The organism is Treponema sp. UBA753 (assembly GCF_002297325.1).
Lineage (GTDB): Bacteria > Spirochaetota > Spirochaetia > Treponematales > Treponemataceae > Treponema_D.
Map to the genome: position 1 here is coordinate 1 of NZ_DBKJ01000052.1, position 57,671 is coordinate 57,671.

Here is a 57,671-nt window from a genome sequence, read left to right on the forward strand (position 1 = left end):
TCTTAGCCTCTTAGGAAGTATTACTTCAGAATGAAGGCTAAAGGTTTAAATATACTTTGCTTGTCCTTTCTGAAAATTCTTCCGAATATAGGCAAAAATCAATTTATGTGCTAAAATCTGCAAATTGAATTTTATGCGGCACACACCAGTGTCGAAGATGAGGTTTTTATGGCAAAAGAAAAAGATGTGCATGCTTGCACTTTGGACAAAATCATCAGTCTTTGCAAGAGAAGAGGATTTGTTTATCAGGCTTCTGAAATTTACGGCGGAATGGCTGGCGCATGGGATTACGGTCCTCTTGGCGTTGAATTCAAGCGCAACATTCAGAACGAATGGTGGCATTACATGACTCAGCTTCATGATGATGTTGTTGGTCTTGATTCAGCTATTTTTCAGCATCACACAACTTGGGAAGCTTCCGGCCATGTAGGGCATTTTTCTGATCCGATGATTGACTGCACAGAATGCAAGGCCAGATTCCGCGCTGATCAGCTTATTGAAGATTATTTTGACAAGACTGGCGAAACTCCTTCAAAGCCGGTTGATACAATGAGCCATGAAGAAATGAAGGCTTTTATTGATGAAAAGATTAACTGCCCGACTTGCGGAAAGCATTCTTGGACTGATGTGCGTGAATTTAACTTGATGTTCAAAACTCATCAGGGACCTGTTGCCACAGAAGCTTCTTTGGTTTATCTTCGCCCGGAAACTTGCCAGGGAATTTTTACAGATTTCAAGAATATTGTTCAGTCAAACAGAATGAAAATTCCGTTCGGAGTTGCCCAGGTTGGAAAGTCGTTCCGCAATGAAATTATCTTCAAGAATTTTATTTTCCGCACTTGTGAATTCGAGCAGATGGAAATGGAATATTTCTGCAAGCCAGGAACAGAAGATGAAACTTTTGCGCGCTGGAGAAAAGACCGCTGGAATTTCTATTTGAAATACGGAATTGCAGAAGACCATCTTAACTGGCATCACCACGACAAGCTTGCCCACTACGCAAAGGACGCTTACGATATTCAGTACAAGTTCCCGATTGGCTTTGAGGAAATTGAGGGAATTCACAGCCGCACAGACTTTGACCTTTCGCAGCATGAGCAGTATTCAAAGAAAGATATGCACTACATCGATCAGGACGACGCAAACAAACGCTACATTCCTTATGTTGTTGAAACTTCCGCCGGACTTAACAGAAACTTCCTTATGTTCCTTTGTGAAGCTTACGAAGAGCAGAATGTTGCAAAAGAAGGCGAGAGCGAAGACTTTAGAACAGTTCTTCATCTTGATCCTCGTCTTGCGCCTGTTACTGTTGCGGTTCTTCCTTTGATGAAAAAAGACGGACTTGCAGAAAAGGCAAAAGAAATTCAGCATATCTTAAAAGAAGATTTTGTTACTGATTATGACCAGAGCGGAACAATAGGAAAACGCTACAGACGCCAGGACGAAATTGGTACTCCATTCTGTGTTACAGTAGACCATGACACGCTTGATTCTTCCAGCGCGGATTTCAATACTGTTACAGTGCGTTTCCGTGACTCAATGGAACAAAAGAGAGTTCCTCTTGACGATTTGATTCCTTTCATTCAAAAGGAAATAAAATCTTATGTTCCTGTAAAACGCTAACAGTTTAACTGTCATTTGTCATTGCCGAACTTGATTCGGCAATCTACATTTGCTAGATTCTCCGAGCAAGCCGGAGAATGACAATTGTCGTGGCACATGAATGACAGTTAGTAGTTGTATTGGCAAAATTCGTCATTAGACTTATTTAAGGCTGGTTGCAAGTTATGGAATACGTTGCTCTTGGAAAAACAAATCTTCTAGTTAGCCGCACTGGTTTTGGCGCGGAAAGTCTTGACTGCAAGGAAATCGAAAGTTTCGGTGAAGATGCGGATGAAAAGGCTTGCGCTATTGTTCATCAGGCTTATGCTGGCGGAATGAATTTTTTTGATACTTCGCATTCCAAGCCAGTCTGTGAAAAACGTCTTGGAACTGCCTTGCATGGAATCAGGCATAACGTGATTCTTGCGACAAAAACTTCTGGCCAGGACTTGCATGAAATCCGCCGTGATTTAGATGAAAGCCTTATGTCTTTGGAAAGCGACACTCTTGATTTGTTTCAGCTTGAAAATCCGCTTATTGTTCCAAAGAAAAACGGCATGGACGGAATTTACAATGAGCTTTTGTCTTTAAAAGAAAAGGGAATTGTTAAGCATATTGGAATTGCAACAGAAAACTACGATATTGCAAAAGAGGCTATTGAAAGCGGACTTTACGAAGTTGTTCAGTTTCCGTTCAGCATGATTTCGCCAGATTCAGTGAAGGCTCTTGTAAAATTGTGCCAGGAAAAGGAAGTTGGCTGCATTGCTTCCCAGCCATTGAACGGTGGAGTTGTAAACGACATTCCTTTGGCTTTTGGTTTTTTGCATCAGTTTGAAAATGTTGTTCCTGTTTGGGGAACTCATACTCAGGAAGAGCTTCAGCAGATTCTTTTTTTTAACGACCATCCGCCAGTTGTTGACAAGTCTTTTAAAGAAGAAGTGCAAAAGGTTCAAAGTTTTTTCAACTGATTGAATTTTACAAAGTGTCGCCAAGAGCTTTTCGCAAATCAGCGGACTCTTCTTTATTCATTGTGCGCACAATTTTTATTGCGTTGTCATCTGTCTGAATCCTTTTTGGAGTTCCGTCTGGATTTACGCTTCCCACAATTTGAACAATAGGATTTTTAGGGCTTGTAGGAGAAACATCAACAACTTGTCCGACTCTTCCGTTTGAAAGAAAAACAAATGCTCCGATTGGAAAAAGCGAAATGCTGTACAAAAGCGCTTTGATTACAGTTTCATCATAAAGATGGTTGCTGTTCTTTAGCATTTCAATCATGCCTTCATAAGTTGTTCTTGCTTCTCTAAAATTTCTTGGAGCTGTAATTGCTTCAAATGAGCAAGCAACGCCGATTATTTTTCCGTAGAGTGAAATATTGTTTTTTAAAAGATGCCTTGGGTAGCCAGTTCCATTTTCACGCTCGTGGTGATCCAAAACTCCCAGTTGAATTGTAAGCGGAAGTCCTGCGTTTCTTACAATATTATACCCGATTACAGTATGAGTCTGCATCTGCGCTTTTTCTGAATGGCTAAGCGGATTATTGTTCATGTAAAGCTGCGGCGGAAGTCTTATCTGTCCTATTTCATGCAGAATACTTGCAACTCCAAGTTCAATAAGTTTTTCATAAGGCATTCTTATTTGCAGTCCGATTATGATTGCAAAAATTGCAGTTCTAAGGCTGTGGCTTATTAAAAAATTTTTATTTCTTGCTTCATAGCTTGGTGAAATTCTAAGCAGAAATTTTTTATTTTCTCTTACAAAGTTGCAAAGCTCAAGCACTTTTCCATTTAGTTCAGGCAGTGAGATTATTTTTTGAGTTGCATATTTTGTGTAGACGTAATTTATAAATTCCATGAATTTGTCATAGGCGTTTTGAGATTCTAAAAGCTTTCTGTTGTCTTCTTCTTTTGAAATAGAAACTGGCTCTGAAGAAAAATTAAAAGGCTGCTGTTGCGCGGACTGCTGATTTGCATTTGCTGAAAAATTTTGATAGGCGTTTTGCATTTGCGCAGCTGGATTCTGAAAAACTGGCGTTGGGTTTGGCTGCTGAAAAATCTGCTGAGGTTGGACTTGTGGCTGGGCTTTTTTTTCTGGCTCTGGAGTTTCCGAAGTGAATTCTGAAAGGTCTACTTCTTCGCTTGTTTTAAATTTTTCAGGAATCTGCTCTTCTGGAACAGAATCTTCTTCATCTGTAAATTCTGAAAGATCTACTGATTCTGTTTCTCCAAGTGAAATTTGCTTATGTTCTGTTTTTTCTGGATTTTTATCTTCTTCAATTTTGGAAAGAGTTTTTTCATCTTCGCTGTAGACTTCAAGAAATCCCCACTTCTTTAAACATGAAAGCGCTTCTGCTGTTACTGAGCAAGGCGGAGTTGTCAGCAAAAAAAGAGAGTCAAGCATTACATCTGAGTTGAAATGTGTGTCAGGTTTTATTTCTGCAACTTTGTATTTGACCATAAATCTTTCCTATTCATTTTATTATCGGCAGAATTTTAGAAAAGTTAATATGGGGTATCTATAAAAACTGGTCATGCAATTTTATTTAAAAAAATGAAAAGACCAAAGGCAACATCCTCTGATCTTTTCTCACGGAGATATTTAACATCTTTGTTGAGATGTATGGAAATTCTTTACAGGCGTCTGGATGTCCTCTAAGATTTCTCAAAAGAACCGCCTATAGTAAATTTCTATCACTGCACATTTATATTATCGGTGAGGCTTAAAAAAACTTTAATTGGAATTTGGAAAAAATTTTTTATATAGATTTATGGATTTTAAAAGTTCAGTGTAAATTAGATTGGAATATCTTATGCTGTAAAGTTTTTTTTCTGCTTGAGAATTATTTGGGATTTTTTCTGAAAGGGAATCAAGCTGCCTTTGCGTAGGGAATACAAGGGCTGCTGCGTCCTTTGCGGAAGACGATGAAATTTTTTTATCTATTTCATTGAGCTTGCTAAAAACTTCTGGAATTGCAAGAGGAGAGCGGAGCGCTTTGTTGCAAAGATTGATTCCTTTTTTTGCAAGGGATTCAAGAAGTTTTAAATTTTCACAGAACTGACTTTTCTGCTGTTCAAAAGAAATTTCTTTTTGCTTTGATAATTCTTTTTTATTTTCTTGAGCTTTTTCAAAAAATATTTTTCTTTCTGCTGTTATGACTGGCTTTAAAAGAAAATCTTCCACGTTGAATTTTTCTATTCCGTTTATTGCAAGGCTTTCTGGCGTAAGTGAAAATGTTCTTATTCCCTGTGCGGTTGCGGTTGTGCAATTTTTTTCAAACCACCATGAAAAAAGCTGCATTTTTTTATCTGTTAAAATTTCATTTCCGTTGTAGTTTTTCGCATAAAACGGAGCAGCTGAAAATAAAGTTTCAATATTTTTTGTTTCAGAAGTTTTTGTTCGGCTGCTTTCGCAATGAATTTTTTCTTCAAACTTTGAGCCTCTGACATGAGTTTCTTTGTTTGGAAACCCCAAGTCCATTCCTGCTAAATAAATTTCAGAAGTTCCGCACATTCTTGCAAAGTCCCACGCTGTTGTTGTTACGCTTCCGCCGGCTGCAAGCAAACCTTTTTTATTAGTATTATTTTCAAAAAATTTTCCAATTGGAAACATTGAAGAAAAAAGAACAATTTCTTTGCACTGAAATCTAAACACAGAAGGGTAAACTGCGATTTCTGTAACAAGAATGGATTCAGGCGATTTTAAAAATTCAAGATGAAGTGAACAGTAATATTGCGGATCGGCAAGAATTATAAAATCCGGCTCAATGTTAAATTCCAGGCACGAATGGAGAGCAGTGTCTACGCAGACAATTATTGCTCTGTCTTTTATTTCCTTCAAGTGCGGAAGAATTTTTTCTAAAGTCGGACCTGCCGCTATAATTACAAAAGGAATTCCACTTGCTTTATTTAAGAATTTATTTACTCCGTCTAGTTTTTCAATGTAATCTAAATTTTTGCAGCTGTTGCTTAGCCAAAGTCTTGAAAACTTTTCGAGAGTGTTTGTGTTGACTTCTTCCTTTTGCTTGTTTTGAAATATTACGTTTTCAATTGAATCAAAATATTCCTGTTTGTGCGCAGTGTGGGATTTTGTTTTAAAAATATGAGTTTTAGAATAAGAGCAGTTTGAAATTAATGCGGCAGTTTGTTCAACTGAAGCTCCAATTATAAAAATTAGTTTTTTATGTTCAAAAACTGGAGACCAGTCTATAGCGTTTAATGCGGAAAAAAAAGATTGTGTGTCTTCTTCGATTATAATTAAAGTTGGCTCTGGAAATTTTTTTGCAAACTCTATAGGTCCGTATCCTAAGCCAAATCCAAGAAAAATCGCAGTGTCTTTTTTTTCTGAGTCAAAACCGTTTACAAGACTGTCAGCTTCTTTTTCAGGATTGTATTTTGAATGCAGCAAAAGATTTTTTCTTTTTGCACTCAGGCTTCCGTTTTTTGCAGTTTCAAATTCGATTTCATTTGAAAACTTAACTTCTAGTGAATTTGAAAGTTCTGGAAAACGCTCCTTAAACAAAGAATAATTTTTATTCCAAATCGAGTTCAATAGTCATATTCTCCGTTATCGGCGTTCCCGGTTCTGGGCTTTGTGCGGCAACCCAGCCTTCGCCTTTTATTACAAAGTTCAAGTCATCTCTTGCCAAAAGCGGAATCAAGTCTCTTTTTGGACGACCTGTAAAATCCGGCACAACCTTTCCAATTGAAAGCGGCAAATTTTCTTTTATTGTAATTCGGCCTGAATGCTCAAGACTTGCGGCTCCTTCTCGGTTGATCCCAAGATGATCGATTATTTCATCAGCGGCTTTTGCAATTACTGGAGCTACGATTCTTCCTGCGTAAGTTTCACCTTTTGCTTTTTCAATAACGATATACAAAACAATCTGCGGATTTTCGATTGGAAAAATCGCCATGCAGTTTGAAAGAAAATCTGTGTTGCTATATCCGCCGTTCACGGTATCTGCCATTTGCGCAGTTCCGGTTTTTACACCAATTGAAATATCTCTTAACGAAGCTCTTGTTCCTGTTCCACTCTTTGCAGTTGTTTCCATGCAGCTTAAAAGATAGTCCGCAGTTGAGCTTTTTAAAACACGGTTTCCGTAAGTCGGCTCATGTTCATATTCAGTTTTTCCATCGATGTCCGCTATTTTTTTTATAAATGTAAGTTTTATCTGAACACCTTTGTTTGCAAGAACGGTTGCGGCCTGAACCATTTGCAGCGCGCTTACACTTATTTCCTGGCCGATTGACATTGTGGGCTTGCTTCGTGCAGACCAGTATCTGTCATTCTGATTTTTTACTGAGCCTCTAGTTTCAGACGGAAGTTCGACGCCAGTTCTTTCTCCAAATCCAAACCGCCTGATATAAGATAAAAATTCTTCAGTTGTTATTTTTTCGCTCATTTGCGCCAACGCGTCATTGCATGAATATTTTAGCGCGCTTCTTGCGTTAAGCCAGCCATGGTGGTCAAGACAAGTTATTCTGATTGTTTCGCCTGATGAAGTTCGTCTTTGATAAATTCCATCGCACAAAAAACTGTCATCGGCAGTAATTGATTTTGAATCAAGAAATGATGCAACTGAAAAAATTTTAAATACGCTTCCCGGTTCGTAAGCTGTAACAGATGCTCTGTCTGTCATTTCCTGCGTTGAAGCGGAAGAGTATTCATTTAAATTTGCAGATGGCAAGCTGATGTATGAAAGTATTTCTCCGTTTTTTGCATCAGCGGCAATCAGCATCAAACTTTCAGCCTGAGTTTCTTCCATTGATTGCTTTGCAATTTTTTCAAGCTTATACTGAAGTCCAGAGTCAATTGTTAAGTAAACATTGCTTCCGTGGATTGTTCCAGTTGCGTCAGGATTCGGCTCTGGGGAAAGAATATTTTGCTTGGAGTATTCAATTCCGCTCAGTCCTGTTCCGTCATCGCCCATGTAGCCAATCAGCTGGCTTGCCAAAGAATTTTCAGGATAAAGACGACCGGGAATTTTGTCAAAGCGGGTGAAATTGTAGTAATTATTTTCATCAATTATTTTTATAAGCTCGTCGTATTGTTCTTGGGAAATTTTTTTCTTGATGTAAATGAAATTTGCATTTTTAGCATTTTGAATTTTTTGCGTTATTTCCTGTATTCCCATGTTTAATGGTTCGCAAACTTTTTCAGCAAATTCATCTGGGGCTTTTATGAGTTTTGGAGTTACAACGAAATGATAAAAATTTGTCTGGACTGCAAGAGGCTTTCCATTTCTGTCTGTAATTGAACCGCGCTCAATTGTTACTGGAACTGTAATTGTTTTTTTCTGCGGATAAAAAGCCAGCTTTACAAATTTCACATAAACATAAACCAGCCCGACTGCGCATATAAAAAAAATAAATCCAATCCGGAATTTATTAAAAAAAACACTCATTTAAAAATCACCTTGCCCAAAATATTTTTCTGAGCCACAAAGCCGTAAGTTCTTGAGTCAATTGAGTTTTCAAAATTATCTCCTATTGCAAGAATCATTCCTCGTGGAACACAAGGGCTGTTTTTTATCAGATTATACTGAAGTTCTGTAAGCGAGTAATTTTTTTCTCCTACGTGCAAAGTATATCCTGAATCTGATGAATATTCTAGGGATTCGCCTTCTGTGGCAATGCACCTTTTTACAACGAGATTGTTTTTATAAAAATAAATTACAATATCGCCAGTTTTTGCATTGTTCCATCTGAGTAAAGTTGAATTGCCGAATGGATTTACGATTCCATATGAAAGTTTGCAGACTAAAATCTTTTCGTTATCTTGAATTGCAGGTTCCATTGAAATTCCTTGCACTGAAAGAATATCAAGCACAAAAATTTTTATTACCGCTCCTATAAGAATTCCTGCGAATATGTATTTCCAAAAAGTTGGTTCTTGTGATTTATTTTTCATTATTATATTCATCGTCAATAATTGCTAATATCAAAAACTTTTTTTGTCGATATTGAAAATATGGAAATAATAAATTGCTTGGAATCTTCTGGCTTTAGAAAAAATACTACACACTTGATTCGACACAATGTTTTGCGCAGTGCTCGTGCTTCAGCAAAAACAGTTTATAGAACACGCAATGTTTTTAGCTCAAATTCAGTTAGAGCGGATTTTAATATTTTCTCGTTGATTCAGAATCTTCGCGGGCAGATTGGAGTTGCCGGAAAACGGATTAAAATTGCTTCCCGGTTTGCATGGCTTGTTCCGGTTGTGCTTTTGTGCATAGCTTCGCCTTTTTTTGTTTCCAAGTTTATTTCTTTTTCTGAAAGCTTTGCAAAAAATATAAATCTGAATCCTGTTTCAATGGATGAGTTTCAGGCTCTTGATAATGCGATGAGCGAATTTGCTTTTGACCGGACTTCATATTTTGACAGCGAAGGAAATATTTTTTCTGAAGACGGAATTAAAGTTGAGGCTAATTCAATTCTTTTAAAACAGCCTGTTGTTTTCCAAAATTACACGGTAAAACCGGGAGATACGATAAGTGGAATAAGTTCAAAGTTCGGACTTTCAAATATTTCAACATTGATTGCTGTAAACAATATCGGAAACGTCCGCTCAATTTATGCAGGCCAAAAACTTTCAGTTCCTTCTGTAGATGGTCTTGTTCATTCGGTTTTAAAAAATGAAACGCTTGATTCTATTTCAAAAAAATATTCTGTTGCTGTTTCTGATTTGCTTGATATAAATGACTTGTCATCTGAAAAATTGCAGGAAGGACAGAAAATTTTTATTCCAGGCGCAAGGCTCGACAGCAATTCTTTAAGAAAGGCAATGGGAGAACTTTTTGCAAATCCGCTGAAAATAAAATACAGACTTACTTCAAGATTTGGTTCGCGCGCAGATCCGTTTACTGGCGTTGCATCCCATCACACTGGAATTGACATGGCTTGTCCTACAGGAACTCCAATTTATGCATCCATGAGCGGAAAAATTGCATATACAGGATTTTCTTCGGTCTTTGGAAATTATGTGATTATAAATCATTATGACGGCTACCAGACTTTGTATGCGCACATGAGTAAAATTATTGCGAAAAAAGGCGAGGTTGTTAGCCAGGGCGCGAAGATTGGACTTGTTGGAAACACCGGATATTCTACTGGTCCGCATCTTCATTTTACAGTTTATAAAAATTCAAAGCTTGTAGATCCGCTTACAGTTTTAAAATAAATTTTAGAGGAAATTTATATGAACAGAAATTTCAAGTTGCGCAGTTTTGCTTTTATAGTTTTCTTTGCATTAATTTTTCCAGCTTTTTCTCAGATTGAATTTGGCAGTCTGGATTTAAATAAAGATGATTTTCTTATATTTTCCGCTGAACAAAATATTCCGGGAACACTTTCTTACAAGTCGCTTTTTTTCACTCAGCTTGATGAACAGAAAATAAAAAAAGAGCCTGTGATTTTGACTTGCTTCCCGGAAAAAATGGAGCTGCTCAACGAAAATAAAATTCTTCAGATTAGAAACAGATACGGAACTGCAAAATATTCTGTTGAAGATAAAAATTTAAAATGGACTTCTCTTGCTTTTGGAATTCCAGAAAACTACAGCCGGGCGAATTTAATTTCTGAAAGTCCTAATGGAAATTATTTTTGCTATGTAAAGAAAACAAAAAACACAACTGGAAAACTTTTGGTTGTTGACTGTAAAACTTATGAAGAAAAAATTCTTCTTGAAAAAACTCCGTTCAGCTACAAGTCCATAAATGCAAAATGGTCGCCAGACAGCAAGTTTCTTCTTTATGAAAAAGATGGCTGTGTATATTTTATAACTCCGAGCGAACTTTTCAAAAAAATAAATTTGCCTGAAAGCTATAGAAAAATTGGAAATGGCACAATCGATAATGTTCAGTGGACTCAAAATGGAAATATAATTTACGTTTCAAATGACCTTGTTTTTTTAATTGAAGAAAATGAGCTTTACACAAGAGGTCTTTACGCATCTCTTATTGGAAGCGGAAAAATTATCGGACGAATTCCAAAAGCGTTTGATCCGCTAAAAGATAAATTTTGGACAAATGAAGACGGAACAAAATTTGCGATAGTTTCAAGTAAAAATGCTCTTTATATTTATTCTGCTACAGAAAACGATGAACTTAGCTATTTAAAGCCGGAAGGAGTATTTCCTTTTTCACAAATAGACGGAAGCAGCTATGATTTTAATATTTTCTGGAGCGGAACATCTTCACCAGTTTTGTGGTGCGATTCTTTTTCTTTTGAAAATCCAAAAAGAGTCAGCTATGCTTATTCTGTAAAAGAAAAAATGGAGCTTTTGTTTAAAGCTGAAAATTCTATTTCTCCTGTTGTTTCGCCAGATAGAAAAAAAATTGCTTATACAGATTCTGGAAAATTTTTTGTATATGATATTTCTGCGCAGAAAAATATTTTGTCAAAGCCAGAGGAAAAAATTGTTTCGGCTGCTTGGAACGGAAATTTTTCAATTTATATTGGCGGAGAAGAAACTGTAAAGCTTGTAAATTTCCGTGGAGATGAAAAACTTCTTTTCCTCTCTTCTGCCTGCCAGCCATATTGGAGCAATGGGAAAATTTTGTGCAAGTCTGAAATTTCAAAGGAAACATTTGTTTATGAGGCGGACAAAAATACTTGGAGAACAATCTTGTCGTCTTCTACAGAAAATTTTTCACGGCTTGAAAAAAACGGAAGGTACAGAGTCTTTCTTGGTTCTTCAGTGAATTCAAAATTTTCAAATTCAATTTATGTAAGATCTCTTTCTGGAAAAACAAAAACATATTCTGTTTATAAGGAAACTGAAAAATATTCAGAGCCTCTAAAAAAAGCTTCTCTTGTTTTTGACGCATTGAAAAATTCAGAAGGACTTGCAGAAGTTCTTTATACACTTGATGATTTTAGAGTAAAGGGAACTTTCTTTTTGAACGGAGAATTTATCCGACGCTATCCGCACAAGGCAAAGCAAATTGCATTTTCTGGAAATGAATGCGCTTCGATGTTTTTTAGTTGCGCCGACTTGCTTGAAAATAATTTTATAATTGACAAGGATTTTATTCAGCGTGGACTTGCAAGAAATGAAGATGAATTTTTTACTGCGACAGGAAAAGAACTTTCGCTTTATTGGCACGCTCCTTTTTATCATTCAAATCAGCTTATGAAAAATGCAGGCGCAGAAGCTGGTTATAATTATGTTGAAGCTTTTAACAAATTCAATGATAGAATTACATTTGAAGAAAGCAAGAAAAATGGAAATGAATATTTGGATGCCAGTTCGCTTGTTGATTCTCTTGCTGAAAATCTTTATGACGGAATTGTAATTCCAGTTTCGATTGGAAATATGGACGGAACACGCCGAGATTATCTTTATGAAAAATTGGATTTGCTGATTTCTTCGATTTTAGAAAATGGATACGAAATTGTTTCGTTAAAAGATTTGCATTAAATTTTTATCTGCATTTCTTGCGCTTTGAAATGACTATTTGACTAAATGTTTTCAATAACGTAAAGTTAAGTATGTTTGTGACTAACAAGTGCCAGTGCAAGGAATGTCAGAACCCTGCGCTTTCTGTAATCCGCGACAATGAAATTATTCCGCACGAGCCGGGCTTTTGCTTTGAGCATACGGAAGATAAAATTGGTCATCTTACATCGCTGTTGAACTATATAAATTCACATGAAAAAATTATCGGACTTTGCGCTTACGGAATATCCGTGAACGGCGTTGATCTTTCAGGCAAGAAATTTTACGGCTGCAATTTTCAGCATTCAACATTTTCAAACATACATTCAACTGGATTAAAATTTAAAATATGCACACTTGATTTTTCAACATTCTCAGACTGCGATATGTTGAACAGCGACATTCAGTTTTCTTCTTTTTCCGGTTCGAAATTTATTCACGTGGTTTTTACTGGAAGCGATTTGGTTCATAACAATTACAACGGAATAACTGCTTACCAATGCAGCTTTGACGATTCGGATTTTTACAATAGCCGTTTTATTCGCGCAATTCTTATGAACACATCAATGAAAAACTGCAATCTCAAAAAAGCGATATTTTATAATTCCGCAAGAGAGCACGTTTCATTTAAACTTTCAAACACGCGGGAAGCTTTAATTGACAGAAACAAAAGCGGCTTGATTGAAGACTTTTCAGAATCTGAAGGAGAAGAGGAGTTATGAAAGTTTATTTTCATTTGTGCATAGACGGATTTACAAACAGCTATACAATTTTAAATGAAAATCCCGATATAAAAGAAGCGATTATTGTTGACCCAGGAAAAATTGATATGGAAACAATAAATTTAATTGAAGAAGGCGGCTACAAATTATCTGCGGTTTTAATTACGCACAAACATACTCACCATATACAAGGTCTTAGAACTCTCAAAAAAATCTATACTCCTGCAGTGTATGCCGCTGATGCTGGAATTTACGGAATGGATTGTTCTATTTTAAATGGAGACGGAATTATAAAGATTGCAGGTTTTAATGTTGAATTTTTTTCTGTGCCAGGACATTCTCCAGACAGCATGGTTTATAAAATTGAGGATGTGGTTTTTACAGGCGACACTTTGATTTCTGGAGTAACGGGAAGCACTTTGAGCCAGTATTCCCATAAATTGCTTTGCAAAAAAATTAAGGATAAGATTTTTTCACTTCCAAATAGAACTGTTGTTTTCCCTGGACACGGTTCTCCAAGTACTATTGAAAGTGAAAAGCAATTTAACATTGATTTAATTTAAAAACTAGTCCAGTCTTTGAACAAGCGCGACTCTTCCGCAAGCAAGCCCCCAATTATCAAAAGCGTAGCTGTTTAAAATTTCTGCCGCATCAACAAAAGCCTGTGCGTTTGTGTTCCTTATATATTCTGCGCTTTCCGGCTGAATTCTGTTTACTGAGCCGCGCCCTGCAAGTTGAAGAAAATAATTTCTTACATTTGAAAAAGACTGCTGCATTATGTAAGCCATGAATTCATTTTGCATTAAATATTCATTGTTTGTGTCATATCCAAGTCCCGGCTGCGTTTCCCAAAATTTCTTTAGAAAATTCAAAGAGTCTTTGTCAAACATATTGTAGCAAGTTGCAACGAGATTTCTAAAACTTTCGTCAGTAAAATAAATTCCGTGCCAGCTTTCATGCGCCATAAAAGTATGCCTAAGATATTCTGGAGATTCCCTGCTGAACGAAACGACTGCGCCTTTTCCGGCTTTAAATTCATCTTTGTCTTTTTGTATGATTTTATTTGCAATCAGAATTTCTTTTAAAATTTCTTCATATCTGTTTATTTGAAAATTTTCTTGCTCAACTAAAGAAAAGAAATTTGCTAAGTCATCGGCCTTATAGTCGTGCGCATTGTAGCCGTGCTTATTTTCCACAAAGTCATCAGAAACCAAAGTTCCTTTGTATCCGGCTTTTTCAACAAAATATGCGATTCTTGTAAAAAATTGATTTTGAATTTTGTAATCTGCAAAATCAAAAAATAAGACTCCTGGAAAAATCTCCCATTCAAAAAGCTCGTAGTCGTTTCGTCTCCAATTTTTTTGTGGCCAGTTGTTTACAAGACCCAAGTCTGTTTTCAATGGAAATAAAACTTTTCCATTTGTGTCTTGCGCAAATACTGAATCCGAAGACTTCATTATAAGTTTTTTTACAAGCTCTTTATTTTCTTGCAAGTCAATTTTTTCAAAAGGACTTTTTAATGCTGAAGTTTGCAATGTTTTTGAGTTTTCATTTTTTGAAAGCCGTATTGAAAATTTTTCTTCGCCTGCTGTAACTAAAACTCTTTTCTGATTTTTAAAAGTGCCGATGTCGTTTGGAGCTGAAATTCCAATTTCAATTTTTGGCATTATGCGTGTTGGAATATTTTGATCTGGAAAAAGATTTTTTGCATCACTGAAATCCGCAGAATTAAAATTCCATTTTATTTTTCCTCCGTTTGGTCCAAATGCAAAAAGCGGAATATTTTCATTTTCCCAGCCAAGCGCCGCTTCTGTTATCTGCGCTTCTGTTACTTTGAATTTTACATTTCCGTATACAAAAAATCCGGCTGGAACAATATCATTTTGTGCAATTGAAAATACAACTCTAAAATCTTCGGATTCAAAGTCCGAAAAATTTCCGGTTATAAGTTTTCTTGAATATATTGACGTTTTTAAAGTTCCGTTTGAAAAATCATCGTCAAATAAAAAACCCATTGCAAAAACATTTTCCATGGATTTTGAAATTGAATTTTTTGAAAAAGAAATTCTTACAGAAAGGCCTGCGCCTGATTTTTTATAGCGGACATTGCTAAAATGTGCCTTTTGATTCTCTGTGAATTTAAAAAACATATATTGTTTTTTATGTGGGTTTGATATTTTTGCTTCTTTCGCAGCTTTGTTTAATGCAATTAAATTTTCGCCGCTCATTCCAATTGAAGAGTTTCTAGCTTTGAATGCACAAGATGAAAATGCAATAATCAAAAACAATATTGAGGACTTAAAAAAGAATTTCTGCATGAAAACATACTAAACTTTTTTTTTACTTTACGCTACACTGATAAAATGTTTGCCTTTGTTCCAGGAAAAGACGCGCTTTTGTTTCTTGCAAAAATTCAAAAAAAAATAATTTCTGTTTTTAATTCAAATTGCTCTGCGGAATTTTTTGCAGTTCCTGTTTTTCCGCTTTGGGCTTTTTTTAGTTTTCCTTTTCCGGAAAAAATAATTTCCTGTGAATTTCTTGAGCCGGTTCTAAAAGATGAAAAATTCATTTATCCAGTAAAAATATTTTTCTTGAAAGATGAAAAAGAAAATATAATAAACCTTGAGATTGTATTTGGAAAAATTCTTGGGAAAATAAAAAGCAGCCTTGAATTTCATCTTTGTCCAGACGAAATAAAAAACTGCTTTCCATATAGAATCAGAGTTTTTAAAACCGGAAATGTTTTGGTTCAAGACAACAGCTGGCAGTTGTTTGATGAAAAATGGTGCAAATGCCAGCCGCTTTCTTAAAAACTATCGCATTACTTTTTCGCCGCGGTCCATTGCAATCAGACCGGACTTTAAAAATTCAAGAATTCCGTAAGGCTCAAGAAGCCGCTTTAATGAGCTTATTTTTTCTTCGCTTCCAGTTGCTTCTACAATCAATGCGTTTTCTGAAACGTCAACGATGTGGGCGCGGTAAATGCTGCAAGTTTCGATGATTACGCCTCTGTTTTCTCCGGCGGCCTTTACTTTTATAAGGGCTGTTTCGCGCTGGCAAGTCGAAGAAGAGTCGCAGTGTTCAATAGAAATAACTTCAACAAGTTTTGAAAGCTGTTTTTCAATCTGCTCAAGAATATATTCATCTCCGCGAACAACAATTGTCATGCGGGATTTTTCAGGATCTGCTGTTTCGCAGACTGTAAGCGAATCGATGTTATATCCGCGGCGGCTAAAAAGTCCAGACACACGGCTTAATACACCTGCATGGTTTTCAACAAGAACAGAAAGCACATATTTTTTCATTTCAAACTCCTATAAAAAATCAATGAGAAAATGTTATTTTCCTAATTCAGAATAAATTCCAAGAAGCCGAATTTCTTCAACTTTGTCCGAAAGTTTTTCCATTAACGATTTTACATATTCCGCCGCATTTTGATTTTTAATTTCAGCGTCCGCATAGAACCAGTATCTCCATGGCTGACCTGCAATTGGGCGAGACTCAAGGCGTGTCATGTTCAGTCCGCAATCGTTGAAAACTCCAAGCACATTGTACAAAGCTCCCGGCTCATTTTTTGTCTTAAAGATAAAACTTGCCATGTTTGCAGGAACATTCGCTTCTTTTGCGCCTTTTGGCTTTGCAGTGTGGTTTGCCTGAATTACAACAAAGCGCGTAAAGTTTCCCGGATCATTTTCAATGTCTTCTGCAAGGATTTCGAGTTTGTAAAGTGAAGCGTTGACCGAACTTGCAATCGCGGCGTTTTCTTTTGATTTTTTTTCTGCCACAAACTGAGCCGCTGTTGCTGTAGAAACTGCGTCTATAAAATTCCAGTCTTTGTGGTTGTCTAAAAATTTCTTGCACTGACTTAATGCCTGCGGATGCGAGTAGACATTTTTAATATCAGAAATTGCCGCGCCTTTTATTCCAAGTAAAGCGTGGCGGATATTTAAAGTTACAGCTCCTGCAATGCTTACGTCTTCAAATCTGCTGAAGTTGTCGTAGTTTTGGAACACGCTTCCTGCAAGACTGTTTTCAATTGGAACCATTCCGTAGTCGGCTTTTCCATCTACAACGCTTTGGAAAATTTCTTCGAATGAATCAACTGAAACGGCTTCCACATCATGCGAATCGAAATAGCGTGAAATTGCCTGTTCTGCATACGCGCCTCTTTTTCCACTGTAAACGCAGACAATTTTTCCGTTTGATTTTTTTTGTCCTGAATGCACAACAGAAGAATTTTCTTCTCTGATATGGGCAACTGATTTTCCGATTACAGGCGCAAGAGCTTCAATGTCATGCATCATTTTGTCGAACTGGGCAGGAAGCATAGACTGTGCTCCGTCGCTCATCGCTTTTTCAGGATGATTGTGAACTTCTACAATTATTCCGTCTGCTCCGGCTGCAATGGAAGCAAGTCCCATGGAAGGAACTTTGTCGCGGATTCCAACGGCATGGCTTGGATCTACAATAATCGGAAGGTGAGTGAGAGAACGCAAAACTGGAACTGCGGAAATATCCAGCGTGTTGCGTGTTGCGTGCTCAAACGTTCTTATTCCGCGCTCGCACAAAATTACGCTGTCTGTTCCGCTTGAAAGCAAATATTCCGCGGACATCAAAAGCTCTTCCAATGTTGCGGTGTAGCTTCGCTTTAAAATTACAGGCTTTCCGATTGCTCCAACTTTTTTTAAAAGATCAAAGTTCTGCATATTCCTTGCGCCAATTTGGTAGACATCAACATAGTCTTTCATCAGCGGAATAAGAGATTCAGAAACTATTTCTGTAACAATTGGAAGTCCGTATTTTTCTCCAGCTTCCTTTAAGTATTTTAATCCTTCTTCTCCCAAGCCCTGAAAACTGTATGGAGATGAACGCGGCTTGTATGCTCCGCCTCTAAGCATGACTGCTCCACTGGAAGCTACGGCGGCTGCAATTTCCATCATCTGATCGCGGCTTTCAACGGCGCAAGGTCCTGCAATGGAAACAACGTGCTGTCCGCCTATTCTTATTATTTGTCCGCGATTGTTTGGAACTTCAATTATTGTGTTTTCTTTTTTAAATTCCCGGCTTGCAAGTTTGAACGGCTTGCTGATTGGAATAACATTGTTTACGCCCGGCAGAAGTTCAACTTCCCTTACATCCATAGAAACTTTTCCTACGGCGGCAATAATTGTGTCTTCTTCCCCGACGATTTCATTAAGCTTGAAATTTTTTTCTTTTAAAAACTGGCAGATATATTTTTTCTGTTCTTCAGTTGAATCTTTCTTTAATACAATAACCATTTCAAGAAAATCTAGCACAAACAGTTGAATTTTTCAATTCCTGCTTTTGCGTAAAAAAAGCCACTGCCGGTTTTATTCCCAGCAATGGCGTGGTTTTTATTCAATTGACAGTCATTCCCATGCTACGACATGGGAATCTATTTTGTAACTTTTCAATAGATTATCAACCGAGTTTCTTTCAGAAACATCGCAGGGTCAAGCCCGATAATGACATAGAAGGTATTTTGAAGACATTTCAATTATAGTAAATATTAGCTGTGGCTGTTCCAGCTTACGGTTCTAAGAATGTCCCCAAAGACACCTGCCGCCGTAACTCCAGCACCTGCGCCGTAGCCACGGACTGTAAGCGGAATCGGTGTGTAGCGCGCTGTGTGGAATACAAATGCGTTTTCTCCGCCACGCACTCCAAAAAGCGGATCTTCTGGTCCGACTTCAAGCATTCCAACAGAAACTTTTCCGTCTTTTATGCTTGCTCCCATTCTAAGAACTTTTTTGTCTTTTCTAAGCGAAGCCATTTTTTCTTCAAAGTAAGAATCCAGTTCAGGAAGCTTTGCAAGAAATTCTTCTACAGAACCTTCGAGAGAAAATCCTTGAGGGAAAATTGAACGCATTTCAATGTCTTCAAGTTCAATGTTCATTCCGCTTTCACGGGCAATGATTAGAGCTTTTCTTGCAACGTCAGTTCCCTTTAAGTCGTCGCGTGGATCCGGCTCTGTGTAGCGCAGCTGTTTTGCTTCAAGAACTGCCTCGCTGAATTTTTTGCCTTCATCAAGTTTTCCAAAGATGTAGCTCAAGCTGCCGGACATGATTCCGTTGAATCCTGTGAGCTTGTCGCCCGACTTGAACAGATTCTGCAAAGTGTCAATGATTGGAAGACCTGCGCCAACGTTTGTTTCGTACAAGAATCTTACGTGCATTTCATTTGCAGTGTCGCGTAACTTTTTGTAGAAATCCATGCTCATTGAATTTGCTCTCTTGTTTGGAGTTGCAATGCTCATTCCGGCCTTGAAAATATCAAGATAGCGTTCAGGCAAATCGTAGCTTGCAGTGCAGTCAACAAAAATCGGATTGATAGGCTTTGTTTCTTTTACAAAGTTGATTATTTCATCAAGGTTTGTCTTTGTTCCGTTTTTCTTAACTTGATCTCTCCAGTCGCCAAGAGAAATTCCTTCCGCATTGAAAATCATTCCGTCGATATTTGCAATTGCCATAACGCGGATGTCAATTCCCTGCTCTAAAAGCATTTTCTGTTGCTCGCCAATCTGGTCAAGCATTGTTCCGCCGATTGTTCCAGCTCCGAATGCAAAAACCTGAATTGACTGAACTGTGTTAAAGAAGAACTGGTGAACAACGCGCACTGCCATGTCTCCGTCTTCTGCCTTTATTACAGCTGAAATTGAACGTTCGCTTGAGCCTTGCGCAATTGCAAGGATGTTTACGTCGCGGCTTGCAAGTGAATCAAAGAAAGTTCCCGCAACGCCTCTTTTTTCTTTCATTCCGTCGCCGATTATTGAAACGATGGCGCAGTCAGATTGAACCTTTATAGGATTTATGAGCTTTGTTGAAATTTCAAGTGAAAATTCTGATTTAAGAACATCCTGAACTTCATTTGCAAAAGCTTTGCGCACGCAGAATGAAATAGTATATTCAGAAGATGACTGAGTAATCAAAAGAATTGAAATACCTGCATTGCTTACCGCAGAGAAAATGCGGGCTGCCATTCCCTTGCGTCCTTTCATCCCGGAGCCGCTTACAGAAATCATTGCGCAGTCTTTAAGACAAGAAATTCCGCAGACAGGGCCTTTCTTTGCAGAATTTTCAAACGGGCCTTTTCCGATTCTAGTTCCGCGCGCAGAAGGATTGTGAGAGTTCAAGCTCCAGGCTTCAATTCCTTTTGCCGCAAGAGGCGCAAGTGTTTTTGGATGAAGAACTTTGCTTCCGAAGAATGAAAGCTCCATTGCTTCTTCATAAGTCATGTCGTCTACAAGAACAGCGTCCTTTACAACTCTTGGGTCTGCTGTGTATATTCCATCAACGTCAGTCCAGAATTCAACTTTAGAAGAGCCAAGGCAAGAGCCGACAATCGCCGCGCTAAAGTCAGAGCCGTTGCGTCCTAAAAGTCCCATAACAGGCTTTGCGCCAGTTCCAGAAATCCATGAGCAGATAAATCCCGGGAACAAAAGAATTTGCGCCAAAGGTGCTGAACCGTCCCTGTAGTCAGCAAAAGCGTCCGCGCAGTGAGCGTAGTCTGGCTCGCCTTCTTTTTGGTCGCCGGTTGTATAAATAAATTTACGTGAATCCAAAAGCAGAACGCTCTGTTTTTTTGCAAGAAGAACTGCTTCAACAATCGGAGCGCAGATTAGTTCGCCCATGCCCATAATGCGGCAATGAACGGTGTCAGGGCATTCTCCAAAAACTGTAAGACCTGCAAGAAGTTTTTCAAGTTCAGAAAACAACGGCTCAATTTTTGCGTTTACGGATTCTGTGCTGAATTCTGGCAACGCTGATTTTATTTCCGCGCAAATGTCCGCATGAATTCTACGAAGCTCGCTTACAAAAGATTCAGCTGTTCCGCCGGAAGCGCAGCCGTCAATGGCAGTTTGAAGCTTGTTTGAAACTCCTGCAACGGCACTTACAACAACACTGATTCTGTCAGACTTTGCACGTCCGACCATAATTTCCACGCTGTCAAGAATACGGCGGGCAGAACCCATGCTTGTTCCGCCAAACTTTAATGTAAGCATAAACATCCCCTGCTTAAAAAAATATTTCGTTATACTACCATTAATAGAATGAAAATTCAATTGAGGATATTTTGAGTAAAAACACGTTTTTTATGCGGATTGTTGAAGGTGTTTTGCCGTTTTGTTTGTAAATTCCCGCGTTTTGCTCTAAACTAAAACCATGCTCACTAAAGAAAATTTCGCCGATGTTTTAGTTCATCTTGGATTTACAAAAGAAAACAATATTTACACAAAGAAATTTGAGAATGTCGGCTGCGTTTTAAAGGCCGACTTTGCAAACGAAAAACTGATTTATCCTATTGAAAAAGGCTTTGCCGTGAACGACGGAACTACGAGCAATTTTCTTCACGACGAGAATTTTGTTGTCTTTGAATGTGTGGCCCGCCTTTTTGAAAAAGGCTACCGCCCGGAACATATCGAGCTTGAGCCTAGATGGTCGCTAGGGCACGGCGGAAAAAGCGGAAAGGCAGACATCTGCGTAAAAAACAAGGACGGCTCGCCTTATCTTTGCATAATCGAGTGCAAAACTTTCGGCTCTGAATACAAAAAAGAGCTTTCAAATATGAAAGAGTACGGCGGACAGCTTTTTTCTTACTGGGAGCAAGAAAAGGCGACTAAATGGCTGATTCTCTATGCAAGCGATTTTGTTTTGGATTCAGGCTCAAAAGGCAAAAAAATAATAACTTCAATTTCCACTGTGAACTGTGCCGACGACCCGAACCTTTTGGAGCTTTCAAAAGACGAGAAAAACGACACGAAGTATAAGCTTTACAAGGACGCCACAAACGCAAAGTCGCTTTTTGAAGTCTGGAAAGAGACTTACGAGCAGAAATTCTTGGGCGACATAATTTTCAACGATGACACTGTCGCTTACGACATTGGCGTGCTTCCCCTCAAAAAGAAAAATCTTGCTGACTTTACGCGCGACGCAAAGATTGTGAACCAGTTTGAGGAGATTTTGAGGCACAACAACGTCTCTGACAAGGAAAACGCTTTTAATCGCCTTATCGCGCTTTTTATCGCGAAGCTTTACGACGAGAAGAAAAAGACTGACGACACGGAGGTTGATTTTCAGTACAAGAGCGGCACCGACACTTACCAGACAATGCAGGACCGACTCCAGCGGCTTCACCACGACGGAATGAAAGAATTTATGAAGGAAGAAATTTTTTACGTTTCCGATGACTACGTGAAAAATGTCCTGAAAACTTCGCTCGGAGAAAACAGGGAGCAGCTTGAAAAAGAGCTGAACGACACAATTACAAAGCTTAAATTCTACACGAACAACGATTTTGCTTTTAAGGACGTTCACAACAAGACGCTTTTTTATCAGAACGGAAAAATTCTTGTTGAGATGGTCGAGCTTTTCCAGAATTATAAGATTGTCGATTCAAAAAATCTCCAGCTTTTAGGCGATATGTTCGAGCAGCTTTTGAACAAGGGCTTCAAGCAGAACGAGGGCCAGTTCTTTACGCCTGTTCCAATCACAAGTTTTATATGGAAGTGCCTTCCGCTTGAAAAAATTATTTTTGACGGCGAGAAAAATGAAATCCGCTATCCGAAAGTGATTGACTACGCCTGCGGTGCTGGGCATTTCTTAACCGAAGGCTTCGGTGAAATCAACAAGACAATAGAAAATCTCAATCTAAAGCCAAAATCTGGCTGGGAGCGCGGCTGCATTTACGGAATCGAAAAGGATTACCGCCTTGCGCGCGTTAGCAAAATCTCGCTTTTCATGCACGGCGCGGACGAGGGAAACATAGTTTTTGGCGACGGGCTTGACAACCACGAGAACGAAATCACAATCAAAAACGGAATGTTCGATATTCTAGTTGCAAATCCGCCGTACAGCGTGAGCGCGTTCAAGAATCATCTTGAGCTAAAAAACAACAGCTTTGAAATCCTTGACTATATCTCAAAAGACGGAAAAGAAATCGAGACGCTTTTTGTTGAGCGGATTGCGCAGCTTTTAAAGCCGAAAGGAATTGCCGCCGTTATTTTGCCAAGCTCGATTCTAAGCAATTCAAGCGCAACGTACATAAAGGCGCGCGAGGTGATTCTAAAGAATTTTGCGCTTCATTCTATCGTGCAGCTTGGAAGCAAGACTTTCGGCGCGACTGGCACAAACACCGTTGTCTTGTACTTGGAGAAAAATGACGAGCCGCCTGTAAAAAGCCTTGCGGCTAAAGACAGCGTCTCCGCGATTTTCAGCTCAGATGATTTGCAGGTTGCCGCCGACAAGGAAGTTTTTGAGAAATACTGCGCGCACATTCAAGTTGAAAAGGAGGATTACATAAAATTTTTGAAAGACGCGCGGAAAAACGCGGACTGTTCCGCTTACAAAAATCACAATTATTTTGGAATGTATTTTTCAGATTTTGTTCAAAGCTTAGAATTCAAGACAGCCCAAAAGCAGGACGAAAAACAGAAGCTGAATTCTGAAAAAAACGGAAATGCGGACGCGAACGTAAACGAAAACACAAGAAAAGCGTTTTACAGGTTTGCGCGAAAAACAGAAGAGGACAAAATTTATTATTTTTCGCTTTGCAAAAATCAGAAAGTGCTTGTTGTAACTGCGCCAAATGACAACGCTGAACAGGAAAAATTCCTGGGCTACAGCTGGAGCAACCGAAAAGGCGACGAGGGAATCAAGCCAAAATACGAGAAAACAGAAGAAAAATGCGGGCTTTTGTACAACAAAGACGATGAGGAAAACACCGTTTCGCGCTACGTGAAAGACAGCTTTTTAGGAATCTACAGAAGCGAGGGCAAATTGCAGAAATATCTTAGCGTGTGCGCTTTGCCTGATATGCTCGATTTTTCACGCGCAGTTTTTGACAAAGCTATAAAAACGAACGCAAAAAGCAAAAGCGCAGAGACGGAAATAAAAAGCAGGTTTAAGACAAAATCTCTTGAGCAAATTTTGCTTCCTGTTGAAGGAAAATTAACGAAAATAGAGCAAAAGCAAATCATGCAAGAAGGAAAATTTCCTGTAGTTACCCAAGAAAGCGAAAAATTTATTTCTGGCTACACAAATGAAGAAAACTGCGTGACCGACTTGCCTCTTATTGTTTTTGGCGACCATTCATGCACTTTCAAATATGTTGACTTTCCGTTTGTGCGCGGCGCGGACGGAACACAACTCCTAAAGACGAACCAGAAAGAAATTCTGACAAAATTCCTGTATTTTTATCTTCAAACTATTCATATTTATAATTCTGAAAAATATGAACGGCATTTCAAATATCTTAGAACGATGAATATCCCGCTTCCGCCGCTTGAAGTTCAAAAATCGGTTGTCGCAGAGTGTGAAAAGCTAGATTTTGAATGCGAGAACGCAAAAAACGAAATCGAAAACTGCAAGAATCAGATAGAAGAGATAATGGCAAATGTTCAGGGCGAAAAGAAAAGATTAGGAGAGATTGCTCTGTATGCAACAAAAAGAATCGCCTATTCAGAAATCAGAGCGGAAGATTATGTTTCAACTGACAATATGCTTCAAAAATGCGAGGGTGTAAAAATTTATGACGGCGTTCCGAATATTGAAAGCGTGATTGAATACCAAAAAGATGATATTTTAGTCTCGAATATCCGTCCTTATCTTCGGAAAATTTGGCTTTCTGACCGGAGCGGCGGCTGTTCCCCTGATGTCTTAGTTTTTAGAAATTCTGACCAGAAAAAACTTGATTCTAAATTTTTATATTTGTCGCTCTGCCGGGATTCTTTTTTTGATTTTATGATGAGCGGTAGAAAAGGAATAAAAATGCCTCGCGGTGATAAAAATACTATTCCTAATTTTTTTGTTTCTGTTCCTCCAATCTCCGAGCAAAAGAAAATCGTTGCAAAAATCTCAGAGCTTGAGCAGAAAATTTCCGCCGCAAAAGCCGTAATCGCCGCCTGCCCTGAAAGAAAATCCGCCGTGCTAAAAAGCTGGCTGGAGCAGGCTGTTTTTCAGTGATAAATAAAGCAGTAATATCGCTTTTTTCCATGAATGCTTGTTAAAAAGTATATTTCCTCAAAAGAAGCTCCAAAAACTGTATTAAATTGTTGAAAACTCCCTTGGAAAAGTGTAGTGTATAAACAAAAACTCCATTGAAAAAGTGCGTTGATAAGCGAGGTTTTATGTTTATGTACAAACGGAAAATCATGGATGACTTGATAGCTTGGAAAAATAATGCGGGAAAAAAGAAAGCTCTTGTGATAAAGGGAATGAGACAGATTGGAAAAACATTCATTGTGAAAGCATTTGCCGAGGAGAATTACGAAAATGTTGTCTATATAAATTTCAAGGATAATGAATCTGCAAAAAAAATATTTGATGGCGATTTTGTAATCAATAGAATTACTTTGGATATTTCTGCTCTCTTTCCCGGCACTCATTTTGTTCCTGGCAAAACAATTGTTATTTTTGATGAAGTTCAAGAATGTGCTAATGCAAGGGCAAGTTTAAAAGCATTTATGCTTGATGGCCGTTATGATGTAATTTGCACAGGATCACTTTTAGGAATTAAAGGATATAACCGCAAAAAAGGACGTGGAATTCCAACGGGATTTGAACATATAATTTATATGAAGCCTATGGATTTTGAAGAATTCTTATGGGCCAAGAAGATAGACGAAAGTGTTATTTTGGAACTTAAACGTTGTTACCGAGAAAGGATTCCTGTAAGCGAGGTCATTCATAATTCAATGCTAAGAAATTTTAGGGAATATATATGTGTTGGTGGACTTCCTTACGTTGTAGATAGGTTTCTTGCAACTAACGATATGAATGTTGTATATGCTGAGCAAAGGGACATTATTGAGGAATATAAGGATGATTTTGGCAAGCATCTGGATGAAAATGAAAGGGAAGAAATAGATTTAACTTTGCTTGCTAGAATAAATAGAGTTTTTGATTCGATTCTTGCGCAATTGGCAAAAGAAAATAAAAAATTCACTTATGCACAGCTTGAAAAAAAAGGACGGTCAGAAAACTATCAGGCTGCAATTCAGTGGTTATTCGATGCTGGAATAATAAACATTTGCTATAATCTTTCTAATATTAGCCTGCCTTTTGAAGGAAACAAAATAGACAATATTTTTAAAATATATATGCAGGATTCAGGATTGTTTGTTGCAATGCTTGAGCAGGGAAGTTCTGCTGCCTTATTGAATGGTGATTTTGGTATGTACAAAGGTGCGATCTATGAAAACATAATTGCTGATGCTTTTTCAAAGATGAATAGGCCTCTTTATTATTATCACAAAGAATCGGGTTTAGAAATTGATTTTGTTACAAAATATCAAAATAATGCTGTTCTTGTAGAAGTCAAAGCAACCAATGGAAATACTAAATCTGCAAATACTATATTGAAGAATAAAGAACAATATAATGTGAACCTGTGCATTAAATATGGAGATTGCAATATTGGACAGGAAAAAGAAAAATTGTCTCTCCCTTATTATATGATTTTTATGTTGGAGTAAAAAGACCTTCTGTCGATTGAAATGCTGTTATAAGCTCTTTTTCTTCTGAAACGTAAGTGCTGAAAGGTTTTGCAAAACATCTTATTTACCCTAGGCAAATAATCTATTTACCGTGAGTAAATAATATATTTACCTGTGGTAAATAGACTGTTTTCTCAAGGTAAATAAGCTATTTACTTTAGGCAAATAACTTATATGCGCATAGAAAATGAAATACTCGTAATCCTAAACGAATATATTTCTCATTTTCCTTACACAATAGAAATATCGAAAAGTGAGGAGTTTGGCGGTTCTTCGTTGTTTATAAGCTGAAGAAGAATTTTTGTGTTTTGAGCTCCCATTTGCTTTATCGGCTGTCTTGCGGAAACTACTGGCTTTATTATGTAGTGAATGGGCTTGTAGTCATCGAAAACCGCGAATCCGATTTTATCCAAGTCAAAGCCGAATTTACGCATTGTATCGAATATGAAGAAAAGAAAGTCTCCGCCAGCAGTTATAAAAACTGAATCAATATGCGGATTCTGTTTTAGAAATACGCTGATGTTTTTTACGGTTTCTTCTTCTGTGTACGGGCTGTGGACTACAGGCGGATTTTTTATTCCCTGTTCCTTTAGCGCGCTCTTGAATCCTTCAACACGTTCCTTGTTGTAAAGAAATTCTTTTGGACCGGCAATGCAGGCTATGTTCTTGCCTCCGTTTTCAATCAGCCGGGAAGTAAGAAGATACGCGCCTTCTTTGTTCCGAACGTCAACGCAGTAGTGGTTGCAAAGCGGAGTCCGCCCTTGAATGACAAATGGAATTCCAGAAGTGTTCAAAAGCTTGATTAAATCCGCGCGCACATATTCAGCTGGAACTACAAGCCCGTCTATGGATTTTTTTAATATTGCGTTTTCAAGTGATTTTAGCGGCTCGTCCTTGTCCTGTGTAATCACAAGAAGATTGTAGCCGTTTTTTTCAGCCTCGTAAGAAACTGCGGAAATTATTTCTATCCAGTAGGAAGTTGAAAGCGTGTATTCGTAATCTGCTGAAATCAGAATTCCGATTGTTTCTGACTTGTTGTGGGAAAGTGCTCTTGCCGCCGCGTTTGGAATATAGTTATATTCCGAGGCAAGCTTCATTATTTCAATTCGTTTTTCTTCGCTTACGCCTTTCTGTCCGTTAAGGGCTTTTGACACTGTGCTTTTTGCAACACCTGTAAGTTCTGCAATTTCTTTTATCGTGTATTTCATATTCATTTTTTTTGTAATGGTTGTTTTTTAGTTAAGGAAAATTTAAGGAAACTGTTTTCCTTTTGTTTCTATAAATATAAAGTAAACTTCGCTTTTGGGCAAGGAAAAAATTTGTTACAAGATTATTCGATCAAACTGGATAATGACAAATTGAGTTCAATAAAAAATGCTTCCCTGGAAACTCCAAGGAAGCAAGTGTATGTTAAGTTTTATTAAAATAGGAGGCTAAAATAAAACTTAAATTCTAAAGTCTAAAGCTGAATGTTCCTGTGATGCATCCTTTGTCGGTGTCGTTGTCAGTGCTGTTTGTGTAAAGCTGATCCTGACGTTCATAGCGGAAATCAACATTGAACTTTTCAGAAGGATAGATAACAAGACCGAGCCTTGAATCCACTGTGTACTGTCCTGTTCTCTGGAGATTTGAACCGCATCTTTGAATGCAGCGTCCAAGAGCATAAGGCTTGATTCCAACAGAAAGACCGCTCTTTGTTACAGTTTTAATCATGTATTCAAGCTGGGCTGCTGCAAAGAATCTTGAGTCTCCGCCGTCCTGCTCCGCAAAGTTTACCCATTCAAACTCAACGAATCCTCCGAGGTTTGGAATAAGAGCGTTTTCATCAGGAGTTTCAAATGCTGAAACTACAAGGCTTGCAATTCCGTTGTTGTCTGTGTTTACACCAACAGAAGCTCCGATTGGGAACTGTCTGCCCCAGAAGTCAAGAGAGTCGTGTCCGGCTTTTGCGTCTGCTCCGCGTGGATACCATGCCAAGCCTCCGCCGACTTCAAACTGGCTGTTCTGATCTTCTGTCTTGCTTACGCCGTCATCGTAGTAAGTTCTTGTTCTTCCGTCGCTGTAGTTGTAGTCAATTCCAGCATAAGGAGCGATTACGCCTTTAGAGGTTTCAATGTTGTAAGTAATGTCTGCGCCGAATGCCCGGATGTCTTTTGCTGTGCTAAGCTCTGTAAAGTTGATATTCTCGTTCGTTCTTGTTTCGCCTTTGCGTTTAGATTCGTAGGCTTTCTTATAGTTGAAAGTTGTGAGTCCGCTCAAGTTAAGTTCAAGCTGCTCTGTTGGCTTAAACATAACGTCAAGCTGAACTGCTCCTGCGTTTCCTTCATTTAGCTTTTGATAAGTTTTTCCTCTCTTGATGTTTGCGCTAGAACCATAAGGATCTCCATATCCGCCATCGCCATCAATATTGTCTTTAGAGCTTATCCAAGAACCAGCTGCTCCTGTAGAAAGCTGAACTTTAAGATTGTCGAATTCAATTCCTGTAGAAATAACGCCTGTAAGTCCAAGGCTTCCAGTGTCTTTGTCAAGAAAGTTTCTTGTGTCCTGAATTCCGTTGTAATACAAGAAACCAAGTGAGTTGTCCTTGTCTGTGTCGAATGCCTTGTCGCTGCGGAAGTCGTCAAAGATTGATTTTAAACTTGCGTGGTTGAATCCAACTTGGGCTCCGTCTTCATAGTTAAAGTTGTAGAAGTCCATGAACCAGTTTCTGTATTTTACGCCGGCAACAATGCTTGAATAGTCAAAGTAGTTTGAAGCTTTGTCGTTGCTAGTTCCTGGGCGTTCTTCCCATCCTGTTGACTGTTTCTTTGAATCTACAGTTCCTGATTGTGCATCGTCTCCTCCGTTGTAGCTGTCAAGGTAAGTTTTCTTTTCGTCATAGAATTTAAAAACGTATCTCAAGTCTTCAACTCTAAAGTAAACAGAAAATCCGTCGTTTTCTGAACTGTAGCCGCGGTTTGCTCCAGGAAACAAGTCCCACCAGATTTGCGCCTGATCAACTGTTGATTCCATTCCGTAGATTTTTTCTTCAAGGTTGTAGCCAACTGTGTTGTGCATTTTAAGGTCGAACCAGGCGTTCTGCTTAACAGGAGCATCATCTGCAAAAGCCGCCCCCCCCAGTGAAAGAAGTAAAGCCGATAAAGCCACAGGCATTTTTTTAATCTTCATAAAAACCTCATAAAAAGTTAATTGATTTAAGAAACCGTTTTCTCTTTTGTATGTTTATGATAAGCATGGAATTCTTTGGCTGTCAAGTTTTTTTTCTGCAAAGTAAAAATATTTTTTTGTTGAATTTTGCACTTTTTTCTATTATTTGCTGTAAAAATATGAATTTTTTCTTCAAAAATTTTTAAAAATCTGCAAGAAGCTGCATTTTTTCAAGAAAAATCCGGCTAAAAATATATTAAAAAATGATAAAAAAAAAGATTGACAACTGGGTTTTCGGTGCTATAATAAAATAAATAAAGAAACCGTTTTCTCTATTTTCAAGAATTAACAAACAAATGGATTAGCTTGATTTTAGTTCTTTTGTGTGAAATCTGTTTTAAAAACTGCGGCTGCTTCTTAATATTGGAAGTCAGCATTTTGGAGGAAAAATGAAAAGAAGTGTAGTTTTGTGCACTGCGGCGGCTTTGGCTATTTTGGCTTTGGGCTGCTCAAAAAACAATGGCGGTGAAAATTCTATTCACGGAAAAATCGGCGGAAACATTATCGTTCTTACAAACAGAACAGATATTGTAGACACCAAGCTTCAGGAATACAAGGAAGCGTTTGAACAAAAATATCCGGGAACTTCTGTGGAGTTCGAGGCAATTACAGACTATGAAGGAACTGTAAGAACTCGCATGGGAACTCAGGAATACGGCGATGTTCTTTGCCGCCCGAATATTCAGTCAATTGACTTTGAAAAATATTTTGAGCCGCTCGGTTCGCTTGAAGATTTTGACAAAGTGATGAACTTTACAAGAACTTCAAATGCAATTTCCTATAAGGATGTTGTGTACACATATCCGATGGTTGCAACTGTAAGCGCGGGAATTGTTTACAATAAAGCTGTTTTTGAAAAAGCCGGCGTTGGAGTTCCAAGAAACACAGAGGAATTCTACGAGGCAATGCAGAAAATCAAAGACAAGACGGACGCAGTTCCTGTATTTATGAACTATCCTTCTGGCTGGACTTTGAATCAGTGGGAAGGCGGACTTTTGAGTGCGTCTGGAGATCCAGAATATAAGAGAAAGATTATCCACGAGGATTCTCCTTTTGTTCCTGGCGACGGACACTATGAACTTTACAAGATGATGTACGAAGTTGTAAAGCGCGGCTTGTGCGAAAAAGACTTGCTTGCTTCTGAATGGGAACAGTCAAAGCAGGATCTTGCTGACGGAAAAATCGGATGCATGGTTCTTGGCTCTTGGGCAATTCAGCAGGTAAAAGACCTTGCAGCCCGCCCGGAAACAATCGGATATATGCCGTTTCCATTTGAAATCGACGGAAAAAAATATGCGGAAGCCCAACTTGATATGCCGCTTTGCATCAACAAGTACAGCAAAAACAAAGCGACTGCTTATGCTTGGATAAAGTTTATGTCAGACGACACAGACTGGGTTCAGTATACAGAATCAATTCCTGTAAAGAAGGGCGAGCCTTATCCTGCAGTTTTGGATTCGTTCGGTGAAATGGGCGTTCAGTACATTGAGTCTGCTCCGGCGGAACCACAGTACGAAGGCGTTTACGACAAGATTGACAAGGAATCTGAAATCGGTTTCTGGAACGATCCTGAAAAGAAAAGAATTATCGACGCTGCTATTGGAAGCACAAAAGAAACTTTTGAAGGCATCATGGCAGACTGGAACAAACGCTGGGCAAAAACCAGAGCAGAATATTTAAACTAAAAAAGTTTTAAGAATGCCATTGAAGATTGCCTGGTCAAGCCAGACAATGACAGGCAATTTCACGTCCTGCAACGATAGAGAAATTTATGCTGGGCAATAAAATGGCATTCGATCTAAAAAAATATTTTCATCTTTAGGCGCATAAAAAATGTGCTTAAGGATGAAATGTAAAACTTTCGTGCATAAAGGCATTGGAATTTCTTTGTGGAAATTCCTGTGCAAATGGGAGCCACAATGAAAAACCAAATACAACTTTCAATTAAAAAACAGCAGAAAGTCGTGATTTTCACATTTTTGCTAGTTCCGCTTGTGCTTGTAATCGTCTTTGGATTTCTTCCAATCATAAATATGTTTGGCTACAGTTTTCTAAAGTGGGACGGACTTGGTCAGAAAAAATTCATCGGAATTAAGAATTATATAGAAGTTTTTTCACGTCCGGAATATTTCAAAGTTTTTGCAGTCAGCATTTACTATCTTGTGGGCTCTTTTATTCAGCTTGCGCTTGCGCTTTTATTTGCGGTTGTTTTATGCACAAAAGTAAAAGGCGTTAATTTTTTTAAGGGAGTTTTGTTTTTCCCGAATCTTATAAACAGCGTAGCAATTGGCTTTATTTTTACATATTTTTTCAAGGACACAGGAACTCTTAATTCATTTTTGAATTTCCTTGGAATAAAAAACACACCTCTTTGGCTTACAAATCCTAAGCTTGTAAACTACTCATTGTCGTTCACGTCTATTTGGCGATACATGGGATTTAATATTGTAATGTTTGTGGCGGCTATAGAATCTCTTCCAAAAGTTACTTTTGAAGCGGCTGCCTTGGATGGAGCAAACTCATGGCAAAAGTTCCGCTTTATAATTCTTCCTGGAATTGCTCCTGTTCTTCAGATTAATGCGATTCTTGCTGTAAAAGGCGCAGTAAGTGTATTTGAAATTCCTTACATTATGACTGGCGGCGGAAACGGCTCTTCAACTTTTGTAATCAAGACAATGGATACAGCATTTAAATTCAACAAGATTGGACTTGCTTCTGCTATGGCGATTGTGCTTACCATTATGGTTCTCTTTGTTTCGTTTATTCAGAATGCGGTTTTCAAGACAGATGAAAAAAACTGACATAATTTTTTAGGAAGGTTGATTATGAATTCAAAAATTCACGAACGCCAAATTTCAAAATGGCTCAAATATATTTTACTGTGTTTTTCTGCACTGACTGTTATTCTTCCGATTCTTGTTGTTTTCCTTGGCTCTTTTAAAACTGGCGAGGAATTCAACAGAAGCCGTCCGTTTGATCTTCCAAAGTTCCAGGCGAACAACGAAATTTGGAAAGGCGCGGAATCTTTTGACAACGGAAATAAAATTGTGCTGAATTCTTCTATATTAATGGAACATAACTTAAAAGGATTTTCGTTCCTTTATGACAAAATCGAAGACAGTTCAAAAGAAAGTTTTATTGTTGTTTCTGATTCTTTAGGAAATGAAGTTGCAAGAGTTGAGCTTCCGCTTAATTCCGAAGAAAGTTCTGTTTCCGTTGATAAAAAAAACGCTGCATCTTTAATGGTGAAAGGCGCTTATGTTTCTGGAGAAAACTGTACTGTAATCAGAGTAAAAGTTACAGAAGGATTTTTCCTTGAAAACTACAAGACTGCGTTTATAAAAGGAAATATGCTTCTTGGCTTTTGGAACACATTTATTCTTATTCTGTTTTCCGGCGTGGGAACTGTAATAACTGGTTCTATGACAGCGTTTGTTTTGAGCCGCTTTGACTTTAAGCTTAAGAAGATTGTGCGCCAGATGTTTCTTTGGATTTCTCTTATTCCGACGATAACGACACAGGTTGCAACTTTCCAGATAATTCAGAAACTCGGAATGTACAATACGCATTTGTCTGTAATCATTCTTTCTATGGGAACTGATATTATTGCGATTATGATTTATCTTCAGTTCTTGAATAATATTTCAAAGTCGCTTGACGAATCTGCGATTATTGACGGAGCCGGATATTTTCAGGTTTTTGCAAAAATAATTTTCCCTTTGCTTCAGCCTGCGACAGTTACAATTTTGATTTTGAAATGCGTAAACCTTTACAATGATTTTTACAATCCGCTTTTGTATATGCCAAAAAAATCTTTGCAGGTTATTTCAACATCGCTCTATAAATTCAAAGGTCCGTTTGGAACTAACTGGTCTGTAATTTGCGCTGGTGTTGTTATTGCCGTTATTCCGACTCTCGTAGCTTTTATTTCTTTGCAGCGTTACATTTACGGCGGAATGGTTACTGGTTCTGTAAAAGAGTAGCGGAGGAATTTGTGAAACTTATAAAGAAATTGACTGCGGTTTCTGTTTTTGCATGCTTTGGTCTGCTTGCTTCATGTTCTGCTTTTGGTGCGAAGGGATTTGTAACAGTTCAAAAAAACAAGTTTATGCTCGACGGAAAAGAATTCCGTTTTGTAGGCACAAACAATTATTATATGCATTATTCTCCGGACAAAATGATTACTGATGTTCTTGACGATGCGCAGGAAATGGGCGTAACAGTTTTGCGCTGCTGGGGATTTCAGTTTGGACCTAATGCTGATCACAATTCGCACGGAATGGACGAGCCTGGAGCTTTTGGAGTTCCTAAAAAATTTATAAATGAAAACACAAAGAAGCCTGAGCAGTTTGGCTATCCGCGTGATATTTTTGAGAGGCTTGATTTTATAATTGCGGAAGCTTCCAAAAGAAACATTAAACTTGTGATTACCATGAACAATTATTGGGACGCTTTTGGCGGACTTATGAATGCAACTACTTGGCAAAAATGGTTCGGACTAAAAAGCGCGGAAGAATTCTACACAAGTGAAAACTGCCGCAAAGCATACAAGGAATTTGTTGAGCATCTTGTTACAAGAAAAAATTCTTACACAGGAATTCCGTATAACGAAGATCCTACGATAATGACTTGGGAGCTTATGAACGAGCCTCGCAACCAAAAAGACACAAGCGGAAGAACTATAAAAAACTGGGTTTCGGAAATGAGCGCGTTTGTAAAAAAAATTGCTCCGAACCAGTTGTGCGCAATTGGAGACGAAGGCTTTATGAGGCAGCCGGGATTTACTCCTTATGCTGGTGAAGGTGAAACTTGCTACAATGGTTACGAAGGAACAGACTTTGATTCTCTTATCCGCATAAAAAATATTGACTACGGAACTTTTCATCTTTACCCGGAAACTTGGGGAATCCTTGGCAATGCTCAAATAAACTGGGGCGATGAATTTATAAAAAAGCACGCAGCTTCCGGCCGCTCTGCAAAAAAGCCGATTGTGCTTGAAGAATACGGAACTTCTTCCGGCGGAAATTTAAATCGTCTTGCGGCTTACGACATTTGGAATTCAACCGCATACAACGAAGGTCTTGCAGGCTCAATGTTCTGGATTCTTACGTCGTCAAACACTTATGAACTTTCAGAAGGCGGAGATGGAATATATGATGACTACGACGGATTCAGAATACGGAATGACAAGTCCAGCGTTTCAAATCTTTTAAGCGACTATGCATCTTTGTTTTCTGGAAAAGAAATTCCTGAATATCTTTTAAATCCCCGCGTTTATCTTTTAAATCCTACGCATGATCAAGATGTAAAAGGTTTGTTTGAAGTAAGCGCAAAATTTATGCCGGGAAAAAATTCTTCTGTAAAGGCAAAGCGCGCGGAACTTTACATAAACGGAAATCCAGCGGCTTCTCCAAGAACATTGAACTACAATGTTGCCTCGGACATTTATAGAATCAACTTTGACACGCTGGCAAATGCAAAAACTTTCCCAGACGGAAGTGTTCTTTCTATAAAAGTTGTATTCACTTTGAGCGACGGAACAAAACTTGAAACCGAATCAAATTCAATCACAATTTCAAATAAAATAACTTATAGCGTTATAAAGCACTACGATTTTAAAAACGACATTGCGGACGCTTCCTCTTTGGGCGGCTACATGGCTGAAATAAAAAGCATAAAGCATACAAAGCTAAATGGCGGAATGGTTGAAGTTTGCGGCTCTTATTCAGGAGAAAACGCTTGGGAAGAACTAAAGGTTAAATTTGGAGCAATGAAAGAAGTTGCCGACGCTTCAAAACTTGATTTCACTTTTTACTATGAAAAAGACAAGGCAGTTCCTCATGTTTCAAAGAAAAGCGAAGGGGAAAAACTTCCTGGAGTTCAGCCTTATGTTGCTTTTGATCCGGGTTGGGTAAAAACAGGTTTAAAGGAAAACAACGTTTTCTTAAAAGACTTGCCTATTGTAACTCTTGATGACGGAAAGTCTTATTACAAAGTTTCTGTTTCGCTTGAGTTTCAGCAGAATCCAACCTACACATTTGTAACAATTTGTCCTACTATGGGTTATGTGAAGTACGACGGACCGGTTTATATCGACGATGTTGTTCTTTATAAAAAAGACTGATAATTGGAGTAATGCAATGCTTGAAGAAATGTTTGCAGAAGTTGAGAGTGAGCTTATTTATCACATCATTCCTTTCTGGAAAAAAATAAAGGATGATGAGCGCGGCGGATTCTATGGTCTTCTTGATTTCGATTTGAATCTGCATAAGGATGCTGAAAAAAGCTGCATTCTTAACAGCCGTATTCTATGGTTCTTTTCTAACGCGTATAAGATGCTGGAAGACAAAGAACTTGTAGATTATGCCAAGCACGCCTATAAATTTCTTTGCGATAAATTCTTTGACAAGGAAAATGGCGGAGTGTTCTGGTCTGCAAATGCTGACGGAAGTATTCTTGATTCAACAAAGCATACTTACAATCAGGCGTTTGCAATTTATGCCTTGTCTAGCTACTACGATATTTCGCACGACAGAAATGCGCTGGATAAAGCATTTGAACTTTACAAGACAATCGAAACTAAATGCCGCGATGCTGATGGCTACCTTGAGTCGTTCACTGCTGATTTTAAGCCTAACGAAAATGACAAGCTCAGCGAAAACGGAGTTACTGCCGAACGAACAATGAACACTTTGCTTCATGTCCTTGAAGGTTATACTGAACTTTATCGTGTAAGCCGCAGCGCAGATGTAAAGAAAAATCTTGTTTTTATCTTGAATCAGTTTGCTGACAAAATCTGGAATCCAAAGGAACAAAGGCAGGAAGTTTTCTTTGATAAAAATTTCAATTCGCTGATTGACTTGTATTCTTATGGACACGACATAGAAACTTCTTGGCTTGTTGATAGAACTCTTGAAGTTCTTGCCGATGACGAGCTTAGAAAAAAAATTGCGCCAATCACAGAAATAATTCCGTACAGAATTCTAAAGACTGCTTATAAAGACAATTCTGTTCTGAACGAATGCGAGCGCGGAAAAAATAGCGAAATTCGCATTTGGTGGGTTCAGGCTGAATCTGTAGTTGGCTTTTTGAATGCATATCAAAAAACAAATGACAAAAAATTCCTTGATGCGGCTAAGTCAGTTTGGAGTTACATCAAGAATTATATAGTTGACAAGCGCGCAGGTTCTGAATGGTTTTGGTGTGTTGATTCTGAGCGAAAGCCTTCAACCCGTCAGCCTATAGTTGAGCCGTGGAAATGTCCTTATCACAACGGACGAATGTGCTTTGAAATAGTTTCAAGAATCAAGAGGATAAAATGAACTTTGAAGAAAAAGTAAAAATTCAGACAGAAAAATACGAGTCGCTTATTGCCATGAAAAATGAAAAGAGCGATTTTTACAATGGAATCTTTGACCGCTACAAGAACCCGGTTCTTACAAGAAGCCATGTTCCGCTTTTTTGGAAGTATGACATGAATCCTTCGACAAATCCGTTTTTTATGGAACGGCTTGGCGTGAATGCTGTAATGAATTCCGGGGCATTGTATATAGACGGAAAATTTTATCTTGTTGCCCGTGTCGAAGGCGCAGACAGAAAATCATTTTTTGCCGTTGCAGAAAGCGTTTCTGGTGTGGACGGATTCAGGTTCTGGGATTATCCTGTTCAGCTTCCAGACACTTGCTCAGAAGAAACAAATGTTTATGATATGCGTCTTACTCAGCATGAAGACGGATGGATTTACGGAATTTTCTGTTCGGAAAGCAAAGATACAAAATCAAAGGACTTGAGCGCAGCTGTTGCTTGTGCAGGAATTGTTCGCACAAAAGATTTAAAGAAGTGGGAGCGTCTTCCAAACTTAAAGACATTGCGTTCTCCTCAGCAAAGAAACGTTGTCCTTCTTCCTGAATTTGTAAACGGAAAATATGCATTTTACACGCGCCCGATGGATGACTTTATTGATACAGGAAGCGGCGGTGGAGTAGGCTTTGGTCTTTGCGATGACATAACAAATGCCGTAATTGACGAAGAAAAAATTTCAAGCCGAAGAAAATACCACACAATTACAGAAGTAAAAAACGGAGCTGGAGCAGTTCCAATAAAAACAGAACGCGGATGGATTCATATTGCGCATGGAGTCCGCAACACAGCTGCCGGTCTTCGCTATGTGCTTTACTGCTTTGCGACTGATTTAAAAGATCCGTCAAAAGTAATCGCCGAACCTTCAGGGCTTTTCCTTGGACCGCTTGGAGAAGAGCGTGTGGGAGATGTTTCTAATGTTGTGTTTACAAACGGAGCTGCGGTTACGCCGTCGGGCAATGTTTATATTTATTATGCCTCAAGCGACACAAGGCTTCATGTTGCGACAACAACACTTGAAAAACTTACCGACTATGTATTCAACACGCCGTCTGACCCGGGACGTTCTGCTGACTGCGTAAAGCAAAGGTGCGACTTTATTGCAAAAAATCTTGAGTTCATAAACAAGAAATAAATTTCGGAGAATAAAAAAATGATTAAGATTAAAGGTGAATCAATTCCAAATATGCCGTGGGAAGACAAACCTGCTGTCTTTGACAAACCTGTCTGGCGTTATTCAAAAAATCCTGTTATCGGAAGAAATCCTATCCCTAATGTAACCCGCATATTCAACAGCGCAGTTGCATTGTGGAAAGACGGCGGTTTTGTCGGCGTGTTCCGTGCTGAAACTTGCAACGGAATTCCTTACCTTTACTACGGATTCAGTGATGACGCTCTCAATTGGAAATTCAGCAGCGATAAAATTAAAATCACTGACGAAAACGGAAACGATGTAAGTCCGAACTACGCTTACGATCCGCGCCTTGTAAAAATTGATGATGTCTATCACATAATTTGGTGTACGGATTTTCACGGAGCTTCAATCGGAATCGCGACAACAAAAGACTTCAAGACTTTCACTTCTAAAGGCAACGGTTTTCTTCCGTTCAACAGAAACGGTGTCTTGTTCCCAAGAAAATTCAACGGAAAATATTATATTATGACACGACCGTCAGACAGCGGACACACTCCGTTTGGCGACATTTTCCTTTCTGAAAGCGACGACCTTTTGCACTGGGGCAACCACAAATGGATTATGGGAAAATCAAGCCAGTGGTGGCAGTCTGTAAAAATCGGCGCGGGTTGTGCTCCAATTGAAACAGAAGAAGGCTGGCTTTTGTTCTATCACGGAGTTACAGGAACTTGCTCTGGCTTTGTTTATTCAATGGGCGCGGCACTTTTAGACTTAGAAGATCCTTCAAAAGTGATTCATCGCTGCGGAAACTTTCTTCTTACTCCTGAAGTTGAATACGAAGAGCGTGGTTTTGTTGCGAATGTTGTGTTCCCTTGTGCAGCTCTTGTTGACGCTGATACAAATAGAATCGCGATTTACTATGGAGCGGCCGATACAAACACAGCTTTATGCTTTACAACTGTTGACGATGTTATTTCTTACATCAAAAAATATGACATCGTAAAGTGAGATGCAAAAATGCTAAAGCTTAATCCTATTCAGTGTGATAAAATCTGGGGATACGAAAGGTGGATAGCTTCTACTCATCCTGATGGCTGCCAAAAAGATTTTCTAAATGCCATTGGAAAGGAATATCCGCTTATCGTGAAAGTAATTCAGGCGAATGAAACTCTTTCTGTTCAGGTTCATCCTGATGACGAAACTGCAAAAAAACTTGAAGGGGAAGGCGTGCGCGGAAAAACTGAATGCTGGTATGTTCTTGATGCAGAGCCTGATGCCAAGCTTGCATACGGAATAAAAGAAAATTTTTCCAAGGAGCAGATTGCTTCTTCTATACAGCAGGGAACTTTTCAAAATGAACTGAATTTTATCAGCGTAAAGAAAGGCGACTTTGTTTTTATTCCCTCTGGAACAGTCCACGCCATTGGAAAAGGAATCCGTGTTTTGGAAGTTCAGCAGTCAAGCAACATAACTTACAGAATGTATGACTGGGGACGTCCGCGCGAGCTTCATGTTCAAAAAAGCCTTGCATCTCTTAAGAATAATAAGTTGCTAAAGACAGGTCCTTTTCCTGGAAAGTTTGAGTGCGAATATTTTTCACTTGAATTATTTGAGGAAAAAAGCTTTGTTCCCAAGAAACTGACTTTGCTTTACTTGCTTGAAGGTCAGAATGTTGAGCTTTGCGGTTCTGATGAAACAAAAATTCAGATGGAGCAAGAAGATATTGCTGTTGTTTTCCCTGATGAAACAGTTTCTATAACTGAAAATGCAAAGTTCATGAAGATTTGTTAGTTCTATAAAGTGTTTTATGGCCAGAAACAACTATTTTTGGTTATAAAACACTTTACTTTTTGTCAAAATAAAGTGTTTTTATTAAAAAACTAGATGATTTTAGTTTAAAAACAACTAGTTTTTGTCAAAAAACAGATGAAATTTGTCTTAAGACAAGTGTTTTTAGTCTAAAAATAGATGAATTTGTGTCATAAACAAGTGTTTTTCCTTTAAAAACAGATGAATTTGCTCAGAAACAAACTCTTTTTACTCTCTGACTAAAATTTAAATGCACTGCTATTTAAAAGTACTTTGAAGTTTTTAGATATTTTTCTTTTAAATGTATCCTGTTTTTATGGACAACTTATCTTTGTTTTTTCTCTTGATAAATTTAGTCAAAATCTTATAATCGGAATTGAAATGAAGAGATTTTTTTTGCTTTTCGGTTTGATTTTATCCTGCGCTTTTTGCTTTGCTTTTCCGAGCGTTTCGCAGTTTGTCGAAGCCGGCACTGGCTATGTTGCGGCAAAAAATGTGGAGCGTGACTTCAATCCCTTTAACTTTACTTACGGAATCGAGGAAAAGAACGAAAATTTCCTGAATTTTGCGCCGAATTTCAAGGCACTTGCTTCCGTTCAGTTTTCCGACAATATTTTTGACTTTACAACGCTCGGCAACTATTTTATTCCGCGGATGAACCAAGAGACTGAATCCCAGAAAATCGGCTTCGGCGCGGAATTTATCTATCATTTTCAGCGTTATTACGATTTGTATTCTGAGCACGACATTTATCTTGAAAGTGTTTTTCGTCTTGCGCTAAAAGACAGGCTTTTTTTTCTTGCAAATCTAGGTTCTGGCTTGAAATTTGCGCAAATTGACGCTGTTGACCGCGATTTTCTTTGGGATTTTTCTTTGAGCGGCTCTGTCGCCTTGAATTATTATTTTGACTGTGGCGCAGAAATTTACGGCTCTGTCGTCTCGCACACTCTTTACCGCTATCCGCTTGCGTTCACGCCGCTTTATTCTCTGGGTTTCGCATGGAATTTCAAGAGAGAATTCAGGCTCTCTTCTGATTTTGGCTTTCGCCTGCGCGACCAGTTTGTTGTTGCTCCTTACATCGACCGCTACGAATGGAATTTAAAAGCGAGGTTTTCATTTTGAGAAGGTTTAGAAGACTTTTAAATTTGATTTCAATTTTGTTTTTGATTTCGCTTGCTTTTTCTTCATGCGCGAACTACGGTTTTTACCAGTTTTTGTTCGGCGAGGAAGACGTTGACGAGAGATTCAGCGGATTTTTAGACTTGAGCGGCGAAACTGTCCTTTCTTCCGGTTTGGACTTGGGCGGAAAATACAGCTTTATCGTTGTTACAGACGTTCACATTGGAGCGGGCGACGTTCACTCTTCAAAAATGAATGATTTCTTAGACGAGATTTCTTCCCTTTTTGAAAGCAGCGACAAGACAAAAGTTCCGAGATTCATAGTGAACTTGGGCGACACTGCCGACGGCGGGCATTTATCCGAATTCAATGAATACAATTCCTATCTTGAAAAAATCAAAAAGCTTGCGCTTAAAAAAAATGTTGTAAGCTCGGCGGAAGATTTTAAGGTTTACACGATTCTTGGAAACCACGACCTTTACAACAACGGCTGGACAGACTGGAAAAAGACGATTTATCCGTACAAGTCATCGTATTATTTTTCGCTTTCCTCAGGCCCAGCCGGTTCAGCTTTGTTGCCGTTCTCTTTTTATTTTGTTGACACTGGAAACGGCGCGTTTGGAAAAGACCAGCTTGACGCTCTTGAAAAATTGCTGAAGTCAGATGCGAACCCGAAGATGGTTTTCTCGCATTATCCTTTTTACAGCGACAACGTTCCTTTGATGGCTCTTGAAGACACAGCTGAGCGCAATTATCTTCTTTCGCTTTTTGCAAAAAACAACGTGAAATCTCTTTTCGGCGGACACGTTCACAGGGTTTTTGAGCACGATTTAGGCAGCTTTTCGCAAGTGAACACTTCCGCACTTTTTAAGAACGGCGCATTCCGCCTTGTTACAGTGGACGAAAGCAGCGCAAGCGTCTCAACAAAGCTGATTGAGTTTTAGCTGTTGTTTTTCTATATTGAACTAAAACTTAATATTCGGATTGACTAGAATTTAAATGCGCGCTGCTGTTTTAAAAGCGATTTGAGTTTTTTTGTTTTAAGGCGTTTCTCTTTTGAAGCTGCACTTGGCTTTGTTTTTATGCGCTTTTTGGTGATTTTTACAGCTGAAGTGATTTTTGATTCAAGCCGTTCCAGCGCAATTTTTCTGTTTTGCTCTTGAAATCTTGAATCTTCGCAGTCAATAAAAATTTCAAAATCTTTGTTAATTGAAGATTTTAACTTGGCTGTTAAAAGTTCCAGTTCTTTTTCAGAAAGTCCTGCAAGCTTTGAAAGTGGAATTGAAATGTGAACTTTTGTATTTACTTTGTTTACATTTTGTCCGCCTTTTCCGCTGGAACGTGCAAATGAAAAAACTGCGTTGCTGCAAATTGAATTGTGGAGTTCTTCTTTGTCCATTGAATTTTTTTCGTAAAAATATTTCAGTCTGAAAAAAAAGGGATGTCCTAAAAGTATCTTTTCTGTCATTTTCGGAGCAGACCCGAAAATCTAAATGCATATATTTAAATCATTTAGAGATTACTAACCGAGTTTGCTATGCAAACATCGCAGTATCAAGTACAACAATGACATTTAGAACTTATTAGACATCCCCTTGCTTGTTGTTTTCTACAGATTGTCAAAAAATCCTTTTGCCTTTAAAAGTTCTGCGTTCAGGATTCCGCCAAGGGCTGCACCGCGCTTTGTGTTGTGGCTAAGCGAAACAAACTTTATGTCAAACACATTGCATGGGCGAAGGCGTCCTATTACGCAAGCCATTCCTTTTTCTGTCTCGCGGTCGCGTCGTGGCTGCGGACGGTTTTCTTCGTGACGAACAACAATCGGATGTTCCGGTGCGCTCGGAAGATTCAATTCCTGTGGAACTGATTTATAAGAAGTCCAGATTTTTTCAATTTCTTCAAGGCTTGGCTTTTTGTCCGCAAACTCAAGAGAAACACAAGCTGTATGTCCGTCGATTACAGGAACGCGCGTACAAGTTGAAGAGACAACCGGATATTCAGCGTTCACGATTTTTCCGTCCTGAACTTTTCCAAGAATCTTAAGGCATTCTTTTTCTGTCTTTTCTTCTTCGCCGCCGATGAACGGAACGATATTGTCAATCATGTCAAAAGAAGGAACGCCCGGATAACCAGCTCCGCTTGTTGCCTGCAAAGTTGTAACAATCATTCTTTTGATTGGATAGCCAGCCTGAATCAACGCATGAATCGGCATCATATAAGTCTGGAGCGAACAGTTCGGCTTTACTGCAATAAATCCTTTGTCCCAGCCGTGGTGCTTTTTCTGCTCGGCAATAACATCAAGATGAGAATAGTTGATTTCCGGCACAAGCATTGGAACATCTTCTGTCCAGCGGTTTGCAGAAGCATTAGAAACAACAGGAATTCCTTCTGCGGCATAAGCAGCTTCCAAAGCCTTTATTTCTTCCTTGCCCATTTCAAGCGCAGAAAAAACAAACTGACATTTTCCAAGAGCCTTTTTTTCATCGTTTGCATCCTCAACAATCAAATCCGCAACGCCGGCAGGAATTTCAGCGCCGATAAGCCAACGGTTCTTTACCGCATCTTTGTATGCTTTTCCAGCTGAACGTGGGCTTGCCGCAACGTAAGTCACTTCAAACCAAGGATGATTTTCCAAAAGTTTTATATAACGTTGGCCAACCATTCCAGTTGCACCCAAAACACCTACTTTAATCTTTTCCATAAAAAGCACTCCTTCTTTTCTATTATAAGTTACATTCTTTTATTGCGGCTTCAACAACTTTTTTTGCTTCATCAGTTATTTCAACTAGAGGAAGTCTTACAGAACCAGCCGGAAGTCCTTTGAAATTCATTGCGTACTTTATTGAAGTTGGATTTCCATCTACAAAAGCTGCCTTGAAGAACGGAAGCATTCTGTAGTGAATTTCTCTTGCTTTGTCAAAGTTTCCTTTAAGTCCTTCTGCAACCATTTCTGTTACAAGCGCAGGTGCAAGGTTTGAAACAACAGAAATAACTCCATCTCCTCCAGCTGCCATAAGCGGAAGTGTAAGTCCGTCATCTCCAGAAAGAACTGCAAAGTCCGGTTTCTTTGATTTGATTTTTGCAATTACATCCATCATCTGAGAAATATTTCCGCTTGCTTCCTTTACGCCTGCAATGTTTGGAAGTTCCGCAATGCGCTCCAGCAAGTCGGTAGGAATATTAAGGCCTGTTCTTCCTTGAATATTGTAAACAACAATTGGAATTCCTACTTTTGAGACTGCTTCAAAGTGGCGGAAGATTCCTTCTTTTGATGGCTTGTTGTAATACGGAGTTACGACAAGAGCTGCGTCTGCTCCAGCTTTTTTTGCCCGTTCGCAATAGAGAACCGCGTCCTTTGTATTGTTTGATCCAGCTCCAAGAATTACTGGAATTTTTTTACAAGAGTTTTTTTCAAATTTGCGGACTTCTTCGAATACAATTTCGATAATCTTGTCTTCTTCGCTGCCGGGTTTTTCATCAAGAGTCGGAGTTTCTGCCGTCGTTCCCAGCGGAACCAGACCGTCTATGCCATGCTCCAACTGAAATTTTACATTTTTTCTGAAGCCCTCGTAATCTATTGAACCATCACTGTTCATGGGTGTAATCATTGCTGTAAAAGCACCGCGTAATTTAATCATAGGGACCTCCAAATATTTTTGCATAATTATTGCATTTTTATAGAAAAAAAGCAACGCAATGAAAATTTCATTATTGTTTTATAAAACAAAAAAGACCGCTCTGAAAAATGAAGCGTTAATTGCACTTCGCCCAGAACGGCCTTTGTTTTTCAATTTATATGTGAAAAACTATATATTTAATCTCTTCAACTTTATTGATTTGAATCATAGAGATGAAAAGAAGTGCTTCAAATACCATGCAAATGGTAGTTTTATACCTAAAATATGGTAAATTTTATTTGATTTTAGAATAACTTGGGTTATAATTCAGTTATGAAAAATAAAAAATATTTGTTTTTTTTATCTGTATTTTTCGTATGCAATTTATTGCCTTTGTTTGCAAAAATAAAAAAATCAGCTGAAAAAGAAATTCCAATCCATGTAAAACTGTTCATTGATAAAACTGCGCAAAAAGATGTTGATGAGCTTGATGAAAGTTTATTTAAGAATACAAAAAATCCTATAAATCCTGGATTTTATGATGGAAATTTATGGATTGAAATAAAGCCTGAGATTTCAGAAATTCAGCATTGCGTTATAAGCCTTGGAAATGAGTATATAGATTCTGCGGAATTCTATGAAAAGCGTGGAGGAAAATTTTTCTTAATTGGAAAAGTCGGACATAAAATTTCAACAGATGAAATAGAAGCTCCAGACAGTTTGCAGGCGTTTCCCGTTTTTAGAAATTCAGGATATGACGATGATACTTGCTTTAGAATAAAAATAAAAAATCATAATGGAAATTTTATATATATCAAGCTTGTTAATGAACTTGATTTTTTTAATTCACGAAGAATTTATTTTGCAAAACTTTACACCGTTTTGGGAATATGTTTTTGCATTTTTGCTTTGCTTTTTATATATGCAATTGCTGTGCGCCGGCCAATGCCATTTTTTTTGTCAATGGCAGCGTTGTTTTACATTTTCCTTCAGCTTCAGTTAAAAGGAATTGGTCCTGTATTTTTGTGGAATTTCTTAAATCCGTTTTCATTTTCAACACGGCTTGCATATTATTTTGAAAGTTTCATTCTGATGTTTTTAATTCTTTCCGCAGATACAGTTTTAAAAGGCAATTCAAAAATAGTTTATAAAAAACTTTCTCCAGTTGAAATTCAGCTTATAGTTGTTACATTTTGTGTTCTTTTAACGGTGAGAGCAGAGCAGACAATGCTTTATTCTTATGCCGCGCTCTCTATAACGACAAAAGTTTTTTTTATTGCTTCCATATTTATGTGCTTCAGGGCAATGCAAAAGAATACAAGGATAATACTTTTGCTTTGGATTCCGCAGATTTTATTTTCTATGCTGGCTCAAATTGTAAGAATTTTAAGATTTAAAGGAAATAATGTTTTTTTTGATTTTATATGTTCCGATGAATTTTTAATTTCATTTTTGTTTTACTTGCTGATTACAATGCCCTCGCTTTTTTTTATAACTTATAAAATTAGGCAAGAGTCTCATAATTCAAAAGTTGAGCTAAAAAAAATAAAGGCGCAAAACTCTGAGCTTCTTATTCAAAAAAATCTGATTGAGCGGCTTATGAAAAATATTTTAGTTGATTCTGCGCAAACTTTGAGCATGGCTGATATTCTTTCTGGCCAGGTTTTTACTGCGAAAAATACTTCTTATATAGAAAGAATTAAAATAAATTCTGCAAAAATAAGCGACACGCTTGCAACTCTTAGAATGTGCAATGACGAATCTGAAATTCAAAATCAGCCGATTCTTCTTGCGGATTTTTTTAAAAGCTGCATTCAAGCTTCAAAAACTTTTTGCTCGTCTAAGCCCAACACGATTTCTTATTCGATGGACATACAGCCAGAAACTGTGATTCTTGCGGACATGAGGGTTGTGGAACTTTTTTTTATATCGTTTTTGAATTCTGTAATCGAAGTTTCTGTTCCGAATACCGAAGTTTCTGTTTCGTTGAAAGGTGATGAAGAAAATTTTATTTTTTCAATTTCGAATACAATGGATTCCCAGACAGTTGAAGAAGTTCTTTCTCGCATGGAAACTGAAAATGAAAAGCGTAATTTTACATTTCTTATGCGCATTGCAAAATTTTACCGCGGAGATTTGTCTGTTTCAAAAAATGACAGCAAGTTTAAATTTTCAGTTGTGTTTGATTTTAAGCGTGTTGAAAATTCAAAAGATTCCAGCGTGATAATAAATAAAACTAGATTTTCTCCGTCTAAGAAAAAAGAGCAAAAAAATTCGGAAAAGAAAAAGGAAGTTACTTTGATAAAAACTGGCGAAGAAAAATCAGAGGACTTTATGAAAAAATTATCTTCAAGAGAAAAACAGATTGCAGAACTTATAATTTCTGGAAAAAGCGACAAGGATATTGCGGAGGAACTTTTTATAAGTCCTGGAACTGTTGCAAGCCACAACAAAAAGATTTTCAAAAAACTTGATGTTCATAGCCGTGTTGAGTTGATGAATAAATTGCGTTAAAATCTTTTGAGAATTTTATTATTTACTTTTTAGGGAAAAATTATGTCAGGAAATATATTTGGAGAAATTTTTAAAGTTGCAACATTTGGAGAAAGCCACGGAGCAGGACTTGGCTGTATTATAGACGGATGTCCTGCTGGAGTTTTGGTGGATGAAAAATTTCTTCAGCATGAAATGGAACGGAGAAAGCCAGGTGCAAAAAGCGCGGCGGTTACTGCAAGAAAAGAAGATGACTTTGCAGAAATTCTAAGCGGCGTATTTGAAGGAAAAACAACAGGAACTCCGATAGCTGTCTTAATCAGAAATTCAAATCAGCATTCATCAGACTATGAAAATATAAAAGACAAATTCCGGCCGGGACACGCTGATTTTACATATTATAAAAAATATGGCATAAGGGATTACAGAGGCGGCGGAAGATCTAGCGGAAGAGAAACTTGCGCGAGAGTTGCGGCTGGAGCGTTTGCAAAAATGTTTTTAAAAAATTTTGGAATTCGAATTTTTGCATATACAAAAGAAGCGGCAGGAATAAAAAGCGGCAAAGTTGATTTTTCTGAAATTGAAAAAAATGCAATGCGTGCCGCAGACAAAGATGCTGCTGTTTTAATGCAGCAAAAGGTTGAAGAGTTCAAAATGAAAAAGAATTCTTGTGGCGGAATTGTTGAGTGCGTTGTAAAAGGCGTGGCTGCTGGAATTGGCGAGCCGGTTTTTGACAAGCTGGATGCGGTTTTGTCCCATGCAGTTATGTCGATTGGTGCAATAAAAGGAATTGAATTTGGAAGCGGATTTGCTTGTGCGGATTCAAACGGACTTGAGAACAACGATTTTATGGGAAACTGCTTTTCATTTAAAACAAACAATGCCGGCGGAATTCTTGGAGGAATTTCCCGAGGCGATGATATAGTTTTTAGAGTTGCTGTAAAGCCTGTTCCAAGTATTTATCTTTCGCAGGAAACTGTTGATGTAAATGGAAATGAGTGTGATATTCTAATTGAAGGAAGACACGATGTTTGTCTTTGTCCAAGGATTGTTCCTGTTGTAGAAGCCATGACCGCAATTACTTTGGCAGATATGATTTTAAGAAATAGGAGCAGCAGAGTTTAGCAATGGAAACTTATACATCAGATTTTTTTAACAGCATAGAAGAAAATAAAAATAATAATAACAATAAAAAGAAAAAAAAACACATAATAATTTTTTTTATTTTAACTGCTGTTTTTATTTTTGCTGTGACGCAGGCAGTTTCTGTTTATAAACTTTTAAATCCAAGAAATCCAGAACCGCTTTCTTTGGAGCAGCAGACTTTTCTTGAGCAGTCGTTGAACAAAAAATATCCTGAGCGCGCAGACATTGTTTCTGAACTTCCGTTTCAGTATGTTCCGGCTGATTTGTTTGTAAATGCAGAAAGCGCCATTGTTATTGATTTTGCAACGGGAAATATTCTTTTTGAAAAAAATGCTGAAGTTCAAATTCCTCCGGCTTCAATGACAAAGCTTGTGGAAATGTATGTTGTTTTTGAGGCTGTTGAAAACGGCGAAATTTCCCTTGATGATGTTGTTCCGCTTCCGCCTGAAAGTTGGGCTAGAAATCTTCCAAGCGATGCTTCGATAATGTTTTTGGATGAAGGCCAGAAAGTAACGCTTAGAGAACTTTTGCTTGGACTTGCGATTGCCAGTGGAAATGACGCTTCAATTGCTGTTGCAAAATATGTCTGCGGAAACATGGATTCGTTTGTTGAGCGGATGAATCAGACTGTAAAAAAGATGGGCTTGGTAAAAACTGAATTTGTGGAATCAAGCGGCTACAGCGAAAAAAATATTACGACTGCAAAAGAGTTCGCGGCTTTCTGCAGAAAATACATAGAAAAATTTCCATTTGCAATTACAGAATTTCATTCCCAAAAAATTCTGCGCTATCCGCTTGCAAAAAATCTTCCAAAAGAATCTGCAGAACGAAACGGCGACAGCCAGGCTGTGATTCAGTACAACACAAACAAGTTGCTTGGAAGTCTTGAGGGCTGTGATGGATTGAAAACTGGTTTTATTTATGAAAGCGGTTTTAACATTGCTCTTACTGCAGAACGAAACGGTGTCCGCTATATTTCTGTTACAATGAAAGGACCTGGAGTTGGAAGCACGCAGGGAAATATTTACAGAGTTAAAGATGGAACTAATTTAATGGAATATGCGTTTTCAAAATTTTCTCCTTATATTGCAAAGCAGCCTCATAGTTTTTCTGTGGGCGTTGCAGGTTCTTCTTTAAAAAGTGTTTGCCTTGTTCCTGCAAAAAGTGAAAATTTTTCTGTTCCATTTATTTCTGGAAGTTCTCCAAAAGAGGCAGCTCAAAAAATTCATGTTACAGCAAATATTCCAAAAAGCATCTTTGGAGAATTCGATGAAGGAACTCAGTTTGGAACTTTGTCATATTCACTTGACGGAAGAATTTTAAATACAGTTCCTCTTGTTGCTGACAGAAAAAGTGAAAAGGTAAATTTCTTTGCTAGAATTTGGGGCGCGCTTGCTTATAAAATTTCGTCTTTAAATAAAGGCTGAAAAAATATTCTGTGGTTTTTATGAGTGAAAAAATTGATTTTGCATTTTTAGACAGCGGAACAGGCGGCATTCCATATATGCTTTTGCTGAAAAAAAAATCTCCCGGCTCAAGATGTGTTTACCTTGGCGACACTGTTCATTTTCCTTATGGAGAAAAATCAGCGGAGGAAGTAACTTCTTGTGCTTCTGAATCAATAGAAAAAATTCTTGACTTGTGGAATCCGCGTCTTGTTGTTATTGCCTGCAACACAATCAGTGTGACGGCATTGAATCAGCTTAGAGAAAAATTTTCTGATGTTCCGATTGTTGGAACTGTTCCTGCGATAAAACTTGCTGCGAAAGTTACGGAAAACAAAAAAATCGGACTGCTCGCAACTAACGCAACTGTAAATCATCCTTACTGTAAAAAACTAGTTTCTGATTTTGCTTCTGGATGCGAAGTTTTCAATCGGGGCGACCCTGGCTTGATAAGTTTTATAGAACACGATTTGTTTTATGCTTCAAAAGAAAAGCGGCTTGCTGCTGTAAAGCCTGCTGTGGATTTTTTTTGTTCATGCGGATGCGACACTATAATTCTTGGATGCACGCATTTTACTCACATGGCGGAAGACATAAAAGAATATTTTTCCAATGTTGCCGGAAAAAAAGTTTTTGTAGTGGACAGCCGAAACGGAGTTTCAAATCATGCTCTTGAAGTTATAAAAGGCACTTCTTTAGAAAATCAGCATGAGCCAAAATTTCTTCCGCCTGACATGAGCTTTTTTGTAACAAGCCTTAAAAATAAAAACGACCAAAAAGAATACGAAACTCTTTGCAGAAATTTCAATATTCCTTTTGGCGGACTTTTAAAGCTTTAAAAAGTGCAAAAAGTTAAATTTTACTTTTCCATTTTTGCTGCAATTTCATCGATATATTCCCAGCTGTTTACAATTTTCTTTGCTGGTGGATTTGCAAGACGTGCAAGGTCTCCTGTCATTGTTCCTTCTTCAATAACATCGAGAGTTGCCTTTTCAAGCTTGTGTGCGAAATCTGCAAGTTCTGGAGTTCCGTCTAGCTCGGCGCGTTTTGCAAGTGCTCCTGTCCAAGCAAAAATCAATGCGACTGGATTTGTTGAAGTCTTTTCGCCTTTTAAATATTTGTAGTAGTGTTTTTGAACAGTTCCGTGGCTGGCTTCGTATTCAAATTCTCCGTTTGGAGAAACAAGAACAGAAGTCATCATTGCAAGGCTTCCGCAGGCAGATGCAATCATGTCGCTCATAACATCTCCGTCGTAGTTTTTGCAGGCCCAGAGAATTCCGCCTTCACATTTCATTATGCGTGCAACTGCGTCATCAATGAGCGTATAAAAATATTCTATTCCAGCTTTTTCAAACTTTTCTTTGAACTCGGATTCAAATACTTCATTGAAAATTGCCTTGAAGTTTCCGTCGTAGATTTTGCTGATTGTGTCTTTTGCTCCAAACCATACATCGATTTTTTTGTCTAGGGCATACATAAAGCAGCAGCGCGCAAAGTTTCTTATAGAATCGTCCAAGTTGTGGATTCCCTGAATTATTCCAGGACCTTTCATAACTTGAATTGTTTTTCTGATTTCTTTTCCATCATCGCCTGTGAAAACAAGTTCCGCTTTTCCAGCTCCCGGAGTTTTTATTTCGCAGTTTTTGTAAACATCTCCATAAGCGTGGCGGCCAAGAACAATCGGCTTTCTCCATGAAGAAACATTGCACTGAATATTCTTTACGAAAATCGGCGCGCGGAAAACTGTTCCGTCTAGTTCTCCACGGAGAATTCCATTTGGTGAAGGTGTAAGCTGCTTAAGTTTGTACTCTTCCATGCGGGCGGCATTGCTTGTGATTGTGGCGCATTTTACTCCAACACCAAGACGTTTGATTGCGGCGGCGGCTTCATAAGTTACTTTGTCGTCTGTGTCGTCGCGATTTTTTAAGCCAAGGTCATAGTATTCAACATTAAGGTCAACGTAAGGTTCAAGAAGTTTTTCCTTGATAACCTTCCATAGAACTCTTGTCATTTCATCGCCGTCAAGCTCGGCAATCGCATTTTTCATTTTGATTTTTTCCATAATTAAACTCCTGAAAATCTATTAGAATTTTAGTGCGTTATTTTAAACATGAATTTCCGTTGTAGTCCAAGTCTGTAAGAATTTCCGTGTGGTCTTTAAAAACTGCAACAGTATGCTCTTCGTGGCAGCTCCAAGAACCGTCTGCTGTAACAACAGTCCAGTCGCTTCCTTCTTCAATGTCAACGTCCGCAGTTCCCTCGTTAATCATAGGCTCGATTGCAAGAACCATTCCAGCTTGAATGCGCGGATTCGGACCAGTTGAAGGGCAGTTGCAGACGCTTGGATCTTCGTGGACTTCAAGGCCGACTCCATGTCCGCAGTATTCATAGACAACGCCGTACTTGTTCTGGTTGTATGCGATGTCATATACCGCGTTTGAAATGTCGCTGATTCTGTTTCCTGCCTTGCAAGCGTCGATTCCAGCTAAAAGACATTCTCGTGTAACTCGGCAAAGTTTTTGATGCGCAGGCTTTACGTTTCCTACAAGAACTGTGTGCGTGCTGTCTGAAATATAGCCTTTTAAATTTAGTCCGATGTCAAGCGAAACAATATCGCCATCCTTTACAATCCGTTTTTTTGAAGGAACGCCATGGATAACTTGATTGTTGATGCTTATGCACGCACAGCCAGGAAAGTCCTCCTCGTACCAGGCTGGAGTTGCTCCGAATTTTCTTGCGAAGTTTACGCACCAGTCGTCGATTTCCTTTGTGCTTACTCCGGGCTTTACTTTTGGAATAATTTCGTTGAATAAATCAGCAAGCAAGTGGCAGCTTTTTCTAATTCCATTAATTTGCTCTTCATTTTTTAAACGTATCATATATAAACTCCATGATTTCCTATTTTGTTTCCGCGGAAATTCTTGCGGCTTCGTTTCTGCATATTTTGGCAGTTTGAAAATCCCCAATCCGCTCATAAGAGTCTGCAATCTTTAAAAGAAAAAACGCATCGTCATTTTTCCCAAACCTAAGTTCAAGCGCGCGCTCCCATGCGTCTATTGCAAGTTCATCGTTCACGGCTCCTTCAATGTTGTTCCGAAGAATATGCCGTGCAAGGCTTTTTACTTCCGGAAAGAAAAGCTTGAAATATTCAAATGAAAATTCCATCCTTATAATCTGATCCAAAAGAATGACTGCATCGTAGTATTCCTGCCGCAAAACAAGTTCTTCCGCAAGAATAAATCCGTAGTCCATAAAGTCTTCCCGTGTGAACCATCTTGACAGTCTGAATCCAACACGCTCCATGTTCATTCTTTTGAATTCCGTTACAGCCTCGTCCTCGTTGTTGTGCAGCAAGTCAAAAAAAATCAGTTTGGCGCGGCTTTCGTCATCGGTGCGCTCTAAAAGCCATTTTCTGTAGTCGAATGATTCAAAATTTTTTTCATGGTGGAAATTGCTTTGCTTGAATAAAACTGACTCGTCAAAAAGTCCGCGTGATTTTATGTCGGACAAAACTTCGTAGGCTGCCACAAGCTCGCGGAATGCCTTTGAGTCTTCACCCGTAATGTCCGGATGCAGAATCTTAGCTTTTCTTCTGTATGCGCGCCGGATTTCTGCGATTGTCGCTGTTCTTGAAACACCTAGAATTTTGTAATAGTCTTTCATCTTTTTTCTTTTCAGACGGAAAAAATTTCACGCAAGATGAAGTTTACATTTTTTTTTGCATTTAAGCAATTAAAGCGCTTTTTCAGTTTGCTGAAGATTGATTCAGCCCTTAAATTGCTTAAACGTTCTAAATTTTGTATAATCGCGGCATGAGTGAAAATAAACGTACCGTTGACGAGTCAACATTGGAAAAACTTTTATACCTTTCACGTCTTTCCCCGGAAAGCACAGACATGGCTACTTTGAAAAAGCAGGTGGACGAGATTGTAGGATACTTTGATATTCTTTCTAAATACGATGACAGCGAAAATCCTTATGACGCTTATCCTACAACAAAAGCTGAATGCCTGCGCGAGGACGAAATTGTTCCGGGGCTTGAGATGCACGATGTCAAGAAAATAAACGAACCGAATTTTATGGACGGATATTTCCAGGTTCCAAAAGTTCTGGGAGAAGGTGCGTAAGATGAAGTACAAGACTATAAAAGAAACTGTAGAAGCCTTAAAAAGCGGAGAAACTTCAAGTGTGGCTTTGGTAAAGGAATCCAAGGAAACTTTTGAGGCGGATAAAAATTCAGTATTGCCACTTAATGCATTTTTGGAAATTTATGACGATATTTTAAATTCTGCGCAAGCTGCCGACCAGAAAATTTCAGAAGCTAGAAGCAATGGTTCCCTTGATAAACTTTTTGAAGAACAGCCTCTTCTTGGAATTCCATTTGCGGTAAAGGACAACATTTCTGTGCGCGGAAAAAAGCTTACCTGCTCAAGCAAAATTCTTGAAGGCTACGTTGCTCCGTACAGCGCGACTGTAATAAACCGCCTTGAAAAAGCTGGAGCGATTCCCATTGGAAGATGCAATCAAGACGAATTTGCAATGGGCTCTTCAACTGAATATTCAGTTTACGGACCTACAAGAAATCCTATTGACCGCGCTTATGTTTCCGGCGGTTCTTCCGGCGGTCCTGCTGCTGCGGTTGCTGCGAATCAGGCATTGTTTGCTCTTGGCACTGAAACTGGCGGTTCTGTCCGTCTTCCTGCAAGCTACTGCGGAATCTACGGTCTTAAGACAACTTATGGTGTTCTAAGCCGATGGGGAGTTGTTGCTTACGGTTCTTCTTTGGATCAGGTTGGAATTCTTGGACACAGTCCGCAGGATATTGCACTTCCGTTAAGCGTTATGAGCGGCGTTGATTTTTATGACGACACTTCCGCTGATTTACCTGACGCAAAGCCTTCTGTTGAAGCTTTCTCTGATTTTTCAAAACTGAAAATTGCAGTTCCAAAGCAGTTCCTTGAGTCAAAGGGAATGGATGCCGATGTTGCAAAAGTCTTTGAACAAACCCGCAGCTGGTTTGAGTCCAAAGGCGCAAAAATAGAAGTTGTTGACCTTCCGATTCTTGATGCCGCTATTGCAAGCTATTACGTAATTGCTTTGTCTGAAGCCGCTTCGAACTTGAGCCGCTTTGATGGAATTCGTTACGGAAACAGAATTGACAACGGCAAAGGATACGATGAGCTTTATGTGGACACAAGAAGCAACGGTTTTGGTCCGGAAGTTAAGCGCAGAATTATAATTGGAAACTACGTTTTGTCTGAGCAGTTTTCAGGCGATACTTATAAAAAAGGAATGTCTGTGCGCGCTCGCATTCAGCGTGAGATTGCAAAATTGTTTGAGCAGTTTGATTTGATTCTTTGCCCAACTTGTCCGACTCCGGCTTTTAAACTCGGCCAGAAAGTTGATGATCCGCTTGCCATGTATCTTAGCGACTTGTTCACGACATTTGTAAACCTTGCCCGCATTCCGTCTTTGTCTGTTCCGGCTGGAAGAACTTCTGCGGAAAACGGAAATATGCCTATTGGAATTCAGTTTGCAGGACCTATGTTCAGCGAAATGAAAATTCTTGAAATTGCCCAAGTATGGGAAAACGAGCATAAGGGATGCGGAATTCCTGTTTCGGAGGAAAAATAAAAATGCCTTCTATTGATAAATATGAAATTGTAATCGGCTGTGAAATTCATACGCAGCTTTTGACAAAAACAAAGGCTTTCTGTGCCTGTGAAAATCGTTACGGAGGAATGCCGAACACCCGTGTTTGTCCTGTTTGTCTTGGACTTCCGGGAGCGATGCCGCGCGTTTCTAAAGGATATGTTGAGCTTGGCTCTGTGGCAGGCCTTGCTCTTAACTGCGAGATTTCACGCTTTACAAAATTTGACCGCAAGCATTATTTTTATCCTGATCTTGCGAAAGGCTATCAGATAACTCAATATGATATTCCTCTTTGCCACGATGGATATGTTGATCTTCCGATGCACAAGTATCCAAAGGAACAGCAGTTTGGTTCAGAAAAATGCCGCACAAAAAATTTCATAGGCAATGACTGCATTATTGAAAACGGAAAATACCGCCGTGTCCGAGTTGAACGCATTCACCTTGAAGAAGATGTAGGTAAATCGTTGCACTTGCAGGGGGCGCATTCTTATATTGACTACAACCGTTCTGGAACTCCGCTTATTGAAATTGTAACAAAGCCTGATATGACAAGCCCGGAAGAAGCAGCGCTTTTTATGGAAACTGTTCAGGAAATTCTGCGCTATGTTAAAGTTACAAATGGAAACCTTGAAGAAGGAAACATGAGATGCGATGCCAACATCAACTTGAATGTTTGGGAAGACGGAAAACTTTATCACACTCCGATTTCTGAAATCAAGAACTTAAACTCGTTCCGTTCAATCCGCGATGCCTGCGCTTACGAAGCCCAGCGTCAGCTTAAAGAATTTCAGGAAGACCGCCAGGAATTCAATCCGGGATTTAAAGTTACAATGGGCTGGGACGAAGCAAAAGGCCAGACTGTTGTTCAGCGCACAAAAAATTCTTTTGTTGACTACCGCTTTGTTGTTGAGCCAGACATAAAGCCGTTCAGTGTAAGCGAGGAGCTTATTGAAAATGCAAAGTCAAAAGTCGGAGAACTTCCAGAAGCAAAACGCACAAGATTAAAGAAGAATTACGGACTTTCTGATTTTGATGTTGAAACTTTGACCTCTAGCCGCGACTTGGCTGTTTGGTTTGAAGAAGCTGCTGCCGGAACAAAAAATCCAAAGCGTACTGCAAATATAATTCTTACAGAGCTTCTTGCAAAACTGAATGAAGATAAAAAAACAATCAACGATGTTTCTATAACTCCTGCCCATATTGCGGAGCTTGTAAATGCGATTGACTCAAAGAAAATTTCAAGCGCGCAAGGAAAAGTCGTTTTTGCAAAAATGCTTGAGACAAATAAAATGCCGGCGGAAATTATAAAATCTGAAGGCATGGAAGTTGTAAGCGACAGCGGAGCAATTGAAGCAATTGTTGATAAAGTTATTTCAGCAAATCCAAAAGCTGTAGCCGACTTTAAATCTGGAAAAACAAATGTCGTCGGTTGGCTTATGGGACAGGTTATGAAAGAATCCAAAGGCAAGGCAAATCCAGCAGAAGCAAGTTCCCTTGTTCAAAAGAAGCTTTCAGAAATATAATTTTTCTTATCCTTTATTTTTATCCGTCGTTCTGTTTTAGAATGGCGGATTTTTTTTGTTTAAAAATTTTTTCTAGAATTATTGACAATCTTTCTTAGTTACTGTATGCTAACTTTTGTAAGTTAGTTTAGTCTAACTTGTGTTTGTTACTAGCGGGCATATAAACTTGCGGTTCTTAATCCTAAGTTTACATCTCCTTACACAGCCACTGATGTGATATGCCCGCATTTTTTTTGAGGTTGTATGAAAACTTTTGAGCAGACAGTAATTCACTTGGGTGCGCCGACTTTGTGCGGAGTAAAGCCTTCAAGCCTTGTTTCTGTTTCAAAAGAAGTTCTGTTTTGTGAATACAAAAAAATTCTTCTGTGGAATAAAATCCTTGAGGGCAGCCAGAAAAAAAATAAAAATTGCAAAACGAGGAGAGAATCTTTTTTTGCTTTTCATTTATGACGAAAAACTTGTTCAGGAAATTCTTTCAAATCCTGAAGTTTTGTCATACTTGAATTTAAAAGGCTATTTTACGGACAAAGGAATTTCAAATGTCTTGAACGAGCTTTTGAATCGCCTTTCTTATTGCGAAAGTTTTCCGCATGAGATTGGAGTTTTTCTTGGTTATCCGTTGGAAGATGTTGTTGGATACGAAAAATATTCAGGAACAAAAACTAAATTTTCCGGGGCTTGGGCGGTCTACGGAAATGTAGATGAAGCTGTAAAAAAAATGGAACTTTACAAAAAGTGTTCCGTTTTTTGCTCAAGCCTTTTTGAAGCTGGAAATAATTTTGAAGCAATTTGCAAAACAATAAATTTTATGTGAGGTAAATATGAAGAAAGCTGTAATCTATGCAAGCACAACTGGAAACACAGAGGCAATGGCAAATGCTGTAGCTGA

General features: G+C 38.5%; 45 protein-coding genes (1 of these 45 running past the window's edge). 29 read left to right on the forward strand and 16 right to left on the reverse strand.

Translation table 11 applies throughout. The features are described 5' to 3' along the window. Window positions 1-168 precede the first annotated feature (168 nt). Together B4C08_RS04340 and B4C08_RS04345 are read left to right on the forward strand one after the other, a co-directional pair. Window positions 169-1,623, forward strand: a complete 1,455-nt coding sequence (locus tag B4C08_RS04340; RefSeq protein ID WP_296090111.1) for a glycine--tRNA ligase — start codon at window positions 169-171, stop codon at window positions 1,621-1,623. 164 nt (window positions 1,624-1,787) lie between these two features. Next, the gene (locus B4C08_RS04345) at window positions 1,788-2,570 is read left to right on the forward strand and encodes an aldo/keto reductase (protein WP_296663327.1); all 783 of its coding nucleotides are present in this window, start codon (window positions 1,788-1,790) and stop codon (window positions 2,568-2,570) included. A 7-nt stretch (window positions 2,571-2,577) separates the two neighbouring features. On the opposite strand, the gene B4C08_RS04350 is transcribed toward B4C08_RS04345, so the two are convergent. The 4 genes from B4C08_RS04350 to lepB all read right to left on the reverse strand — a co-directional run bounded on the left by B4C08_RS04350 (window position 2,578) and on the right by lepB (window position 8,511). Then, on the reverse strand, window positions 2,578-4,059 hold the full coding sequence (locus B4C08_RS04350; protein ID WP_296663330.1) for an HD-GYP domain-containing protein: 1,482 nt from the start codon (window positions 4,057-4,059) through the stop codon (window positions 2,578-2,580). A 273-nt stretch (window positions 4,060-4,332) separates the two neighbouring features. Continuing rightward, on the reverse strand, window positions 4,333-6,150 hold the full coding sequence (locus B4C08_RS04355; RefSeq protein WP_296663334.1) for a 6-hydroxymethylpterin diphosphokinase MptE-like protein: 1,818 nt from the start codon (window positions 6,148-6,150) through the stop codon (window positions 4,333-4,335). Next, window positions 6,131-8,005 carry a penicillin-binding protein gene (locus tag B4C08_RS04360; RefSeq protein ID WP_296663337.1) on the reverse strand — a complete coding sequence of 625 codons (1,875 nt, stop codon included), beginning with the start codon at window positions 8,003-8,005 and terminating at the stop codon, window positions 6,131-6,133. The genes B4C08_RS04355 and B4C08_RS04360 overlap by 20 nt, the downstream gene beginning before the upstream one ends. Then, window positions 8,002-8,511, reverse strand: coding sequence for a signal peptidase I (lepB, locus tag B4C08_RS04365; protein WP_296663339.1), 510 nt, complete (start codon window positions 8,509-8,511; stop codon window positions 8,002-8,004). Before lepB ends, B4C08_RS04360 begins: the two co-directional genes overlap by 4 nt. A 60-nt stretch (window positions 8,512-8,571) precedes the next feature. Between lepB and B4C08_RS04370 the strand changes: the two genes are divergently transcribed. The 4 genes from B4C08_RS04370 to B4C08_RS04385 all read left to right on the forward strand — a co-directional run bounded on the left by B4C08_RS04370 (window position 8,572) and on the right by B4C08_RS04385 (window position 13,324). Continuing rightward, complete coding sequence (locus tag B4C08_RS04370; protein WP_296663342.1) at window positions 8,572-9,780, forward strand: peptidoglycan DD-metalloendopeptidase family protein; 1,209 nt, start codon at window positions 8,572-8,574, stop codon at window positions 9,778-9,780. An 18-nt stretch (window positions 9,781-9,798) separates the two neighbouring features. Further along, the gene (locus tag B4C08_RS04375; protein ID WP_296663345.1) at window positions 9,799-12,021 is read left to right on the forward strand and encodes a polysaccharide deacetylase family protein; all 2,223 of its coding nucleotides are present in this window, start codon (window positions 9,799-9,801) and stop codon (window positions 12,019-12,021) included. A gap of 71 nt (window positions 12,022-12,092) precedes the next feature. Then, window positions 12,093-12,761, forward strand: a complete 669-nt coding sequence (locus B4C08_RS04380) for a pentapeptide repeat-containing protein (RefSeq protein WP_296663346.1) — start codon at window positions 12,093-12,095, stop codon at window positions 12,759-12,761. Next, on the forward strand, window positions 12,758-13,324 hold the full coding sequence (locus B4C08_RS04385; protein ID WP_296663349.1) for an MBL fold metallo-hydrolase: 567 nt from the start codon (window positions 12,758-12,760) through the stop codon (window positions 13,322-13,324). The genes B4C08_RS04380 and B4C08_RS04385 overlap by 4 nt, the downstream gene beginning before the upstream one ends. A 3-nt stretch (window positions 13,325-13,327) precedes the next feature. On the opposite strand, the gene B4C08_RS04390 is transcribed toward B4C08_RS04385, so the two are convergent. Further along, window positions 13,328-15,079, reverse strand: a complete 1,752-nt coding sequence (locus tag B4C08_RS04390) for a hypothetical protein (protein ID WP_296663351.1) — start codon at window positions 15,077-15,079, stop codon at window positions 13,328-13,330. 45 nt (window positions 15,080-15,124) lie between these two features. Here B4C08_RS04390 and B4C08_RS04395 point away from each other — a divergent pair, with 45 nt between their 5' ends. Continuing rightward, window positions 15,125-15,571: a hypothetical protein gene (locus tag B4C08_RS04395; protein ID WP_296663354.1), complete on the forward strand. Its 447-nt coding sequence runs from the start codon at window positions 15,125-15,127 to the stop codon at window positions 15,569-15,571. 3 nt (window positions 15,572-15,574) lie between these two features. On the opposite strand, the gene ilvN is transcribed toward B4C08_RS04395, so the two are convergent. The 3 genes from ilvN to thrA all read right to left on the reverse strand — a co-directional run bounded on the left by ilvN (window position 15,575) and on the right by thrA (window position 20,784). Further along, the gene (gene ilvN / locus B4C08_RS04400) at window positions 15,575-16,066 is read right to left on the reverse strand and encodes an acetolactate synthase small subunit (RefSeq protein WP_296011508.1); all 492 of its coding nucleotides are present in this window, start codon (window positions 16,064-16,066) and stop codon (window positions 15,575-15,577) included. Between the two features lie 33 nt (window positions 16,067-16,099). After that, complete coding sequence (gene aroF / locus B4C08_RS04405; protein ID WP_296663357.1) at window positions 16,100-18,040, reverse strand: 3-deoxy-7-phosphoheptulonate synthase; 1,941 nt, start codon at window positions 18,038-18,040, stop codon at window positions 16,100-16,102. A gap of 251 nt (window positions 18,041-18,291) precedes the next feature. Next, window positions 18,292-20,784, reverse strand: a complete 2,493-nt coding sequence (gene thrA, locus B4C08_RS04410; protein WP_296663361.1) for a bifunctional aspartate kinase/homoserine dehydrogenase I — start codon at window positions 20,782-20,784, stop codon at window positions 18,292-18,294. 160 nt (window positions 20,785-20,944) lie between these two features. Between thrA and B4C08_RS04415 the strand changes: the two genes are divergently transcribed. Both B4C08_RS04415 and B4C08_RS04420 read left to right on the forward strand, forming a co-directional pair. Continuing rightward, window positions 20,945-24,742 (forward strand): N-6 DNA methylase, encoded by a 3,798-nt coding sequence (locus B4C08_RS04415; RefSeq protein WP_296663363.1) that lies wholly within the window; start codon window positions 20,945-20,947, stop codon window positions 24,740-24,742. A gap of 188 nt (window positions 24,743-24,930) precedes the next feature. Beyond that, window positions 24,931-26,253, forward strand: a complete 1,323-nt coding sequence (locus B4C08_RS04420; protein ID WP_296663366.1) for an ATP-binding protein — start codon at window positions 24,931-24,933, stop codon at window positions 26,251-26,253. Between the two features lie 251 nt (window positions 26,254-26,504). On the opposite strand, the gene B4C08_RS04425 is transcribed toward B4C08_RS04420, so the two are convergent. Further along, a complete protein-coding gene (locus tag B4C08_RS04425) occupies window positions 26,505-27,482 on the reverse strand; it encodes a LacI family DNA-binding transcriptional regulator (protein ID WP_296663369.1) in 978 nt (325 codons plus the stop codon). A 244-nt stretch (window positions 27,483-27,726) separates the two neighbouring features. Further along, entirely contained in the window at window positions 27,727-29,442 is a 1,716-nt protein-coding gene (locus B4C08_RS04430) for a hypothetical protein (RefSeq protein ID WP_296663371.1), read from the reverse strand. Window positions 29,443-29,870: 428 nt separating this feature from the next. Here B4C08_RS04430 and B4C08_RS04435 point away from each other — a divergent pair, with 428 nt between their 5' ends. From B4C08_RS04435 to B4C08_RS04480, 10 genes are all read left to right on the forward strand, one after another. Continuing rightward, window positions 29,871-31,166, forward strand: coding sequence for an ABC transporter substrate-binding protein (locus tag B4C08_RS04435; protein WP_296663374.1), 1,296 nt, complete (start codon window positions 29,871-29,873; stop codon window positions 31,164-31,166). A 234-nt stretch (window positions 31,167-31,400) separates the two neighbouring features. Continuing rightward, window positions 31,401-32,282 (forward strand): carbohydrate ABC transporter permease, encoded by an 882-nt coding sequence (locus B4C08_RS04440; protein ID WP_296663376.1) that lies wholly within the window; start codon window positions 31,401-31,403, stop codon window positions 32,280-32,282. Window positions 32,283-32,306: 24 nt separating this feature from the next. After that, window positions 32,307-33,464, forward strand: a complete 1,158-nt coding sequence (locus B4C08_RS04445; protein WP_296663380.1) for a carbohydrate ABC transporter permease — start codon at window positions 32,307-32,309, stop codon at window positions 33,462-33,464. 11 nt (window positions 33,465-33,475) lie between these two features. Beyond that, a complete protein-coding gene (locus B4C08_RS04450; RefSeq protein ID WP_296663384.1) occupies window positions 33,476-35,605 on the forward strand; it encodes a cellulase family glycosylhydrolase in 2,130 nt (709 codons plus the stop codon). Window positions 35,606-35,621: 16 nt separating this feature from the next. Next, a complete protein-coding gene (locus tag B4C08_RS04455) occupies window positions 35,622-36,803 on the forward strand; it encodes an AGE family epimerase/isomerase (protein ID WP_296663387.1) in 1,182 nt (393 codons plus the stop codon). Continuing rightward, window positions 36,800-37,975, forward strand: coding sequence for a glycosidase (locus tag B4C08_RS04460; protein ID WP_296663389.1), 1,176 nt, complete (start codon window positions 36,800-36,802; stop codon window positions 37,973-37,975). Before B4C08_RS04455 ends, B4C08_RS04460 begins: the two co-directional genes overlap by 4 nt. Before the next feature lie 18 nt (window positions 37,976-37,993). Then, window positions 37,994-38,983, forward strand: a complete 990-nt coding sequence (locus tag B4C08_RS04465; RefSeq protein WP_296663392.1) for a glycoside hydrolase family 130 protein — start codon at window positions 37,994-37,996, stop codon at window positions 38,981-38,983. A 9-nt stretch (window positions 38,984-38,992) separates the two neighbouring features. After that, window positions 38,993-39,766, forward strand: coding sequence for a type I phosphomannose isomerase catalytic subunit (locus tag B4C08_RS04470; RefSeq protein WP_296663394.1), 774 nt, complete (start codon window positions 38,993-38,995; stop codon window positions 39,764-39,766). 399 nt (window positions 39,767-40,165) lie between these two features. Further along, window positions 40,166-40,906, forward strand: a complete 741-nt coding sequence (locus tag B4C08_RS04475; protein ID WP_296663397.1) for a hypothetical protein — start codon at window positions 40,166-40,168, stop codon at window positions 40,904-40,906. Next, window positions 40,903-41,847: a metallophosphoesterase family protein gene (locus B4C08_RS04480; protein ID WP_296663400.1), complete on the forward strand. Its 945-nt coding sequence runs from the start codon at window positions 40,903-40,905 to the stop codon at window positions 41,845-41,847. Before B4C08_RS04475 ends, B4C08_RS04480 begins: the two co-directional genes overlap by 4 nt. Window positions 41,848-41,891: 44 nt before the next feature. Here the strand turns inward: B4C08_RS04480 and arfB are convergent, their stop codons facing one another. The 3 genes from arfB to dapA all read right to left on the reverse strand — a co-directional run bounded on the left by arfB (window position 41,892) and on the right by dapA (window position 44,541). Continuing rightward, entirely contained in the window at window positions 41,892-42,302 is a 411-nt protein-coding gene (gene arfB / locus B4C08_RS04485; protein WP_296663403.1) for an alternative ribosome rescue aminoacyl-tRNA hydrolase ArfB, read from the reverse strand. Window positions 42,303-42,512: 210 nt separating this feature from the next. Next, window positions 42,513-43,604, reverse strand: a complete 1,092-nt coding sequence (gene asd / locus B4C08_RS04490; protein WP_296011584.1) for an aspartate-semialdehyde dehydrogenase — start codon at window positions 43,602-43,604, stop codon at window positions 42,513-42,515. A 22-nt stretch (window positions 43,605-43,626) separates the two neighbouring features. Further along, window positions 43,627-44,541, reverse strand: coding sequence for a 4-hydroxy-tetrahydrodipicolinate synthase (dapA, locus tag B4C08_RS04495; protein WP_296663406.1), 915 nt, complete (start codon window positions 44,539-44,541; stop codon window positions 43,627-43,629). 312 nt (window positions 44,542-44,853) lie between these two features. On the opposite strand from dapA, the gene B4C08_RS04500 reads away from it, so the two are divergent. Genes B4C08_RS04500 through murI form a run of 4 tightly spaced genes read left to right on the forward strand, consistent with a single transcriptional unit; the run spans window position 44,854 to window position 50,443 of the window. Continuing rightward, window positions 44,854-47,034: a LuxR C-terminal-related transcriptional regulator gene (locus tag B4C08_RS04500; protein ID WP_296663410.1), complete on the forward strand. Its 2,181-nt coding sequence runs from the start codon at window positions 44,854-44,856 to the stop codon at window positions 47,032-47,034. 42 nt (window positions 47,035-47,076) lie between these two features. Then, on the forward strand, window positions 47,077-48,138 hold the full coding sequence (aroC, locus tag B4C08_RS04505) for a chorismate synthase (protein ID WP_296663412.1): 1,062 nt from the start codon (window positions 47,077-47,079) through the stop codon (window positions 48,136-48,138). A 2-nt stretch (window positions 48,139-48,140) separates the two neighbouring features. Beyond that, window positions 48,141-49,586 (forward strand): D-alanyl-D-alanine carboxypeptidase family protein, encoded by a 1,446-nt coding sequence (locus tag B4C08_RS04510; protein WP_296663415.1) that lies wholly within the window; start codon window positions 48,141-48,143, stop codon window positions 49,584-49,586. A 20-nt stretch (window positions 49,587-49,606) separates the two neighbouring features. Next, window positions 49,607-50,443: a glutamate racemase gene (murI, locus tag B4C08_RS04515; protein WP_296663417.1), complete on the forward strand. Its 837-nt coding sequence runs from the start codon at window positions 49,607-49,609 to the stop codon at window positions 50,441-50,443. Window positions 50,444-50,463: 20 nt separating this feature from the next. Here murI and B4C08_RS04520 read toward each other — a convergent pair whose 3' ends face one another. The 3 genes from B4C08_RS04520 to B4C08_RS04530 are packed head-to-tail and all read right to left on the reverse strand — an operon-like array spanning window position 50,464 to window position 53,267. Then, a complete protein-coding gene (locus B4C08_RS04520) occupies window positions 50,464-51,666 on the reverse strand; it encodes an NADP-dependent isocitrate dehydrogenase (RefSeq protein WP_296663420.1) in 1,203 nt (400 codons plus the stop codon). Between the two features lie 37 nt (window positions 51,667-51,703). After that, a complete protein-coding gene (gene map / locus B4C08_RS04525; RefSeq protein WP_295796340.1) occupies window positions 51,704-52,483 on the reverse strand; it encodes a type I methionyl aminopeptidase in 780 nt (259 codons plus the stop codon). Between the two features lie 19 nt (window positions 52,484-52,502). Continuing rightward, window positions 52,503-53,267, reverse strand: a complete 765-nt coding sequence (locus tag B4C08_RS04530; protein WP_296663423.1) for a J domain-containing protein — start codon at window positions 53,265-53,267, stop codon at window positions 52,503-52,505. A 149-nt stretch (window positions 53,268-53,416) separates the two neighbouring features. Here B4C08_RS04530 and gatC point away from each other — a divergent pair, with 149 nt between their 5' ends. The 6 genes from gatC to B4C08_RS04560 form a co-directional block, all read left to right on the forward strand. Beyond that, entirely contained in the window at window positions 53,417-53,731 is a 315-nt protein-coding gene (gene gatC, locus B4C08_RS04535) for an Asp-tRNA(Asn)/Glu-tRNA(Gln) amidotransferase subunit GatC (protein WP_013700656.1), read from the forward strand. Window position 53,732: 1 nt separating this feature from the next. Beyond that, window positions 53,733-55,238 carry an Asp-tRNA(Asn)/Glu-tRNA(Gln) amidotransferase subunit GatA gene (gene gatA / locus B4C08_RS04540; RefSeq protein ID WP_296663427.1) on the forward strand — a complete coding sequence of 502 codons (1,506 nt, stop codon included), beginning with the start codon at window positions 53,733-53,735 and terminating at the stop codon, window positions 55,236-55,238. 2 nt (window positions 55,239-55,240) lie between these two features. After that, window positions 55,241-56,782, forward strand: coding sequence for an Asp-tRNA(Asn)/Glu-tRNA(Gln) amidotransferase subunit GatB (gene gatB, locus B4C08_RS04545; RefSeq protein ID WP_296663430.1), 1,542 nt, complete (start codon window positions 55,241-55,243; stop codon window positions 56,780-56,782). 243 nt (window positions 56,783-57,025) lie between these two features. Then, entirely contained in the window at window positions 57,026-57,232 is a 207-nt protein-coding gene (locus B4C08_RS04550) for a hypothetical protein (RefSeq protein WP_296663432.1), read from the forward strand. Then, window positions 57,216-57,596 carry a DUF3793 family protein gene (locus B4C08_RS04555; RefSeq protein ID WP_296663433.1) on the forward strand — a complete coding sequence of 127 codons (381 nt, stop codon included), beginning with the start codon at window positions 57,216-57,218 and terminating at the stop codon, window positions 57,594-57,596. The genes B4C08_RS04550 and B4C08_RS04555 overlap by 17 nt, the downstream gene beginning before the upstream one ends. Window positions 57,597-57,603: 7 nt before the next feature. Further along, window positions 57,604-57,671, forward strand: partial view of a flavodoxin gene (locus B4C08_RS04560; RefSeq protein ID WP_295796351.1) — the beginning only. 349 nt of this gene lie beyond the right edge of the window; only the first 68 of its 417 coding nucleotides appear in the window; it begins with the start codon at window positions 57,604-57,606; its stop codon lies off the right edge, out of view.

Excerpts from the sequence above, each read along its gene's own strand:
- aroC (WP_296663412.1), top strand. The coding sequence starts at position 47,077 with ATGTCAGGAAATATATTTGGAGAAATTTTTAAAGTTGCAACATTTGGA.
- arfB (WP_296663403.1), bottom strand. The coding sequence starts at position 42,302 with ATGGACAAAGAAGAACTCCACAATTCAATTTGCAGCAACGCAGTTTTT.
- B4C08_RS04370 (WP_296663342.1), top strand. The coding sequence starts at position 8,572 with ATGGAAATAATAAATTGCTTGGAATCTTCTGGCTTTAGAAAAAATACT.
- B4C08_RS04385 (WP_296663349.1), top strand. The coding sequence starts at position 12,758 with ATGAAAGTTTATTTTCATTTGTGCATAGACGGATTTACAAACAGCTAT.
- B4C08_RS04360 (WP_296663337.1), bottom strand. The coding sequence starts at position 8,005 with ATGAGTGTTTTTTTTAATAAATTCCGGATTGGATTTATTTTTTTTATA.
- B4C08_RS04380 (WP_296663346.1), top strand. The coding sequence starts at position 12,093 with ATGTTTGTGACTAACAAGTGCCAGTGCAAGGAATGTCAGAACCCTGCG.
- B4C08_RS04470 (WP_296663394.1), top strand. The coding sequence starts at position 38,993 with ATGCTAAAGCTTAATCCTATTCAGTGTGATAAAATCTGGGGATACGAA.
- B4C08_RS04520 (WP_296663420.1), bottom strand. The coding sequence starts at position 51,666 with ATGGAAAAAATCAAAATGAAAAATGCGATTGCCGAGCTTGACGGCGAT.
- thrA (WP_296663361.1), bottom strand. The coding sequence starts at position 20,784 with ATGCTTACATTAAAGTTTGGCGGAACAAGCATGGGTTCTGCCCGCCGT.
- B4C08_RS04455 (WP_296663387.1), top strand. The coding sequence starts at position 35,622 with ATGCTTGAAGAAATGTTTGCAGAAGTTGAGAGTGAGCTTATTTATCAC.
- B4C08_RS04430 (WP_296663371.1), bottom strand. The coding sequence starts at position 29,442 with ATGAAGATTAAAAAAATGCCTGTGGCTTTATCGGCTTTACTTCTTTCA.
- B4C08_RS04345 (WP_296663327.1), top strand. The coding sequence starts at position 1,788 with ATGGAATACGTTGCTCTTGGAAAAACAAATCTTCTAGTTAGCCGCACT.
- gatA (WP_296663427.1), top strand. The coding sequence starts at position 53,733 with ATGAAGTACAAGACTATAAAAGAAACTGTAGAAGCCTTAAAAAGCGGA.
- B4C08_RS04395 (WP_296663354.1), top strand. The coding sequence starts at position 15,125 with ATGTTTGCCTTTGTTCCAGGAAAAGACGCGCTTTTGTTTCTTGCAAAA.
- B4C08_RS04475 (WP_296663397.1), top strand. The coding sequence starts at position 40,166 with ATGAAGAGATTTTTTTTGCTTTTCGGTTTGATTTTATCCTGCGCTTTT.
- B4C08_RS04375 (WP_296663345.1), top strand. The coding sequence starts at position 9,799 with ATGAACAGAAATTTCAAGTTGCGCAGTTTTGCTTTTATAGTTTTCTTT.
- map (WP_295796340.1), bottom strand. The coding sequence starts at position 52,483 with ATGATACGTTTAAAAAATGAAGAGCAAATTAATGGAATTAGAAAAAGC.
- B4C08_RS04420 (WP_296663366.1), top strand. The coding sequence starts at position 24,931 with ATGGATGACTTGATAGCTTGGAAAAATAATGCGGGAAAAAAGAAAGCT.
- B4C08_RS04465 (WP_296663392.1), top strand. The coding sequence starts at position 37,994 with ATGATTAAGATTAAAGGTGAATCAATTCCAAATATGCCGTGGGAAGAC.
- B4C08_RS04500 (WP_296663410.1), top strand. The coding sequence starts at position 44,854 with ATGAAAAATAAAAAATATTTGTTTTTTTTATCTGTATTTTTCGTATGC.
- B4C08_RS04340 (WP_296090111.1), top strand. The coding sequence starts at position 169 with ATGGCAAAAGAAAAAGATGTGCATGCTTGCACTTTGGACAAAATCATC.
- lepB (WP_296663339.1), bottom strand. The coding sequence starts at position 8,511 with ATGAAAAATAAATCACAAGAACCAACTTTTTGGAAATACATATTCGCA.
- gatB (WP_296663430.1), top strand. The coding sequence starts at position 55,241 with ATGCCTTCTATTGATAAATATGAAATTGTAATCGGCTGTGAAATTCAT.
- B4C08_RS04350 (WP_296663330.1), bottom strand. The coding sequence starts at position 4,059 with ATGGTCAAATACAAAGTTGCAGAAATAAAACCTGACACACATTTCAAC.
- B4C08_RS04550 (WP_296663432.1), top strand. The coding sequence starts at position 57,026 with ATGAAAACTTTTGAGCAGACAGTAATTCACTTGGGTGCGCCGACTTTG.
- B4C08_RS04510 (WP_296663415.1), top strand. The coding sequence starts at position 48,141 with ATGGAAACTTATACATCAGATTTTTTTAACAGCATAGAAGAAAATAAA.
- aroF (WP_296663357.1), bottom strand. The coding sequence starts at position 18,040 with ATGGTTATTGTATTAAAGAAAGATTCAACTGAAGAACAGAAAAAATAT.
- B4C08_RS04415 (WP_296663363.1), top strand. The coding sequence starts at position 20,945 with ATGCTCACTAAAGAAAATTTCGCCGATGTTTTAGTTCATCTTGGATTT.
- ilvN (WP_296011508.1), bottom strand. The coding sequence starts at position 16,066 with ATGAAAAAATATGTGCTTTCTGTTCTTGTTGAAAACCATGCAGGTGTA.
- B4C08_RS04440 (WP_296663376.1), top strand. The coding sequence starts at position 31,401 with ATGAAAAACCAAATACAACTTTCAATTAAAAAACAGCAGAAAGTCGTG.
- B4C08_RS04390 (WP_296663351.1), bottom strand. The coding sequence starts at position 15,079 with ATGCAGAAATTCTTTTTTAAGTCCTCAATATTGTTTTTGATTATTGCA.
- B4C08_RS04530 (WP_296663423.1), bottom strand. The coding sequence starts at position 53,267 with ATGAAAGACTATTACAAAATTCTAGGTGTTTCAAGAACAGCGACAATC.
- B4C08_RS04425 (WP_296663369.1), bottom strand. The coding sequence starts at position 27,482 with ATGAAATACACGATAAAAGAAATTGCAGAACTTACAGGTGTTGCAAAA.
- B4C08_RS04435 (WP_296663374.1), top strand. The coding sequence starts at position 29,871 with ATGAAAAGAAGTGTAGTTTTGTGCACTGCGGCGGCTTTGGCTATTTTG.
- B4C08_RS04460 (WP_296663389.1), top strand. The coding sequence starts at position 36,800 with ATGAACTTTGAAGAAAAAGTAAAAATTCAGACAGAAAAATACGAGTCG.
- dapA (WP_296663406.1), bottom strand. The coding sequence starts at position 44,541 with ATGATTAAATTACGCGGTGCTTTTACAGCAATGATTACACCCATGAAC.
- B4C08_RS04445 (WP_296663380.1), top strand. The coding sequence starts at position 32,307 with ATGAATTCAAAAATTCACGAACGCCAAATTTCAAAATGGCTCAAATAT.
- asd (WP_296011584.1), bottom strand. The coding sequence starts at position 43,604 with ATGGAAAAGATTAAAGTAGGTGTTTTGGGTGCAACTGGAATGGTTGGC.
- murI (WP_296663417.1), top strand. The coding sequence starts at position 49,607 with ATGAGTGAAAAAATTGATTTTGCATTTTTAGACAGCGGAACAGGCGGC.
- gatC (WP_013700656.1), top strand. The coding sequence starts at position 53,417 with ATGAGTGAAAATAAACGTACCGTTGACGAGTCAACATTGGAAAAACTT.